General features: G+C 30.6%; 53 protein-coding genes (2 of these 53 only partly in view). 39 read left to right on the top strand and 14 right to left on the bottom strand.

The genetic code is table 11. The features are described from left to right. Positions 1 to 279, bottom strand: the 5' portion of a protein-coding gene (locus D1815_RS03080; RefSeq protein ID WP_027393579.1) for a GNAT family N-acetyltransferase. The gene continues 207 nt to the left of window position 1, outside the view; 279 of the gene's 486 nt are visible here — the first part of the coding sequence; the start codon lies at positions 277 to 279; its stop codon lies off the left edge, out of view. Between the two features lie 205 nt (positions 280 to 484). On the opposite strand from D1815_RS03080, the gene D1815_RS03075 reads away from it, so the two are divergent. The 5 genes from D1815_RS03075 to D1815_RS03055 are packed head-to-tail and all read left to right on the top strand — an operon-like array spanning position 485 to position 3,983. After that, complete coding sequence (locus D1815_RS03075) at positions 485 to 835, top strand: hypothetical protein (protein ID WP_051336160.1); 351 nt, start codon at positions 485 to 487, stop codon at positions 833 to 835. A 5-nt stretch (positions 836 to 840) separates the two neighbouring features. After that, on the top strand, positions 841 to 1,890 hold the full coding sequence (ribD, locus tag D1815_RS03070) for a bifunctional diaminohydroxyphosphoribosylaminopyrimidine deaminase/5-amino-6-(5-phosphoribosylamino)uracil reductase RibD (RefSeq protein ID WP_240337542.1): 1,050 nt from the start codon (positions 841 to 843) through the stop codon (positions 1,888 to 1,890). Then, positions 1,883 to 2,491 carry an HAD family phosphatase gene (locus tag D1815_RS03065; protein ID WP_118385875.1) on the top strand — a complete coding sequence of 203 codons (609 nt, stop codon included), beginning with the start codon at positions 1,883 to 1,885 and terminating at the stop codon, positions 2,489 to 2,491. Before ribD ends, D1815_RS03065 begins: the two co-directional genes overlap by 8 nt. After that, a complete protein-coding gene (locus tag D1815_RS03060) occupies positions 2,488 to 3,357 on the top strand; it encodes a GRP family sugar transporter (protein WP_118385874.1) in 870 nt (289 codons plus the stop codon). Before D1815_RS03065 ends, D1815_RS03060 begins: the two co-directional genes overlap by 4 nt. Positions 3,358 to 3,368: 11 nt before the next feature. Continuing rightward, the gene (locus D1815_RS03055) at positions 3,369 to 3,983 is read left to right on the top strand and encodes a YigZ family protein (protein WP_118385873.1); all 615 of its coding nucleotides are present in this window, start codon (positions 3,369 to 3,371) and stop codon (positions 3,981 to 3,983) included. On the opposite strand, the gene D1815_RS03050 is transcribed toward D1815_RS03055, so the two are convergent. Continuing rightward, on the bottom strand, positions 3,964 to 4,386 hold the full coding sequence (locus D1815_RS03050) for a thioesterase family protein (RefSeq protein ID WP_027393573.1): 423 nt from the start codon (positions 4,384 to 4,386) through the stop codon (positions 3,964 to 3,966). The two genes, D1815_RS03055 and D1815_RS03050, sit on opposite strands and share 20 nt — an antisense overlap. Before the next feature lie 191 nt (positions 4,387 to 4,577). Here D1815_RS03050 and dnaA point away from each other — a divergent pair, with 191 nt between their 5' ends. From dnaA to D1815_RS03035, 3 genes are all read left to right on the top strand, one after another. Then, a complete protein-coding gene (gene dnaA, locus D1815_RS03045; protein WP_027393572.1) occupies positions 4,578 to 6,005 on the top strand; it encodes a chromosomal replication initiator protein DnaA in 1,428 nt (475 codons plus the stop codon). 13 nt (positions 6,006 to 6,018) lie between these two features. Further along, positions 6,019 to 6,471, top strand: coding sequence for a low molecular weight protein-tyrosine-phosphatase (locus D1815_RS03040; protein ID WP_118385872.1), 453 nt, complete (start codon positions 6,019 to 6,021; stop codon positions 6,469 to 6,471). Positions 6,472 to 6,678: 207 nt separating this feature from the next. Next, positions 6,679 to 7,410, top strand: a complete 732-nt coding sequence (locus tag D1815_RS03035) for an SAM-dependent methyltransferase (protein WP_118385871.1) — start codon at positions 6,679 to 6,681, stop codon at positions 7,408 to 7,410. Positions 7,411 to 7,416: 6 nt separating this feature from the next. Here D1815_RS03035 and D1815_RS03030 read toward each other — a convergent pair whose 3' ends face one another. From D1815_RS03030 to dapF, 4 genes are all read right to left on the bottom strand, one after another. Next, entirely contained in the window at positions 7,417 to 8,082 is a 666-nt protein-coding gene (locus tag D1815_RS03030; RefSeq protein ID WP_118385870.1) for a peptidoglycan-binding protein LysM, read from the bottom strand. A 354-nt stretch (positions 8,083 to 8,436) separates the two neighbouring features. After that, positions 8,437 to 9,480 (bottom strand): endolytic transglycosylase MltG, encoded by a 1,044-nt coding sequence (mltG, locus tag D1815_RS03025; protein ID WP_118389845.1) that lies wholly within the window; start codon positions 9,478 to 9,480, stop codon positions 8,437 to 8,439. Next, positions 9,470 to 9,997 (bottom strand): GNAT family N-acetyltransferase, encoded by a 528-nt coding sequence (locus tag D1815_RS03020; RefSeq protein WP_027393567.1) that lies wholly within the window; start codon positions 9,995 to 9,997, stop codon positions 9,470 to 9,472. Before D1815_RS03020 ends, mltG begins: the two co-directional genes overlap by 11 nt. Beyond that, positions 9,991 to 10,776, bottom strand: a complete 786-nt coding sequence (gene dapF, locus D1815_RS03015) for a diaminopimelate epimerase (RefSeq protein ID WP_118385869.1) — start codon at positions 10,774 to 10,776, stop codon at positions 9,991 to 9,993. The genes D1815_RS03020 and dapF overlap by 7 nt, the downstream gene beginning before the upstream one ends. A gap of 165 nt (positions 10,777 to 10,941) precedes the next feature. On the opposite strand from dapF, the gene D1815_RS03010 reads away from it, so the two are divergent. The 16 genes from D1815_RS03010 to D1815_RS02930 all read left to right on the top strand — a co-directional run bounded on the left by D1815_RS03010 (position 10,942) and on the right by D1815_RS02930 (position 28,588). Further along, the gene (locus D1815_RS03010; RefSeq protein WP_027393565.1) at positions 10,942 to 12,360 is read left to right on the top strand and encodes a trypsin-like peptidase domain-containing protein; all 1,419 of its coding nucleotides are present in this window, start codon (positions 10,942 to 10,944) and stop codon (positions 12,358 to 12,360) included. Positions 12,361 to 12,496: 136 nt separating this feature from the next. Then, positions 12,497 to 13,945 (top strand): glyceraldehyde-3-phosphate dehydrogenase, encoded by a 1,449-nt coding sequence (locus D1815_RS03005; RefSeq protein WP_118389842.1) that lies wholly within the window; start codon positions 12,497 to 12,499, stop codon positions 13,943 to 13,945. A 332-nt stretch (positions 13,946 to 14,277) separates the two neighbouring features. Continuing rightward, entirely contained in the window at positions 14,278 to 14,895 is a 618-nt protein-coding gene (locus D1815_RS03000) for a tRNA (guanine-N1)-methyltransferase (RefSeq protein ID WP_118385868.1), read from the top strand. A 59-nt stretch (positions 14,896 to 14,954) separates the two neighbouring features. Next, positions 14,955 to 15,632: a tRNA (guanosine(37)-N1)-methyltransferase TrmD gene (gene trmD, locus D1815_RS02995; RefSeq protein WP_027393562.1), complete on the top strand. Its 678-nt coding sequence runs from the start codon at positions 14,955 to 14,957 to the stop codon at positions 15,630 to 15,632. A gap of 223 nt (positions 15,633 to 15,855) precedes the next feature. Continuing rightward, positions 15,856 to 16,206 carry a 50S ribosomal protein L19 gene (gene rplS / locus D1815_RS02990; protein ID WP_027393561.1) on the top strand — a complete coding sequence of 117 codons (351 nt, stop codon included), beginning with the start codon at positions 15,856 to 15,858 and terminating at the stop codon, positions 16,204 to 16,206. 963 nt (positions 16,207 to 17,169) lie between these two features. Then, on the top strand, positions 17,170 to 19,395 hold the full coding sequence (locus D1815_RS02985; RefSeq protein ID WP_118385867.1) for an NADP-dependent isocitrate dehydrogenase: 2,226 nt from the start codon (positions 17,170 to 17,172) through the stop codon (positions 19,393 to 19,395). Between the two features lie 175 nt (positions 19,396 to 19,570). After that, the gene (locus tag D1815_RS02980; protein WP_027393559.1) at positions 19,571 to 20,113 is read left to right on the top strand and encodes an RNA polymerase sigma factor; all 543 of its coding nucleotides are present in this window, start codon (positions 19,571 to 19,573) and stop codon (positions 20,111 to 20,113) included. A 1-nt stretch (position 20,114) separates the two neighbouring features. Then, positions 20,115 to 20,672, top strand: coding sequence for a hypothetical protein (locus D1815_RS02975; RefSeq protein ID WP_118385866.1), 558 nt, complete (start codon positions 20,115 to 20,117; stop codon positions 20,670 to 20,672). Continuing rightward, positions 20,653 to 21,744 carry a hypothetical protein gene (locus tag D1815_RS02970; protein ID WP_162897333.1) on the top strand — a complete coding sequence of 364 codons (1,092 nt, stop codon included), beginning with the start codon at positions 20,653 to 20,655 and terminating at the stop codon, positions 21,742 to 21,744. The genes D1815_RS02975 and D1815_RS02970 overlap by 20 nt, the downstream gene beginning before the upstream one ends. Positions 21,745 to 21,787: 43 nt before the next feature. Beyond that, positions 21,788 to 22,459 (top strand): hypothetical protein, encoded by a 672-nt coding sequence (locus D1815_RS02965; RefSeq protein ID WP_118385864.1) that lies wholly within the window; start codon positions 21,788 to 21,790, stop codon positions 22,457 to 22,459. Positions 22,460 to 22,546: 87 nt separating this feature from the next. Then, on the top strand, positions 22,547 to 23,188 hold the full coding sequence (locus D1815_RS02960) for a hypothetical protein (protein ID WP_027393555.1): 642 nt from the start codon (positions 22,547 to 22,549) through the stop codon (positions 23,186 to 23,188). Between the two features lie 101 nt (positions 23,189 to 23,289). Further along, on the top strand, positions 23,290 to 23,853 hold the full coding sequence (locus tag D1815_RS02955; protein ID WP_027393554.1) for an outer membrane protein: 564 nt from the start codon (positions 23,290 to 23,292) through the stop codon (positions 23,851 to 23,853). A 478-nt stretch (positions 23,854 to 24,331) separates the two neighbouring features. Continuing rightward, positions 24,332 to 26,701 carry a TonB-dependent receptor gene (locus D1815_RS02945; protein WP_118389840.1) on the top strand — a complete coding sequence of 790 codons (2,370 nt, stop codon included), beginning with the start codon at positions 24,332 to 24,334 and terminating at the stop codon, positions 26,699 to 26,701. 4 nt (positions 26,702 to 26,705) lie between these two features. After that, positions 26,706 to 27,527: a DUF4249 family protein gene (locus D1815_RS02940; protein WP_118385862.1), complete on the top strand. Its 822-nt coding sequence runs from the start codon at positions 26,706 to 26,708 to the stop codon at positions 27,525 to 27,527. 25 nt (positions 27,528 to 27,552) lie between these two features. Continuing rightward, on the top strand, positions 27,553 to 28,365 hold the full coding sequence (gene murQ / locus D1815_RS02935; RefSeq protein WP_027393551.1) for an N-acetylmuramic acid 6-phosphate etherase: 813 nt from the start codon (positions 27,553 to 27,555) through the stop codon (positions 28,363 to 28,365). Then, the gene (locus D1815_RS02930; RefSeq protein ID WP_027393550.1) at positions 28,355 to 28,588 is read left to right on the top strand and encodes a DUF6095 family protein; all 234 of its coding nucleotides are present in this window, start codon (positions 28,355 to 28,357) and stop codon (positions 28,586 to 28,588) included. The genes murQ and D1815_RS02930 overlap by 11 nt, the downstream gene beginning before the upstream one ends. Positions 28,589 to 28,625: 37 nt before the next feature. Here D1815_RS02930 and D1815_RS02925 read toward each other — a convergent pair whose 3' ends face one another. Together D1815_RS02925 and D1815_RS02920 are read right to left on the bottom strand one after the other, a co-directional pair. Beyond that, a complete protein-coding gene (locus tag D1815_RS02925; RefSeq protein WP_118385861.1) occupies positions 28,626 to 29,672 on the bottom strand; it encodes a DUF6340 family protein in 1,047 nt (348 codons plus the stop codon). A gap of 109 nt (positions 29,673 to 29,781) precedes the next feature. Beyond that, positions 29,782 to 30,201 (bottom strand): hypothetical protein, encoded by a 420-nt coding sequence (locus tag D1815_RS02920; RefSeq protein WP_118385860.1) that lies wholly within the window; start codon positions 30,199 to 30,201, stop codon positions 29,782 to 29,784. Between the two features lie 343 nt (positions 30,202 to 30,544). Between D1815_RS02920 and D1815_RS02915 the strand changes: the two genes are divergently transcribed. From D1815_RS02915 to D1815_RS23530, 6 genes are all read left to right on the top strand, one after another. Then, positions 30,545 to 32,407: a type VI secretion system Vgr family protein gene (locus D1815_RS02915; RefSeq protein WP_118385859.1), complete on the top strand. Its 1,863-nt coding sequence runs from the start codon at positions 30,545 to 30,547 to the stop codon at positions 32,405 to 32,407. A gap of 5 nt (positions 32,408 to 32,412) precedes the next feature. Then, a complete protein-coding gene (locus D1815_RS02910; protein ID WP_158594476.1) occupies positions 32,413 to 37,305 on the top strand; it encodes a DUF6531 domain-containing protein in 4,893 nt (1,630 codons plus the stop codon). A gap of 10 nt (positions 37,306 to 37,315) precedes the next feature. Continuing rightward, positions 37,316 to 37,897: a hypothetical protein gene (locus D1815_RS02905; protein ID WP_147404290.1), complete on the top strand. Its 582-nt coding sequence runs from the start codon at positions 37,316 to 37,318 to the stop codon at positions 37,895 to 37,897. A gap of 32 nt (positions 37,898 to 37,929) precedes the next feature. Next, positions 37,930 to 38,799, top strand: a complete 870-nt coding sequence (locus D1815_RS02900; RefSeq protein ID WP_118385856.1) for a hypothetical protein — start codon at positions 37,930 to 37,932, stop codon at positions 38,797 to 38,799. A gap of 264 nt (positions 38,800 to 39,063) precedes the next feature. Further along, positions 39,064 to 39,243: a hypothetical protein gene (locus tag D1815_RS23535; RefSeq protein WP_035085607.1), complete on the top strand. Its 180-nt coding sequence runs from the start codon at positions 39,064 to 39,066 to the stop codon at positions 39,241 to 39,243. A 40-nt stretch (positions 39,244 to 39,283) separates the two neighbouring features. After that, on the top strand, positions 39,284 to 39,427 hold the full coding sequence (locus tag D1815_RS23530; protein ID WP_162897332.1) for a hypothetical protein: 144 nt from the start codon (positions 39,284 to 39,286) through the stop codon (positions 39,425 to 39,427). Between the two features lie 103 nt (positions 39,428 to 39,530). Here D1815_RS23530 and D1815_RS02895 read toward each other — a convergent pair whose 3' ends face one another. Beyond that, entirely contained in the window at positions 39,531 to 41,066 is a 1,536-nt protein-coding gene (locus tag D1815_RS02895; RefSeq protein ID WP_118385855.1) for a leucine-rich repeat domain-containing protein, read from the bottom strand. 295 nt (positions 41,067 to 41,361) lie between these two features. Between D1815_RS02895 and D1815_RS02890 the strand changes: the two genes are divergently transcribed. Continuing rightward, a complete protein-coding gene (locus tag D1815_RS02890) occupies positions 41,362 to 41,934 on the top strand; it encodes a conjugal transfer protein TraO (protein ID WP_162897330.1) in 573 nt (190 codons plus the stop codon). 45 nt (positions 41,935 to 41,979) lie between these two features. Then, on the top strand, positions 41,980 to 42,951 hold the full coding sequence (locus D1815_RS02885) for a hypothetical protein (RefSeq protein WP_118385853.1): 972 nt from the start codon (positions 41,980 to 41,982) through the stop codon (positions 42,949 to 42,951). A 77-nt stretch (positions 42,952 to 43,028) separates the two neighbouring features. Here D1815_RS02885 and D1815_RS02880 read toward each other — a convergent pair whose 3' ends face one another. Continuing rightward, positions 43,029 to 43,634 carry a LytTR family DNA-binding domain-containing protein gene (locus D1815_RS02880; protein ID WP_158594525.1) on the bottom strand — a complete coding sequence of 202 codons (606 nt, stop codon included), beginning with the start codon at positions 43,632 to 43,634 and terminating at the stop codon, positions 43,029 to 43,031. Between the two features lie 217 nt (positions 43,635 to 43,851). On the opposite strand from D1815_RS02880, the gene D1815_RS02875 reads away from it, so the two are divergent. The 4 genes from D1815_RS02875 to D1815_RS02860 all read left to right on the top strand — a co-directional run bounded on the left by D1815_RS02875 (position 43,852) and on the right by D1815_RS02860 (position 46,415). Then, the gene (locus D1815_RS02875) at positions 43,852 to 45,525 is read left to right on the top strand and encodes a tetratricopeptide repeat protein (RefSeq protein ID WP_118385852.1); all 1,674 of its coding nucleotides are present in this window, start codon (positions 43,852 to 43,854) and stop codon (positions 45,523 to 45,525) included. Between the two features lie 112 nt (positions 45,526 to 45,637). Further along, positions 45,638 to 45,859 carry a hypothetical protein gene (locus tag D1815_RS02870; protein WP_147404445.1) on the top strand — a complete coding sequence of 74 codons (222 nt, stop codon included), beginning with the start codon at positions 45,638 to 45,640 and terminating at the stop codon, positions 45,857 to 45,859. Positions 45,860 to 45,891: 32 nt separating this feature from the next. After that, positions 45,892 to 46,104 (top strand): hypothetical protein, encoded by a 213-nt coding sequence (locus tag D1815_RS02865; protein WP_108805288.1) that lies wholly within the window; start codon positions 45,892 to 45,894, stop codon positions 46,102 to 46,104. 89 nt (positions 46,105 to 46,193) lie between these two features. Beyond that, positions 46,194 to 46,415 carry a hypothetical protein gene (locus D1815_RS02860; RefSeq protein WP_108805287.1) on the top strand — a complete coding sequence of 74 codons (222 nt, stop codon included), beginning with the start codon at positions 46,194 to 46,196 and terminating at the stop codon, positions 46,413 to 46,415. A 40-nt stretch (positions 46,416 to 46,455) separates the two neighbouring features. Here D1815_RS02860 and D1815_RS02855 read toward each other — a convergent pair whose 3' ends face one another. The 4 genes from D1815_RS02855 to D1815_RS02840 form a co-directional block, all read right to left on the bottom strand. Further along, the gene (locus D1815_RS02855; RefSeq protein WP_108805286.1) at positions 46,456 to 47,169 is read right to left on the bottom strand and encodes a LytTR family DNA-binding domain-containing protein; all 714 of its coding nucleotides are present in this window, start codon (positions 47,167 to 47,169) and stop codon (positions 46,456 to 46,458) included. 16 nt (positions 47,170 to 47,185) lie between these two features. Next, on the bottom strand, positions 47,186 to 49,312 hold the full coding sequence (locus D1815_RS02850; RefSeq protein WP_158594505.1) for an ATP-binding protein: 2,127 nt from the start codon (positions 49,310 to 49,312) through the stop codon (positions 47,186 to 47,188). A gap of 130 nt (positions 49,313 to 49,442) precedes the next feature. Next, complete coding sequence (locus D1815_RS02845) at positions 49,443 to 51,650, bottom strand: ATP-binding protein (protein ID WP_118385849.1); 2,208 nt, start codon at positions 51,648 to 51,650, stop codon at positions 49,443 to 49,445. A gap of 376 nt (positions 51,651 to 52,026) precedes the next feature. Continuing rightward, positions 52,027 to 52,536 (bottom strand): DinB family protein, encoded by a 510-nt coding sequence (locus D1815_RS02840; RefSeq protein WP_027393534.1) that lies wholly within the window; start codon positions 52,534 to 52,536, stop codon positions 52,027 to 52,029. A gap of 287 nt (positions 52,537 to 52,823) precedes the next feature. Between D1815_RS02840 and D1815_RS02835 the strand changes: the two genes are divergently transcribed. From D1815_RS02835 to D1815_RS02825, 3 genes are all read left to right on the top strand, one after another. Next, positions 52,824 to 53,639 (top strand): hypothetical protein, encoded by an 816-nt coding sequence (locus D1815_RS02835; RefSeq protein ID WP_027393533.1) that lies wholly within the window; start codon positions 52,824 to 52,826, stop codon positions 53,637 to 53,639. Between the two features lie 161 nt (positions 53,640 to 53,800). Next, the gene (locus D1815_RS02830; protein WP_027393532.1) at positions 53,801 to 55,015 is read left to right on the top strand and encodes a DNA polymerase IV; all 1,215 of its coding nucleotides are present in this window, start codon (positions 53,801 to 53,803) and stop codon (positions 55,013 to 55,015) included. Positions 55,016 to 55,017: 2 nt separating this feature from the next. Further along, positions 55,018 to 57,671 carry the 5' portion of a DNA polymerase III subunit alpha gene (locus D1815_RS02825; protein WP_118385848.1) on the top strand. 304 nt of this gene lie beyond the right edge of the window, so only the first 2,654 of its 2,958 coding nucleotides appear in the window; its start codon is at positions 55,018 to 55,020; the stop codon falls past the right edge of the window.

The raw sequence follows: 57,671 nt of genomic DNA, 5'->3' as shown, positions 1-57,671 counted from the left end.
TGCTTCTGGCAGAAAATACATTTTTTGAAGCTCACATATTTCTGAACTTCCTTTTTCTAATTGGGCAATTCCCGCACCGCCAATAATCTTACCATCATCTTCTACAACAAAATATTTTTTTCGAGGAGCATCATAAGTTTCATACATTACATCTAATGCTTCGTCCTCATAAGCTGTCCCGACCTTAGGAACTCCCATCTCAATCAAAACATCTCTAATTACTTGAGCTAAAGCTTGGTTATCTTCTGGTGCAACTGAACGAATTTTTATCGTACTCATTATAATATTTAAATACTACTTTTGTTAATCTAAAAATTAATGACTTTCATCTTTTTATATAGATGAAATATACGTTAAATCCATACAGTAATCAATGAAGAAGCTTTTATTATTATCAACAATATTTCTCATAATTTCTAGCTGTTCTATATCTAAAAAACCCGAGTTTAAATATATTACAAATATTGATGTTAAAAATGTCAGTATGCGTAATATAACAATACAAGCAGATGCAGTTTTTAATAACCCTAATAACTTAAATGGTAAACTTTCTATTGATGACATCAGAGTTTTTGTTGATAACATAGATGTAGGTTCTATTTCTTCTAAAGAATTTGATGTCCCATCTAAAAAAGAATTTACGATTCCATTAGAAGGAACATTTTCACTTTCTAAGATTTATGAAGAAAACAAAAATAGCCTTCTTAATAGTGTAATTAAAATGGTACAGACAGATTCTCTTCTTATTCGTTATGAAGGAAACATTAAATATCATTTCGGAAATTTTTCTTATCCGTATAAGATCAATAAAGAACAAGAAGTAAGTTTAAAATAGTTAGAGTGAATACACTACACGAAAAATACATAAGACGTTGCATTCAAATTGGAAAAAATGCATTAGGTAATGCCAGACCAAACCCGATGGTTGGTTGCGTTATTGTTCTTGACAATATGATTATAGGAGAAGGCTACACTAGTCCATATGGAGGTAGTCACGCTGAAGTAAATGCAATACAATCGGTAAAAGACACAGCTTTATTAAAAAAAGCCACTCTATATGTAACTCTGGAACCATGTTCTCATTTTGGAAAAACTCCTCCTTGTAGCGATCTTATTATAAGGCATCAAATACCAAACGTAGTTATAGGAACAATAGACACACATAGTAAAGTTTCTGGAAGAGGTATCGAAAAACTTAAAAATGCTGGATGCAATGTGACTCTAGGTGTTTTAGAAGTTGAATGTAGAAAACATCACAAGCGTTTTTTTACATTCCACAATAAAAAACGCCCCTATATTATTCTCAAATGGGCACAAACTATAGATGGATTTATTGCTCCAGAAAAAACAACAAAAAGAGCTCCCGTGTGGATCACAAATTCTTACTCAAGACAATTAGTTCATAAATGGAGAGCAGAAGAACAAGCTATCCTTGTTGGAAACAAAACAGTAATAGAAGATAACCCAAGACTTACTATTAGAGATTGGTCCGGCACCAACCCTGTAAGAATAATAATTGACCTTTATAACAAAATCCCAAAAGGTTCTTCTATTTTAGATAAAACCGTAAAAACAATTGTAATTACAACTAGTGATTACAAACAAGAAAATGAGGATACTGTTTTAACATATGAGATGATTGATTCTAAGAACAATGTTCCTCAACAAATTTGTAACATCCTTCATTCTAACGAGATTCAATCTGTAATTATCGAGGGAGGTAATTACACCATTCAATCATTTATCAATGAAAACTTATGGGATGAAGCAAGGGTATTTACAGGAATGAATAGTTTTCTAAAAGGAGTAAAAGCTCCTGCACTTGAATCTAAACGAACCTCAGAGAAAAAAATAATTGACGACACCTTAAGAATATATTATAATGATTAAAACTATTATTTTTGATTTTGGTGATGTCTTTATAAATCTAGATAAGTCAGCTACAATAAGGGAACTTACAAAACTTGGATTACCTCTCTTCACAAAAGATCTAGAACACTTAAATGAATCCTATGAAACTGGAGAAATTACAACTAAAGAATTTATTAACCATTATCAAAAATTACTTCCCGATGCTTCTGAAAGAAAAATAATAAATGCTTGGAATGCTATTCTAAAAGATTTTCCAAAACACCGCTTAGAGTTCCTTCAAAAATTATCTAAAAACAAAACATATCAGTTAATTTTATTAAGCAATACAAACGAATTACACATAAATTGGATAAAGGAGAATATCCCATTTTATTATGATTTTAAATCTTGCTTTCAAACATTCTATCTTTCACATGAAATCAATTTAAGAAAACCTAATTTAGATATTTTTCAATTCGTATTAGACAACCATCAATTAACTCCATCAGAAACTCTTTTTATTGATGACACTTTTGCTAATACAACTGCAGCTCAGGAGCTAGGAATTAATATATGGAATAATGACCCCAAAAAGGAAGATATTACAAATCTATTTACCATAAAATCTAATTTGTTTTGATATATCTATTACTAAGTATACTCGCCTCTAGTTGGATTTTAATAACTTTTAAATTATTCTCTAAATACAACGTAGACACATTACAGGCAATTATCATTAATTATATTGTTGCTTCATTATCTGGATTAGTCGCATACCCTAAACCGATCACCATAACAACTATCATAAAATTTGATTGGTTTTATGGAACGATTGCCTTAGGGCTTATCTTTATATTAATCTTCAACTTAATGGCAATTACCACTCAGAAGAGTGGTATATCAGTAGCAGCTGTAGCAACTAAAATGAGTGTTGCTATTCCTGTTGTATTCGGGATACTTATATATAAAGAAAATACTGGAATATTAAAAATAGTAGGAATCATATTAGCTTTAGTTGCTGTTTATATGACCTCGATAAAAACTAACGATGGGATTTCTATAAAAAAAGAAAATCTAATTTACCCTTTTCTAGTTTTTATAGGAAGTGGTATCATAGATACAAGTCTAAAGTTTATGGAAAAGAATTACGTTTCTGAAATAGATACAGCAATTTTTTCATCATCTATTTTTGGTTTTGCAGCAATAATAGGAGTATTTGTATTAATTTATAAAGCAATTACTTCTAAATTAAAAGTATCCATTAAAAATATTATCGCAGGAATTTGCCTAGGTATCCCAAACTATTTTTCAATATATTTTTTGATTCAAGCATTACGTAATCCTAATATGGATAGTTCTACTATCTTTATAATTAACAATGTTGCCATTTTATTAGTGTCTACATTTGCTGGAATTTTCTTTTTTAAAGAAAAATTAATTCAAAGAAACTGGATAGGGATTATACTAGCAGTTATAAGTATTTTATTAGTTACTTTTTCTATTTAATATCAAAAGAATTGAACACTACAGACACTTACAAGACAATAACTGAGCCAGGAGAAGAGGTTTTATTTAAGGACAAGAACAGTAAATTCTTTGGATACTCATTTCCTATAATTTCGGAAGAAGAAGTAAAATCAATCATAGAATCATTAAAAAAACAACATCATGCTGCTAGACATTGGTGTTATGCTTGGCAACTTGGCACCGAAAACATAAAATACAGAAGTAATGATGATGGAGAACCTTCTAACTCAGCAGGCCAACCTATTTATGGACAAATTCAATCCTTTCAAGTCACAAATATCTTAATAGTAGTTGTTAGATATTTTGGTGGTGTTAAGCTTGGTGTTGGAGGGTTAATTAACGCTTATAGAACAGCAGCACAATTATCTCTTCAATCTTCTAATATTTTAGAAAAAACAATCGATATTAAATTCTGTATCACTTTCGAATATAAAAACATGAACAAAGTGATGCGAATTATAAAGGAGCGTCAACTTAAAATTACCAATCAAAAATTAGAATTAGACTGTAAAATATTTATTTCTGTAAGAAAAACAATAGCTAATGAAATAAATGATCTTTTCTCTACGTTGTACGAAGTAGAAATTAAACGAGTAGACGATTAAACTCTTTTTCTATTATGTTTAGTAAGTAAGGTGGGCATAAAATTGGTTTTCTGGTTTCGGCATCTACAAATACCAATGTTGAAGAAGCAATTGTTAACAATTCTTCATCTTGATTGTAAATTTTGTAGTCAAAAATGATACGAACTGTAGGAATTTTCTTTAAAAAAGTTTTAACAGTTAATTCGTCGTCAAAGAATGCAGATTTCTTAAATTTAAAATCTAATGTAAAAACAGGAAGCATAATACCGCTTTCTTCCATTGATTTATAGGAAACACCCAGTCTTGATAGCCAATCAATACGGGCTAACTCTAAATATTGTGCGTAGTTACCGTGATGGACTACTCCCATTTGATCGGTTTCGGAATACCTAACTTTAAATGATGTTTCTGAACTGATTGACATTTATTTTATTAAAAAAGTATGATTAATATAAAATTGCAATTATCTAAGTATGCGAAAAAAATAATTAAAATTCAACCCCAAAATCGTTTTTTTTTTACATTTTTTGTTCACATATTTGTCTTGCAAAAAAAGAAGGAACTTTTTCAACAATTTTCCGTTAATAACCTAATAAAAGTAATCTAACCACTCTAATGAATATAACTGCGCAATCAGTTTGGGATAATTGTCTGTCTTTTATAGAGGATAACATTACCCCGCAAGCTTTTAAAACCTGGTTTGAACCTATTAAAGCTGTAAAGCTTACGGATAGCGCTTTGAGTATTCAAGTACCCAGTAAGTTTTTTTATGAGTGGCTAGAAGAACACTACGTAAACCTTCTTAAAGTATCTTTAACTAGAGAACTAGGAGAAACTGCAAAGTTGGTATACATTATTAAAATGGAAAATACGTATGGTAACAAAAAACCATTTACTGAAAAGATTCCTAGTGCTAATAGAAAAGCAGTGAGCTCTCAGGAAGTTGATGTGCCAATCAAAAGCAAAAATCCTGAATTAAAAAACCCATTTGTAATTCCTGGAATTAGAAATGTAAAAATTGAATCTCAGTTAAATCCAAGTTATAATTTTGAAAATTTCTTAGAAGGAGACTCTAACAGACTAGCAAGATCAGCAGGAATGGCTGTTGCTAACAAACCTGGAGGTACTTCTTTTAACCCTTTATTAATTTTTGGAGGAGTAGGATTAGGTAAAACCCACCTAGCTCATGCCATTGGAGTTAACATTAAAGATAATTATCCCGAAAAAACAGTCTTATATATTTCTGCTGAAAAATTCACTCAGCAGTACATCGAGTCTGTAAAAAAGAATAATAGAAATGATTTTATTCATTTTTATCAAATCATCGATGTATTAATAGTAGATGACATTCAACTATTATCGGGAAAAGCTGGAACACAAGATGTATTCTTTCATATATTTAATCACCTACATCAAAACGGTAAACAAGTAATTCTTACTAGTGACAAAGCTCCTGTAGACATGCAGGATATTGAACAACGATTACTTTCACGTTTTAAATGGGGATTATCTGCAGAGCTGCATCAACCAGATTTTGAAACAAGAATCTCAATTATAAAAAACAAACTTTATCGTGACGGTGTAGAGATGCCTGAAGATATTGTGGAGTTTTTAGCAAACAACATAAAAACCAATATCCGCGAATTAGAAGGCGCTATTATATCATTAATTGCTCACTCCTCCTTCAACAAAAAGGATATCACAATAGATCTTGCAAAAGCTATTGTAGACAATTATGTTAAAAACACAAAACGAGAAGTATCCATAGACTACATACAAAAAGTAGTTAGTGACTATTTTCAAATGGATGTAGAAACATTACAATCCAAAACACGTAAACGTCATATAGTACAAGCAAGACAGTTAGCCATGTTCTTTGCTAAGAAGCTAACAAAGGCTTCATTAGCAAGTATTGGAACACAAATAGGAAAAAGAGATCACGCTACTGTACTTCATGCTTGCAAAACTGTTGACAACCTTTCCTCTACAGATAAGCAATTTAGAAAATACGTAGAAGATTTAGGCAAAAAGCTTACCCTCTAAAATCCTGATTTACATGAAAGTTAAGATCTTAATGGTATGCCTAGGAAACATATGCAGGTCTCCCTTGGCAGAAGGCATTCTAGCATCTAAACTAGATTCTGAAAAATTTCAAGTAGATTCAAGTGGCACAAGCAATTACCATATTGGAGAACAACCAGACAGAAGATCTATTGAAACTGCCAGAAAACATGGGATAGATATTACAAATCAAAGAGCTGCTCAGTTTAAAGTCAGTGACTTTGATCATTACGATTTCATCTATCCAATGGATAATTCTAACTACCAAAACATAATAAAACTTTCTCGTAATGAAGAAGATCGTAAAAAAGTAAAGTTAATTTTAAACGAATTACAACCGTATCAAAATCTAGATGTTCCAGATCCGTATTATGGAGGAGATCAGGGTTTTGAAAATGTTTATCAAATGCTAGATAAAGCATGTGACCATATTGTTACAAAGCTATAAAAAGAGACCTAGCCTAGAAAACAAAGTTTTTGTATATTTAGAAACAGTTAACCTAATTTAAATATACTATTCTTTGAAAACAAAATTAACTTTTCACCAATACCCACATTATTTCCAAAGCATATCCAAATTCATCATCTGGATCACAAACCCTAAGAATAGCACACAAAATTCAATTAATCAAAAATTAGCTACTAAATAAACATTATGGAATCAAAACCCCTAGATCCTAAAGGAAAATTATATTTAATCCCAACTAGATTAGGAGACGACGTACCATTAGAAGTACTACCTATCTCTATAAAAAAAGTACTAGAACAAGTAAATCATTACATCGTTGAAAACGAAAAACCCGCAAGACGCTTTATAAAAAAAGTAAGCCCTAGCAAATCACAACGATCCTTAATTATTCATTCAGTAAACAAATACACTGATGCTTCTGAAATACCAAATTACTTAGCTCCCTGCCTCAATGGAGAATCTATTGGATTATTATCAGATGCTGGATGTCCCGGTATTGCTGACCCAGGAGCAGAAGTAGTAAGGTTAGCACACGAAAAAGGAATTCAAGTAACACCTCTAGTTGGACCATCATCTATATTTCTGGCTATGATGAGTAGTGGTATGAATGGACAAAATTTCAGCTTTAACGGTTATCTGCCAATTGATAAAAACGAAAGAAAATCTACTATTAAGTTTCTTGAAAAAAATTCTCTTGAAAAAAATCAAGCTCAAATTTTTATAGAAACTCCTTACAGAAATGATAAAATGTTAGCCGACTTATTAGCCATTCTTAATCAAAATACTAGATTATGTATCGCAAGTGATATCACGTTAACTACAGAGTATATAAAAACTAAAACTGTAGAAGAATGGAAGAATGAGCAAATTGAATTACACAAAAAACCTACAATATTTATTATCCAAAGAGATTTCTAGTAAAAATTAAGCTTTTGCCTTTCTATTAGGAACAACGAACGATGTATCAAACCCAGAAAAACGCTTCATGTAATATCGGATTGTTGTACCAAAAGCATCAGCAAAACCATCTACTCCACCGCTGCGAAGATATTTTTTTACTGCACCTGGTCCTGCAAGGTGTGCTGCAGCAAGTACACCAGACTCCGTAATCATAATACCATTCATTCTTTTACCAGCAAACCATTTAAGATCTCTGCGTAAAATCCATTTATTCCTAGAAAGGTTTGCATAAAATGCTCTTTCCTGTAATTCTGGAGTAGAAAGAAAAATATTTTTATTTTTTATACCGATCAACTGAAGAGTCCCTATACCAAATTGATACTTTCCCATGTATCCAAATTGATTTACAACACCGTAGTCTCCTCTAGACTCTTTAAAAGCTACAGCTTCTTTAAAACCTACATATGACTTACCTAACTCTGGATAAACGAAATTACTTATTAGATCATCGTTAATTTCATTGTAATCAAGACCATCCTCTATTTCATTAAAATTAGGAGCGATATAATAAAGATCTAATCCAGCGGTACTATACGAGCTTAGATCTGTGCTATTTTTTGGTTTAAAACTTACTAAAACGATTCCCCCGATTGTAAGAATTAAAAAAAGTCCAATTATCCTTTTTATCATATAAAAAATTTCTAAGTAGACATCAAAAAGATGTTCCCCTCTACTTAAATTTTTGCGGTGCAAATATACAGCTTTTTTTCAAACCAAGCACTATAACATGTTAAACTTATTATAATACTGAAAAACAGGTGTTTACACATAAAAAAGAGTTAAAAAAAGTACTAAAAAGTCAAAAAAACTCTTAAATATTGCACTTAAACGTCAAAGTAAGAGTTTTGATCGATTAAAATCACACAACAAGTTTGTTAGGTAATTAACAAGATTCGAAAAGAAAATGTTGATAAGTTAACACTAGAAAACGTTTTTATCTACAATCCGGAATGATTTTTTCCTACAAAAAGAACCTTAGAAATTCTATCTATTTACTCCTTGTTTATTAATCCAATTGATGTATTGTTTTTTATTTCTATTGTGTTGAGCCATTGTTTTAGCAAACTTATGATATCCAAAGTTTTCTACATTAGCCACAAAGAAGTAGTACTCATGATTTTCATAATTAAGCACTGCATCAATAGAAGAAATATCTGGCATAGTAATAGGTCCTGGAGGTAAGGTGCTGTACTTATAAGTATTATAAGGACTGTCTAACTCTAAATCTTTATAAAGTACTCTTTTAATAACCATATCCCAGTCATCTCTATGTTTTTTCAATGCGTATATAACTGTTGGATCTGCATCGAGTTTCCATCCATTTTTATATCTATTCATATAAACTCCTGCCACCCTTGGTCGTTCATCTACCTTAGCTGTCTCTTTTTGGACAACAGAAGCAATAGTAGTTATTTCATTAAATGTTAAACCAATACTTTTCGCCTTACTTGTCCTATTATCATTCCAAAACCGTTTATACTCTTTCAACATTCGGCTTCTAAACTGCTCAGCAGATGTATTCCAAAAAAACTCATATTTATTCGGAACATACATTGCTAGTGCATTATCAATTGTAAAACCTTGTTCAGCTATAAAATCCGAATCTTTAAAAGCTTTTAATAAAGACAAACTATCAGCCTCTATCTGTTGAGCAACTCTAGCCGCTAGGTTTTCCAATCTTTCTTGATTATTAAAACTTAGTTGAATTGGTGTGTTTTTACTTCGCAATAAACCTACAATTTCATTATTATTTAATCCTTTTTTAAGAATATACCTTCCCGCTTTCACTTTATTAGTATACCCTTTTTTAGCAGCTATTTTATCAAAACTGGAAGGGTCTTTTAATAAAGGATGTATAATTTTTCTTAATTCTGGATATGTTGTTCCCGAAGGTATAAATACTGTTGTTGTTTCAGAATCAAAATTTGTATTAGGAGAAAAAACTGCCTGATACACATAATACGCAAACAACCCACCACCTATTAAACCAATTAAGGCTATTATTAATAATATTCTTTTAATGTACATATATATGTTGATATAATAATTCATCCTTGTACATACCAGATACAAGGTTCCATTCTTTCTTTACTCCTATATTTATAAACCCTTCTTTCTCAAACAACCTTATACTTGCAACATTATCTTCTGCAATGTTAGCGTATAATTGATGTAACCGTAAGTGTGTTTTACCGTAATTCTTAATAATGCGTAGAGCTTCTTTACCATATCCTTTTCCGCGGTGCTCTTTTTCCGCTATTAGAATACCTACTCCTGCCCTATTGTGAGTCGGGTTAAAATCGAACAAATCAATAAGTCCTAATGTAGCTCCATCATATGAACAAATAACGAGTCGTAATTGTTTGGCATCATAAATATCCTGATGTGCATTCTCTAAATATTGTTTAATCAAAAATCTAGAGTAAGGAGTTTGAGTTGTACTCATCTCCCATATTTGCTCATCGTTTTCAATTAAATAAACAAAATCTAAATCTTCAGGTTCTAATGCCCTCAGATAAATATGCTCACCTTTTAATGTCAACATGTGATCTCTCCTTTAAAAACTTGTTCTGCTGGACCAATAAGAAATATATCTTCATAACCATTAATAGTTTCCTTAAAAGTTACCCTTAATTCACCTCCAGGAGTTTTTACACTAACTTCTTCTTTATCCGTCATTTTTGTTCTATGCATAGATAATGCAACTGCAGTTACACCTGTCCCACATGATAAAGTCTCATCTTCTACCCCTCTTTCATAAGTACGTACAGAAAATAAATCATCAGATTCTTTTTGCACAAAATTGACATTACTTCCTTCCTCAAAATACGGAGATCCATTTCTAATTTCACGACCAATATTGGGAACATCATAAGAAACCAAATCATTTACCATAGTTACATGGTGTGGAGAACCGGTATCTAAAAACAAATGTGAATCATATTGTTCGATTTTGGAAACATCCTGCATTTGCAAATAAACTACCCCATTCTTTATTTCTGCCTTATGCTTTCCGTCAATTGCGGTAAAAGTAGCCCTGTCGTCAACTACATCTAAAAAAGCTGCAAAAGCTACCAAACACCTTCCTCCATTACCACACATGGTACTCTCATTACCGTCTGCATTAAAATACACCATAGTAAAATCATCTTCTTCATTTTGAGGAAGTTCTAGCAACATTAAACCGTCTGCTCCTATTCCAAATTTTCTGTCACAAAGTCCTGCGAATAATTTGGTATTATTTTTGGACAAAATTGATTCTCTATTATCAATGATTACAAAATCATTACCGGTACCTTGATATTTATAAAAAGTAAGGTTCATTATTTTATTCAATTATAAAGAGCAAAGGTACAAAGAAAGTAAACATATAATCGTTGTTAATGGTCCGTTAAATATCTAAAAAAAATATACTATAGTTGTAATTTTAATAGTTATTAAGAGTCTATATTATAGTACTAGTCAAATTAAACGAAAAAAGAAAAGAAGATGAAAAGATTTTTTAGCTTATTGGTTGTAGCTATTTTAGCAGGAGTAATGACATTGGGAGCATATAAAATGTTTCTCGAACCTGAAGCGGTTGTTATTACTAAAAATGAGACCACACAAAAAACAAATTTAATCCCAACCGCGTATACTGCAACTAACATAAATACCGCGGGCACCAATGTTGATTTTACTGTTGCTGCAGAAAAAACAGTAAATGCCGTTGTTCACGTTAAACAATATGGAATTTCCAAGACACCAAGGAATCTGATGGAATACTTTAGAAATGGAGGAACTACCGAAAGAAAGATTCAAGGTGCTGGATCTGGTGTTATTATTACAGAAGATGGATACATAGTTACAAACAATCATGTAATAGATGGTGCCACTGATTTAGAAGTTACATTAAACAATAATAAATCATATAAGGCAGAGGTAATAGGCACTGCTCCACAATCAGATATTGCATTAATTAAAATCGACTCCGATGAAAAATTATCCTATATCCCTTTCGGAAATTCAAATACAGCAAAAATTGGAGAATGGGTGTTGGCAGTTGGTAACCCTTTTAACCTTACATCTACGGTTACTGCTGGTATAATTAGTGCCAAATCAAGAGATTTAAATGAATATGATGGCAATTTTCAATCATTTATACAAACAGATGCAGCCATCAATCCAGGAAATAGCGGTGGGGCTTTAGTAAATATACGAGGAGAACTAATAGGTATAAACACAGCAATTACATCACAAACCGGAAGTTATGTAGGATATGCTTTTGCTGTACCCTCTAATAATGCTCGAAAAATTGTGGAAGATATATTAGAATTTGGAGATGTACAAAGAGGAATATTAGGTATAAACGGAGATAATCTTACTAAACAGGTAATGGAAAAATATAACATTAATGAAACTCAAGGTGTTATCATTACAAATGTAGGTGAAGATAGTGGCGCTAAGAAGGCTGGATTAAAAGAAGGTGATGTTATTAAGGAAATAGATGGATTAAGAATTAAGAAGTTTGCCGACCTAACAGGTTATGTAAATAGCAAAAGTCCTAATGACATTATTAATGTGAAAATAATTAGAGAAAATGAAGAACTTAATGTACCTGTAACTTTGTCCAAATATGTTATCCAAAGATATAGCATTGAAGATGTCGGTGTAGAAGTAGCGAATCCAAATCCAGACTATTTAAAGAAATTTGATTTGGACCATGGAGTAATCATCAGCAAAGCACTAAGTCCAAAAATGCAACGATATAATCTAGAAGGCTTAATTATAAGTGAGATAGACAGCAAAAAGGTAAAAGATGTTTTACAAGTAAAACAAATTATAGAAAGCAAATATCCAGAAGAAGACATTACTATCAGCTTAATTGATCGTAATGGAGAAAAGAGAGAGTTTGTTTTCCAAAATTAGAAGGAACGTGAAGTAAAATCAACAATCCCATTACTAACAAAAAGTAATGGGATTTTTTTATTTAAAAAACTTTACGAAAACGTTTGAAATTCATACTTTTGCGCGAAATTTCAAGATTCTAAAAACACAACACATTATGAGTTCTAACGAAGTTTATGAGAAAGAACTTGCCTTTCAGGCAGACAGACGCCGTGCTACGGTAGCATTTATTAAAACTGTGAGTGACCTTTGGTACGATAATTCTATTGAGTTAGTACTATTTCGTAATCAATTAATTGATAAAAATGTAAGCGAAATCCTTAATCTGCATGAATACGCTGGTGAGTTTGTTCAAAAACCAATTTCGATTTTTGATTCTGTAGAAATTGCACAAGCAATTAAACTGATGGATTTACCTCCTGCAAAATTAGATATCGGCAAACTTACTTATGAGTATCACCTTGCGGGTAATGAATATGATTCTGCGACTAGTTTCGTAATGAACAAACTAAAAGATGCTAAGAAATTTAAAAATATATCTCCAAAAGATGTAGTTCTTTATGGATTTGGAAGAATCGGGCGTTTAGTTGCTAGAGAACTTATGACTATTACCGGAAAAGGCAGTCAATTAAGATTAAGAGCTATCGTAACTAGAGGATCAATTACAGAAGATGTTTTAGAAAAAAGAGCTTCTTTATTAAGAAATGATTCAGTACACGGAGAATTTGCTGGATTAGTAGAAACAGATATTGCAAACAGTTCTTTAATAATAAATGGCACTACAGTAAAAATTATTAGCGCTAACAATCCAGAAGATATAGATTATACTTCTTATGGAATAGATAATGCCTTATTAATTGACAATACTGGAGCATTTAGAGATAAAGAAGCTTTAAGCAGACACTTAATAGCAAAAGGAATAGACAAAGTATTACTTACCGCACCAGGAAAAGGGATTCCTAATATTGTTCATGGAGTAAATCACCAAGAGCACAATCCAGATAAAGTAAATATTTTCTCAGCTGCTTCTTGTACTACAAATGCAATTACACCAATTTTACAGGCAGTAGACGAAAGTTTTGGAGTAATAAATGGACACTTAGAAACAATACACGCATATACCAATGATCAAAATTTGGTAGACAATATGCATAAAAAATATAGAAGAGGACGTGCAGCTGCATTAAACATGGTAATTACTGAAACTGGAGCTGGCAAAGCTGTTTCTAAGGCATTACCAAGTTTTGAAGGTAAACTAACTTCTAATGCTATTCGAGTTCCAGTACCAAACGGATCTTTAGCTATTCTTAATCTTAATTTAGAGAAAAACACCTCTAAAGAAAGTATGAATGCTATTATTAAAAAATACGCTTTAGAAGGAAACCTAGTTGAACAAATTAAGTATTCATTGGATAACGAATTAGTATCTAGTGATATCGTTGGATCATCCGCTCCATCAATATATGATAGCAATGCAACAATTGTAGATACTAAAGGTAATAATGCTGTGCTTTATGTTTGGTATGATAACGAATATGGATATAGTCATCAAGTAATCAGACTATCCAAATATATAGCAAAAGTAAGACGTTTTACATATTACTAGTAATTCCAACTATTATAATAATTCTTAAAAAGTCGTTATCCTCAAGATAATGACTTTTTTGTTTTATAAACCTAACAAACAAATGGTTTGAAAAACAAAACTTTTCGTAAATTTCAAAACACTAAGAAATATGATTAACCATACTCCTTTTTAAATCTTTTAAATTACCCACAATATCGTATATTTATTACCGTTACAATTAATTAAAGACTAACGTAAAAAAGAATAGAATCTTGAAAAGTATATTGATAACTTCCTTAAGCAAGTAAAATAAAGTTTATGTAATATACTCAAGGTTTTAATCAACCATTAAAAACAACTAAAACTCACACATGAAATTACCAAAGTACCTATTAGTTTTCATAGCTCTATTCCCCATCTTTGAAACCATTCAGGCACAAGAAGATAATCTTACTGCAGAACAAGCATTACAAAATGAAAATATTAAAACTCAATTTGATGTAGTCATTAAAAAATCAGGAAAATATCAAGAATATAAAGTTGTTAAGCGTGTATGGTTAGATAAACTAAAAGGAAATACAATAGATTCACTTAAAACATTAGAAGATAAATTAAACAGTTCTAATCAAAAAATAACAGAACAGCTAACCTCCATTTCTAATCTTGAAGCTTCTCTAGCCAAAACCAATGAAAACCTTACTACGGTTACAGAAGAAAAAGATAGTATGACATTTTTAGGAATACCGTTCACAAAAGGTAGTTATAAAACTATGATGTGGACTATTGTTGGTGCACTTGTAGCGCTTCTTGCTTTCTTTGTTTTTAAGTTTAAAAATAGTAATTCTGTTACTGTACAAGCTAAAAAAGCTTTAGCTGAAACAGAAGCTGAGTTTGAAGATCATAGACGCAGAGCTTTAGAAAGAGAACAAAAAGTGATGCGTAAACTTCAGGATGAAATCAACAAACAACGTAAAACCGGAGCTAAGTAATCCAAATATCTGGATTTTACCATATTTGTTTTGCATCTTTGCATTCTTAATAAGAAAAGATGCGCATAGACATAATAACCGTTGTACCCGATATTCTTAAAAGCCCTTTTGAAGCTTCAATTATGAAGCGATCAATAGAAAAAGGTTTAGTAGAAGTACAGCTCCATAATCTTAGAGACTATACCACTGATAATTACAAACAGGTTGATGATTACCAATTTGGTGGTGGTGCCGGCATGGTAATGATGGTAGAGCCAATAGATAAATGTATTTCTAAACTAAAAGCCGAAAGAACTTACGATGAAATCATTTATATGACTCCGGATGGAGACACGTTAAACCAAGGAATTGCAAATCAACTATCTCTAAAAGGGAATATAATAATTCTTTGTGGCCACTATAAAGGTGTTGACCAACGAGTTAGAGATCATTTTATCACTAAAGAAATATCAGTTGGAGATTACGTACTATCTGGCGGAGAATTAGGTGCTTTAATACTATGTGATGCAATCATTAGATTAATCCCCGGAGTATTAGGTAATGAAACCTCTGCGTTAACAGATTCTTTTCAAGATGACTTATTAGCTCCTCCAATATATACAAGACCTGCAGATTACAAAGGATGGAAAGTCCCTGAAGTACTGACATCCGGAAATTTTCCAAAAATTGAAGCTTGGAGAGAAGAACAAGCATACCAGAGAACAAAAGAACGAAGACCAGACTTATTAGACGATTAGTTTCTGATTTTTAATGTTAATAAATCTATAAAGCGTTTCAACTAAAGACAAAAGATATATCACTGAGATTTAGACAAATAATCAAATATCATCTTTACAAACAATATTACCAAAAATACTTGCAAATCATTAAATAATAGTTATTTTTGCAGCCTGATTGAAACAACCTCTGGCGAGAATCGTGAATGTTGCTTTAATAAAACATAAGTAAACTACTTCAAAAATGGAAGATTTAGTAAAATTCGTACAAGACGAGTTTGTAACAAGAAAAGAGTTACCTGAATTTGCAGCAGGTGATACTATTACAGTATATTACGAAATTAAAGAAGGAAACAAAACACGTACTCAGTTTTTTAGAGGTGTTGTAATCCAAAGAAGAGGTTCTGGTTCTAGTGAAACTTTTACTATCAGAAAAATGTCTGGTACAGTAGGTGTTGAACGTATTTTTCCGATTAATTTACCAGCTCTTCAGAAAATCGAAATTAATAAAAGAGGTAAAGTTCGTAGAGCACGTATCTTTTACTTTAGAGAACTTACAGGTAAGAAAGCTCGTATTAAAGAAAAAAGAAGCTAATTCTTTCATCTTATATAATATTAAAGGTTGTCATATGGCAACCTTTTTTTATGAACAAAAGTTAATAAACTAGGTTCATAACCAGTTGATAACTAAAAAGATACAAGATGTCAATCACTTGAATCTTTTTTCTTAACTTTAGTATATAGAAATAATATAGTATAAAGAGATGACACAAGGATTCTTAATATATTTTTCTAAACTCGTTCTTTGAACATTTTACATAAACCATCTTAAGATTAGGATAAATATAAAACGAAAGTTATTTTTTTGAGTACATCGTTGAAATCACTTTAAGGGTTCTCTTTAAAATCATTTCAGAATGAAATTCATAAGAAAAAATTAAGTTTTGACACCTTTTTAATTTTAAGTGGCATTAGACTATTCGGATGAGAAACTAAAAAATTACATAAGTAATTTAGATACAACAGCGTTCGCAATAGTCACCTGAGTAGTATTTTCTAGTATGATTGTATTTTCTTTCGTAAATTAAAACTACTCAAAAACAGAGGTAACAGTTTTGGTATAAATTAACGCAAGTTATTATTTAATAGCGGGTAAAACAGCTAACTAAATTATTATTTCTGAACGAAAGCCATATCAAGATATTCGTATTATGATATGGCTTTTTATATTTAAAATTATTCTCAAATTAAACTACTTTTTTTACGACAACCATTTTTTACCCCCATTCTTTTTCAAAGATTTCTAATTCAATCTCTTTAACTCAAAACTAACAATGTACCGGTTGCATTTGCTACCCTATATTTGTATCTTCGCGCTCGGAAAATCTTACAGCGAATAATATTTTTATACACGTAGTGTTCCTCGAATATTTTTAGAAAGGTTAATATTATTTGTCCAAGAAAAATTAAACGACTAATTGTTTCCTTAATAGATAGTATAATACATAAGGTATTTTACCAAAAGTTCTGATAAATATCTTATTCAAAATCAAAAAATATGGGAATTGAATCCTCAAAAATTGTTTACACAAAAACTGATGAAGCACCTGCGTTAGCTACCTATTCTTTTTTACCTATCGTAAAAAAGTTCACCAAAGCCGCAAATATCGAAGTTGAGACTAAAGATATATCTCTTGCAGCAAGAATTCTAGCTATTTTTCCTGAGAACCTTTCGGATAAACAAAAACAAGCAAATGCATTAGCTGAACTTGGCGAATTAGCTTTAAAATCAGAAGCTAATATCATCAAGTTACCCAATATTAGTGCTTCAGTTCCTCAGTTAAAGGCAGCTATAGCAGAGTTACAATTACAAGGTTTTGATATCCCTAGTTATCCTGAAGAACCAGAAAGTGATACTGAAAAGGAGACAAAAGCTAAATATGATAAAATTAAAGGAAGTGCTGTAAACCCAGTATTAAGAGAAGGAAATTCTGATCGTAGAGCCCCTAAACCAGTAAAACAATATGCAAGAAAAAACCCGCATTCGATGGGTGAATGGAGTAGTGATTCCAAAACACACGTAGCCACTATGGCCAGTGGTGATTTTCGCTCTAATGAAAAGTCAGTTACAATTTCTAATGCTGGAGATGTTAAAATTGAATTCGTTGATGATAATGGTAATACGACAGTATTAAAAGAACAGACAACATTACTTGCAGGAGAAATTATTGATGCTACAGTAATGAGTAAAAAAGCACTGATTTCTTTTCTAGAAGAACAGATTGCTGATGCCAAGCAGAAAAATGTCTTATTTTCATTACATATGAAAGCGACTATGATGAAGGTGTCAGATCCCATTATTTTTGGTCATGCGGTTGAAGTATTCTTTAAAGATGTATTCGAAAAGCATAGTGAAATTCTAGAAGAAATAGGTGTTGAAGTCAATAATGGTTTTGGCGACCTTGTTAATAAACTAAAGAAAATATCAGATGCTAGCAAGAGAGCAGAAATAGAGGAAGATATCAAAGCTTGTTATGAAAATGGTCCTCAACTAGCGATGGTTAACTCTGATCAAGGTATTACCAATCTCCATGTACCAAGTGATGTTATTATCGATGCTTCCATGCCTGCAATGATCCGTAACTCTGGACAAATGTGGGACGCAAAAGGTAATACTCAAGATACTAAAGCTGTTATACCTGATAGTAGTTACGCGGGAATATATCAAGAAACTATAGATTTCTGTAAAAAACATGGAGCTTTCGATCCTACAACTATGGGAACTGTCCCTAACGTTGGTTTAATGGCTAAAAAAGCCGAAGAATACGGATCTCATGATAAAACATTCGAAATAAAAAGAACGGGTACCGTTCGTGTTGTAGATGGTGCAGGTACTGTTTTAATAGAACACCCTGTAGAACAAGGAGATATCTGGAGAATGTGTCAGACCAAAGATGCTCCTGTAAAAGATTGGGTAAAATTAGCAGTAAGTAGAGCAAGAGCAACAAACACTCCTGCAATATTTTGGTTGGATAAAACAAGAGCTCACGATGCTAGTCTGATCGAAAAGGTAAATACTTACTTACCAGAACACAATACAGAAGGATTAGACATTAGAATTATGTCTCCAGTAGAAGCTACAAAGTTCTCTTTAGAAAGAATAAAAGATGGTAAAGATACTATTTCTGTTACCGGAAATGTATTACGTGACTATAATACGGACCTCTTCCCTATTTTAGAACTTGGAACTAGTGCAAAAATGCTTTCTATCGTTCCGTTGATGAATGGTGGAGGTTTATTTGAGACTGGTGCGGGTGGATCTGCTCCTAAACACGTCCAACAATTCAATAAAGAAGGACACTTACGTTGGGATTCTCTAGGTGAGTTTTTAGCATTAGCGGTTTCTTTAGAACACTTAGGAGAAGTTAATAACAATCCAAAATCGCTCATAATTGCTGAGGCATTAGATAAAGCAACAGAAGAGTTTTTAGAGAATAAAAAATCTCCATCAAGAAAAGTAAACGAACTTGACAATCGTGGTAGTCACTTTTATCTTGCTTTATATTGGGCACAAGCACTTGCTGAACAAACAAAAGATAATGATCTAAAAGATGAATTTGCTTCTATCGCCAAGGAATTAGGAGAGAATGAATCAATAATTATTCAAGAATTAAATGATGCTCAAGGAAGCGCTGTTGATATGGGTGGTTATTATTGGCCAGATGTTACTAAGGTTTCTAATGCAATGAGACCTAGTAATACATTAAACAAAATCATAGGATAATATATAAATCAATCTTATAATCTAAAAAGCCTGTAAAACAAATGTTTTACAGGCTTTTTTAATTTTTTAAAATAAAAAAATAAAAAAGATGCAACCCTTTACTTTTTGTCTTGTCAATAGTAATAACTAGAAAAGAAAAGTAACTTTAAAGAAACTTACAATCAACTCTAATTAATTGAAAACTAATATTCTTTATACACATAAAGATTTGATAGAAAAAAGCAAATCTGGTGATCGAAATTCGCAGTATAAGCTATATGAGTTATATGTAGATGCCATGTACAATGTAAGTATGAGAATAGTAAGTATAAGAGAAGATGCAGAAGATATTATACAAGATAGTTTTGTTGATGCTTTTAAAAACTTGACATCTTTTAGATACGAAAGCACCTTTGGTTCTTGGTTAAAAAGAATAGTAATTAATAAAAGTATTAATCATTTAAAATTAAAAAAGATACCAATTACTCCAATAGATAAGCATGAATATCATATTACAGAAGAAGTTAAAGAATCTATTAACACTAGGGATATAGAAAAAATAAAAAAGGGTATTACAAAATTGCCAGATGGGTACAAACAGATTATTAATCTGTACTTAATAGAGGGATATGACCATATTGAGATTTCAGAGATATTAGAGATTTCTAGCTCTACTTCTAAATCACAATATCATAGAGCGAAGAAAAAATTAATTCAAATCATAAATACACAAGCATAAAATGGATGATTTTGAAAAACATATAAGAGAAAACAAACTTCAGTTTGATGAACATAAAGCAGATAAAGCTAAACTTTGGGAACGTATCGAATTAGAGCTGGATACTACTTCTAAAACTAAAAAGATAAAAACCTTAAAACATTGGAATTCTCCTTTTCTGAAAATAGCGGCAAGTATTCTTATCGTTCTTGGAGTGTTTTCTTTAATGAATCTATATACAAGTTCTACAAACAGCATAACAAAGCAAAATCAAGCAGTTAATCAAGAACTACAGGATATTGACACCTATTATAAAGGACTTGTTTCATTTCAGGTTGAGTTAGTAAAAAAGAATTCGAAACTAACAGAAAGCGATAAAGAAGATTTTCTTTCTTTCATGGATGAATTAGATAAAGAATATCTATTGCTAAAAGAAGAAATGAAAGAGAATCTAAATAACGAGTATATCCTTGAAGCCATAGTTCAGAACTACAAAAAAAGAATTGAATTAATAGAGAATCTTCTAGAACAAATTAAAGATTCGAAAAAATCCGATGAAAATGAAGGATATATTTTATAAGAAACTAACCATATTAGTCTTAATACTTTTTGCCGGGCATTATATAAATGGTCAGGAAAAGTTATCTAAATCAATAGAAAAAACCTACGATTTTTCAAATGCCGGAGAATTACAATTAGAAAACAAATATGGGAATATCATAATCAACGGATGGAACCAAAATAAAATCAAAATTACTATTGATATTACGGTTACTAAAAAAGATAAAGAAGATGCAGAGGAGCTTTTAGAAAGAATACAACCCTTTATAAACACATCTGATGATTTCCTAACCATATTTTCAAATATTGAGGAAAAAAGCGACAGTTTTTTTTCTAAAATATTTAATCGTGTTAATCCCTTTGATTTTGACAAAGGAAATATACAAATTGATTATCAAATTAATCTTCCAATAAATGCAGAGATACAATTAACCAATAAATTCGGAGATATTATTATCAGTGATTGGAATGGAAAATTAAAGACTGATTTACAACATGGAGATATGTGGATTAATAATGATGTTGTGAATGCTAATATTAAAATGAAATTTGGCAAACTACATACAAAATCCATTACCTACGGTAAGATTGATCTAAAAAATAGTGAATTTGATCACGAAACTTCTAAAAACCTTAGAGTAATAAGCAGCGGATCAACAATCGCTATAAAAAAAGTTAATGATCTAGAAATATACTCTAGTAAAGACAAAGTTTCAGTAGATGCTATTGAAACGATTAAAGGTGAATTGGAATTTACTAATATTATAATTGAAAAGTTGTTTGATAATATTAATCTTACGATGGATGTGGCAGACTTTAGAGTAGAACAAATCGTAAAATCGAATGCAGATATAACTATAGATCAAAAATCTTCAGAAGTTAACATCAATATTTCAGAACTTAATTTTGATTTTAATGCTTCTTTAGAGCAAGGTTTATTACGAATTCCTAAAACATTCAAGAATATAAAAAACAAAGTAATTGACAGTAAAAAAAGACTACGAGAAATCCAAGCAACATATGGCATAGAAACAAACAAAGGAACTTTTCAAATAACTGGTAGAAAAGGAGTAATCATATTAAAAGAATAACCAAAATCATTTATCAATCTAATAAAAAAACAAATCAATACTCATGAAAAAAACAATCAAAATACTTATTACCTTTTTATTAATTAATATAGTTAATACGTATTCACAAGAAAAAAACGATGGCAATTATTTAGAATTTAATGACCGTAAAAATATTGTCCATGGAGTCTACCTTGGTTTTAGTGCTAGTTATGGAGAAATTGATGGAGAAGACACTGGGTTAATAGGACTTAAATTAGCTTATGTAGCTAACAGAAAATTCGAAGTAGGTTTTGGTATGAAAGGTTTTTACTCTCAACAAAATCTACCAGGAATATCCATTTCTAACGATGAAGACCTAATTGGGGGATATGCAGGAATGCACTTAGAACCTATATTCTTCAGTAAATCAAGAGTAAATTTATCATTCCCTTTACTAATTGGAGTTGGAGGTGTTGGTTATATAGACGGTCAATTAGATGAAGATGATGAATTTAACGAGAATGAGTATGACTGGGATGCTGTTTTTGTAGCTGAACCTGGAATAAATCTACTATTTAATGTTTCTAGGTTTGTACAACTAGAAGCAGGTGTAAAATATAGATTCTCTAGTAAATTTAATATCCATCCTAATGGTATAGATCGAATCAATGGATTTTCTGCAGGAATAGGTGTAAAAGTTGGCGTATTTAATCTAGGTAAGAATAGATACAGAAAAAATGCTCCTAAAGAATAGAATAACCTAGTCTCAATGCATCTTAGGATCAAAACTCATCCAAATTAGTATCCCAAAATTTAAATATAATCTATGAAACCATTGTTTATGAAACATATAAGAAGATTTTTAGTAGCTTTAATTATACTAATAACAAATCAAACAAGGAGTCAAGAAACTGACAACAAAGATTATATAGAATTTAACGATCGAAAAAACATCGTACACGGTGTATATCTAGGAGTTGACGTGGGATATGGTCAAATTAAAAAAAATGAGACTACCTCAGCCGGAATTAAATTAGCTTATGTAGCTAACAAAAAAATGGAACTAGGAATAACGGCAAAAGCTTTATTCTCTGATTTAAGTTCTGTAGATCGTTCTTTTGGAGGAGATTTTGATTTATTAGTTATCTATGGAGGGCTACATTCAGAAAATATCTTACTTAGTACTTCAAAATTCAATTTTTCGTTTCCTTTTTTAATAGGTATGGGATATGTAGAAGGTTCAGGGCCTTTATTCAAAAGTACAGATATAACATTGATTGTAGAACCAGGTGTAAATATATTATATAACCTCTCTAGATTTATACAATTCGAAGCAGGGATTAAGTATCGATTTTCAACACCAATCGACCCAATACCAAACATTTTAGATAATATTAATGGATTTTCTATAAATATTGGCTCTAAAATTGGAGTATTCAATCTAAATAAAAACAGATATAAAAAACAACCTCCTATAAATTAACTAAACAAAAAAACATTCAAAAAGAGACATTAAATCAATAGATAATCCCTATTGATTAGGCTCCGTATTGACTTTAAAGTATTAATATAAATTTTATTCCAATGAAAAAAAGCGCATTATTAGTAGTAATCCTAATTTCCTGTTGTCAATTATTTTCTCAAGACTCTAAAATTAGTTTTGAACTCAACTATCCAATTCCATTTGGCGACAACTTTCTTGGCGACAATTACGTTGGAATTATTGATGTTGGTGCGGATTATAGGTTTGTTAAATTAACACCTGTAAAGATAGGAGCTTCACTAAATGGTAACATATTAATAAATGATAAGTTCGAAACCTCTGAAACTACGGCATACATATTACAACCTAGAATATTTGGAGAGTTAACTATAGAATCAATTAAAAAACTTCGCCCTTCAGTTGGAATAGGATACACCGTAATGATATTAGATTCATCAATCACAACAAATACTGGAGAATTAAATGATACTGAAACTTTAAATGGATTTAATCTCAATGTCGGAATTGCGTATAATATCACTAAAAAGTTTTTTGCTCAAATTCAATATGATTTCATTAGGCTTTCTGAAGAAGATAATGTACCAGATATTGCATTTAATAGAAATGCAAATCTTTTAAAAATAGGATTAGGTTATAGACTCTAAAAACCAAAAACCATATTGCTGTATAACAGCTATTTAAACCAAAAAAGTTACTATATCAAGAATATACAAATACCAAAAATAGATTCTATACATCCGGTTTTTTTAGGCACAAAAAAGATTACAAACATAATTAGGCATAAAAATTGATACAATGATTTTATATAAGAAGGAAATGTTACCAAAGCCCCAAATGAAAAATAAAGTTATTCTAAGAACCAAAAAAATAGATACTAACTATGTATTTTCAGAAAACAACCAAGTATATCTTAAACGCAAATCAAGTATTAAATCCTCAAATAGTAATACTTTATACACCGAAGAATGGTTTCCCATTAGTTTTTGCTGGAAATCTTAACTAGAAGTGACATATTACAATATATTTATATACTCTAAATACGTAACATATTTTAGATTAGAGCGTCTACTCTATAAATGCTACTGAAAAAACTTTCTTTTGAAAAAATATCTCACTCTTAATATATGGCTGGTACTACTATGTTTACCAGCTAATAGTACCTTGATAGCTCAAGAAAAATTTACGATTAACGGTACTATTTCGGAACAATCTAGTAATGAAACATTAATTGGTGTTAATGTACTTTTTCCAGAAATGGGAAAAGGCGTGGTAACCAATGAATATGGATTTTACTCTATCACTTTGCCAGAAGGAACCTATAAACTACAAATCAGCTACCTAGGCTTTAAAGATATTGTACAAGAAATTGTACTAAATGAAGATAAAAAACTCAATTTTCAACTAGCGGAAGCTTCCGAAATGTTGGATGAAATAGTAATAACAGAAAATATTGAAAAAGTAAATATTAAGAATCCTCAGATGAGTCTTAATAAACTAACCGCAGGAACGATCAAACAAATCCCAGTTGTACTCGGTGAAGCAGATGTAATTAAATCGATTGTACTCCTTCCAGGAGTAACTAGTGGTGGTGAAGGTGCTTCTGGTTTTAATGTTCGTGGTGGTGCTGCGGATCAAAACTTAATTTTATTAGATGAGGCCACTATTTTTAATTCATCACACTTATTTGGATTTTTCTCCGTATTTAATCCAGATGCAATTAAAGATATTAAACTCTATAAAGGAGGAATTCCCGCAAAATATGGAGGACGAGTTTCTTCTGTTTTAGATATTTATCAAAAAGAAGGAAACAGTAAGGAATATCATATTAATGGTGGACTTGGACTTGTTTCCAGTAGGTTATTAGCAGAAGGTCCTATTGTAAAAAACAAAGGAGCTTTCTTAGTTGGAGGAAGAGCATCATATGCACATCTTTTCTTACCATTAGTAGATGATGGTAATGATAATGTTGCATACTTCTATGACCTCAACACTAAACTGAACTACAAAATAAATGAAAATAATAATCTATTTCTCTCAGGATACTTTGGTAGGGACGTCTTTGCTATAAGTGAAAGTTTTAGAAACACATATGGGAATACCGTTTTAAACCTAAGATGGAATCACTTATTCTCGGATAAATTATTTTCTAATTTATCACTTATCTATTCAGATTATTTTTATGGATTAGAACTTGACTTTGTTGGTTTTGAATGGGATTCTGGGATCAGAAATTTTAATTTAAAGTATGATTTAAAACATTATTTAAGCGATAATTTTCAACTTAATTATGGAATCAATAATATATACTATCGATTCAATCCTGGTGAGATCAAGCCTAATAGAGATGACTCTGGAATTATCAGAGATAAATTAATTGACAAATACGCTAATGAATTAGGCGTATATATTGATGCAGAACACAAGATCTCTAATAAGTTATCATTACAATATGGTATCCGTCTTAGTAACTTTACAAGGTTGGGTCAAGATGAATTAAATATTTATGAGAATGATAATCCTCTGTTATTTAATGAAGAATTACAAATTTACGAAGCCGCTAATCCGATAGGCACAGAAAAAATTAGTAGAAGTGATCAAATTAAAAACTTCACTAATCTAGAACCCCGATTAGCCTTAGCGTATATATTTAACGATAATACTTCGATAAAAGCTAGTTATAACAGAATGGCTCAGTATCTACATTTATTATCGAATACTAGTTCCCCTACTCCGCTTGATGTATGGACTCCTAGTGGGAAATATGTAAAACCGCAATTGCTCAATCAATATGCTTTAGGTTTCTTTAAAAGTATTAAAAATGATGCATACTCTATAGAAACAGAAGTCTTCTATAAAGACATCAAAAACAGGATTGATTATATTGACGGCGCAGAACTAATCGCCAATGATGCCATTGAACAAGAAATACTTAATGGTGAGGCTAGAGCTTATGGTTTAGAACTTTTATTAAGAAAAAATGAAGGCAAGTTCAAAGGATGGTTGGCCTACACATTGTCTAAATCAGAACAGCGGACAGTTGGAAGAACTCCTGTCGAAACAGGTATTAATAATGGCCAATGGTATAACACACCTTTTGATAAAACACACGATATTTCTTTTAATGGGAGTTATGAGTTAAACAAAAAATGGACGTTTAATGCTAATTTTTTATTCCAAACAGGGCAACCTACTAATTACCCATCTGGACAGTTTGAGTTTCAAGGGTTGGTAGTACCAATTTATGATGGATTAAGAAATGATCAACGACTTCCATCTTATCACCGAATGGATATTTCTGCTACCTTAACACCACGAAAAAATAAAACTCGTAAATGGCAAGGTGAATGGGTATTTAGTATTTATAACCTATACAATCGCAGAAATGCTGCATCTATAGCCTTTAGTCAAAATACAGAAACTCGGGTAAACGAGGCTGTAAGAACCTCCATATTTGGAATCGTACCAGCTATCACCTATAATTTTAAATTTTAACACAATGAAAAAGTTATTATATCTTATAATCGGACTTTCTATAATCACAAGTTGTGAAGATGTTATTGATGTTGATGTTCCAAATGGAGAACCAAAATTAGTTATAGACGCATCTTTTGAAATTTATTTAGATGAAACTCCTGTTGATGCCTTAGGTGGAGTACGACTTACATTATCAGCTCCTTTCTTTAATGACGGTGTTCCTACCGTAAGTAACGCAACGGTATTTATTACCCATCTATCAGACAATTCTGTTGTTAATTTTATAGAATCATTAAATGAACCAGGATTCTTTATTCCAGAAGACCCAAATTTAATACCAGAATTTGATATAGATTACGAACTTACGGTGATCTATGAGGGAGAAACCTATAAAGCCACTACACAATTAATACCGACAGTTGCGATTGATAATGTGGAGCAAGGAGATGGAACTTTATTCGACGGTGATGAAACTGAAGTTATTGTTTTCTTTACTGATGAAGGGAATAGAGAAGATTTCTATCTATTTGATTTTGATTTTAATTTATATCTTCCGAGCGAAGATCGTTTCTATCAAGGTGAATCTTTTAATTTTTCCTATTTCTACGAGGATATGGTTGGCGGAGAACAAGTAACTATAAAAATTCTTGGAATAGACGAACGATACTACAACTATTCTAATATACTAATCGAACAAAGTGAACAAGATGGAGGAAATCCGTTCCAAACACCTCCTGCGCAAATACGAGGAAATATTATAAACACCACGAATCCGGATAATTTTGCTTTAGGATATTTTAATCTATCTGAGGCAAATCGTTTTCAATTTACAATTGAAGAGTGATCAGGAAAATCAGTATTTTTGAAGCATGAGTTTTACTAAAACAACCGAACAGGCTTCAAACTACAACCATCTGGAAAAGATGAGTATTTCTGATTTGTTATCAAATATCAATAAAGAAGATAAAACGGTACCAGATGCTGTAAAAAATGCGATCCCGCAAATTGAAAGTTTAGTTTCTAAAATTGTTGAAAAACTAAAAAACGGAGGAAGACTCTTCTATATGGGAGCTGGAACTAGTGGTCGATTAGGTGTTGTGGATGCAAGTGAGTGCCCTCCTACTTTCGGAGTCTCATATGATTTAGTTATTGGGTTAATTGCGGGTGGAGATCCGGCTATCAGAAAGGCTGTAGAATTTGCAGAAGATGATACAGAGCAAGGATGGAAGGATTTAGAAGCAAATAAAATCTCAGAAAAAGATGTTGTTATTGGTATTGCAGCATCAGGAACTACACCTTATGTAATAGGAGCTTTAGAACAATGTAATGCCGCAAATATTATTACTGGTTGTATTACTTGTAATGAAGGAAGTCCTTTAGACAAGACAGCCCAATATCCAATTGTAGTAACCGTTGGTCCAGAATTTGTAACTGGAAGTTCTAGGATGAAAGCAGGAACTGCACAAAAATTAGTATTAAACATGATATCTACAGCTACTATGATACAACTAGGAAAAGTAAAAGGTAATAAAATGGTAGATATGCAACTTAGTAATAATAAACTAGTAGATCGAGGTACACGAATGATTATGGATGAGCTAAAAATAGAAAGAACATTAGCTACAGAATTATTAAAGAAACATGGAACTGTTAGAAACGCAATTGATAATTATGGAGCCTAAAAGAACAGATAAAGAATTATTAGGTAAAGGTATACAACGTATGGCAATTGCGTTGATTTTTATGTTTATTAGTCCAGTGATTATTCACTCTGCTTTTAAAAACCAAGATCATTCCTATTATTATCCCATATTAATTTTGGGATTAGTTGGGGCTGCATTCGCTATATTCATGGCATTTAGAGGATTAAAAACTATTATGGATTCTATTTTTGGTAAAAAATAGAATCCATAATAGTTAAACTTTAATTATCAAAAAAAGGTTAGTAACCTCCTACAATTTTATTATTCTCGATCCTCTCTTTCAGGTCACTAATATATTTTAATGCATTTTTATTTTCGTAATCTGTATAGGCTCTTGTAGCCCATTCAATAGCCTTGGTATAATCTCCTTTTATTTCATTATAGAAAGCCATGTTAAAGCAAGCCTGTCCGGCAATTTCTGGATCTGAATTACTAGTTTCTTTTTCCCACAATTCAGCTGCTCCATCCCATTGCCCTGTTTCTACTTTTCGTTTTGCAATTTCAAAATTCGGCGTCGCTTTCACATAATAATCTCTATATACATTATCCTTATAGGGTAATAATCTCAACGCATAATCACTACCAATTTTCTGACTAATTTGTAGGACTGATTGTTTTCTATTCGTAGCAGCCTCAATTGCTTTTATTGGATTAATTCCTTTTCCTACAGATTTCGTTTTCTCATTAACTGATAGTTGATCGCTGATTTTTTTTCGAATAGGATCATATATACGCCATCCCGTTTTTATCTTAGTTTCTATATTTACTTGGTGTTCTACACCAGGAAGTTCTAGTCCTAATGGTCCTTCAATCTTCTTGTTTTCAACAGTGTATGAAGCTTTAGCATCAGTATCATATATGGCTAAAGTAAAAATCGCATCTACATTATTCGTTTTACAAAGTTTATCAATTTGGTCCCAACTTATGGGTGATGGAAAAATACCTCCTCCAGGATTTTCTTTTAATGACATCGGTAAGATCGTTACTTCTGTAAACCTAGGATTTTGAAGTAATGCTGTTTTTAAAGAAATAATGGCTTGCTTAGCTCCATCCTCATCGAGTTTTGCTCCTTCAATTGATAATATTTTATCTAATTGATCTAATCCTACATTATCGTCAGAAGGTACGCTTCTATTAAGTATTCCTATTTTTTTAACAGATGAATCTAACGTAACAATTGGAGGTTTTATGACTTCTGTCTTCAATGACTTTTTACTTCCACAGCCAATACTAATAAGTAAAACTAAAGTTGAGATAATAATTTTATATGTGAGTATATTTTTCATTTTTAGGTAAATTATGAATTAGACATATAGCGTCAATAAGAAATACAAAAAATGGAAAGGATGGTTTTCCCCAAAACCATCCTTTCCCTAGAGATATTAAAATAAACTATTAATTTGTAGAAAATGCCCAGGTATTCCCATTGTTGGTCGCTCCTACGGCTAAATCTCCATCTTCTACTGAAATACCAGTTGTAGATTGACCTGCAGAGGCAGACACAAAATTATTTCCAGAACCGGCTAAAAAAACAAGTCCACTAATTGAAGGTACCCCATCACTAAAACTAATTGTATATGTATTACCAGATACTGCAACAGTAGCAGTACCACTTGTATTAATAATTGGACCTGAACCATCACTAGGAGTATATACTAAGTTACCTGTATAAGATGTTAGTACTTGTGCAGGAAGTGTAACAAATTCCTCCGCAGGTGTTCCATCATCATCACTACCACAAGATGAAATGAATAAAACAGATAATACTAATACTACTTTACTTAAGTTTTTCAAAAAATTGTTTTGAGTTTTCATTGCTTTTAATTTTAAATAATTATTAAACCTGAGGTAAACTTAATTTTATTCTTATCTAATAAAATTAAGCTGTGGACATTTGAAGAGATTTTGTTGACCAACAGTAAATCTTAAAGGAACATTGTTATCTCACTATATACTTTATCCTAAGTGTTCAGTATATTATTTAAAAACACATCATTGTTTATTATCTATGAGATAATTACAAAGCATTTCTTTAAAACCACAAAATTTACTACAAACGTCCTGCTTTAGTAACCATTCATCCTCATTCCAAAATTATTTCCCTCTAATAATCTTAAATTAAACTAGTAAACTGGATAATTCCGATATCAATATAATTATGGCAACTGACACACAAGTACAAATATTTATAGATGGTGATCCCATTCCCGCATTTAAAAAACTCTCTCTTTCTCAAGAAATAGATGCACATCATAGTTTTGAATTAGTCTGTAGAAAAGATGTGCTAGAAGAAGTTACAGATCATATCTCTGGAGAGAGCATTAATTTTTTGGGCGCTATATTTCTATTAAAAATACAATCCGTTAATGGCTTTTCTGAAAATGAGATATTAGAATTTAAAGGTATCGTTACATCCATTAATACCGTAAAAGGATTCTATCAGAAAACCGGTGATCTCATCCATATACTAGGCAAAAGTTGTAGTATAATTACGGATGATGGTCCTCATTATGCATCTCATCAAGATATAGGAATTTCAGAGATTTTAGAAAAAACGTTTACTGGATATGATAAAGGAATTCTACAGTATAACATTTCTCCAAAAAAAGTTACTCCAATACATTATAGTGTTCAAAAAGAAGAAAGTGCTTTCCAGTATGCGAGTAGACTAGCTGCACAGTATGGAGAATGGTTTTATTATGATGGATCTAAATTAGTTTTTGGAAAACCTGAAAACAAAGAACCTATAAAACTTCGATATGGTTATGATCTATTAGAGTTGTCCATGAAATTAGAAACTATACCTAACAACTTTAAATATTTCACCAATGATTACCTAACAGATAATTTTCACGAAGTAAAAACCGCAGAATTGAATTCTAGTTCTAAAGGTTTTATTTCTACAATTAATCAAAAAAGCAATAAACTATTTCAAAAAGAAACCCAGATTTTTGTGAGTGCTCATGATGATCCACAGATGAAATCACGTATAGATGATCAAATATTACATCAAAAACAGGCTAATGAAGTAAATCAAATAAAAGTATCCGGAAAAAGTAGTAATCCAAGTATTTCTCTTGGCAGCAAAATATTAATAGATGGAGAAACCTCTTCATATGGAGGCTATAGAATCACCAAAATAACACATAATTGTGGAGAAAATGGCAGATATGAGAATAGTTTTGAAGCTATCACTGCAGAAACGGATGTATATCCAAAAACTTCTATTAAAGCATATCCAAAAAGTAAATCACAGACAGCTGTTGTAGTGGACAACGTGGATCCAGAAGGAATGGGTCGTGTAAAAATACAATATGCTTGGCAAAAAGAAACAGGAGAAACTTCTCCTTGGATTAGACAAGCTAGTCTAGCTGGTGGACCAGGGCAAGGAATGTATTTTGTACCTGAAAAAGGAGATGAAGTAATCGTAGATCACGAAGGCGACAATGCAGAACTACCTATTGTAAAAGGTAGTGTGACCAATGCTTCTTCTGTTCCAGAAAGTTTTAAAAGTGGTAATAATCATCTAAAAGCCATCAAAACGCGAAGTGGTAATCAAGTAACGCTTAATGATGCAGATGGTAGTGTTACCATTGCTGATCCTAGCGGGAATACCATTGTGATGGGTGGTAATGGAGAAATTACCATTAATGCACCTAATAAAATTACCTTCTCCTCTACTGACATTGCCATAGAAGCTAGTAATAATTTAACGATGAATGCAGGTAGCAATGTTGCCGCTAGCGCCGGTAGTAATTTTAGTGCTAGTGCTACTTCCAGTATTCTTCTTAACGCAGGAAATAGTCTAAGAGCTAAAGCTAAGTCTACAGCCTCTCTAAGTGGTAAATCTGCAAGGGTAACCGGTAAACATGTTTCTATTACTGCCTCGGTCATGGCAAATATACAAGCAACCATTGGTTTAACACTAACTGCTCTAGGAATTGGTGTTATTGGTGGAAAAACTAAAGTAGTTGGAAAATCAAAATGTTCCGTAGATGGCGGAGAAGTTTCTATAAATTAAAATATATGGCTAGACAATATGTTTATAATGGTCAAAAGATTAAATGTTCTTTCGGAAAAGGACCCGCTAATTTAATAGCTAACCCAAAAAACATAAAAATATCAGGCGCTATTGCTGCCACTGATAAAGATGTTATCTTCGAACGTTTTGGTACTTGTACCTGTCCGAAAAACACATTACGTCAATGTGTCCCTCTATTGAACAAATGGAAAACCAATACTGTTACAGAAAATGTAAAGAATGGCAGTTCAGGGTTTTTACTTAGTTCTAGTCAAACTACTTGTAAAACCTATCCGGAAGGTATTGTCCAAATCGATCTAGAAGATATCTCTGAATCAGAAAAACATGATAATTTCGCAAATAAAAATCCTGAAGATTCAGAACAAACAGATGTCCAAAAACCTTCAGAAACGGATAAGAAGAAAAAAAGTCTTGATGAATACTCAACAGAAGACTTTGTAAGGCCAGCTCAAAAAGCTATAGATAATGGAGAAGAAGTAATCACTGATGAGAGTAAAAAAGAACAAGAAGCTTTTTGGGATAACGCTGGAAAGGAAATAAATCGTCAAAGAACGAGTGCTCAAGCTTTAGATAATAAAAGTGAAAATCCAGATCCATCATCAAGAGCACAATGGGCTAGAGATCTTGAAGCTGGAATGCCTCAAAAATCGGTGTATCTGGAAGCAGGAGAAAGCGTAGAAGGTTATTTTAAAAGATTAGGAGGGTATGGCTGGGGAGCTGCAAAAGAAGGATTTTATGAACCAGTTGTTGGTGGAGCTAAACTTGTTGTTGGAGTAGCTACATCTGTTGATGATATGGCAGCTTTTGCTTTTTATAGAGACCCCAGATATCTTGCATATTTGAATTGGAAAGATACTGATGCATTTTATGATCGATTAGCACAAAATGAATTACAAAATCAACTCATCAAAGAACAGATAAAAAATCTACCTAGTGACATAAAACAAAAATATGTTGATGATTATACAAAACTCAATGACGTAATGGTCACAGGAGATGACTTTGCTGCTGGAGAGGCTGCTGGTCAAATGGTTGTAAAAACTATTGTTCCTATCTCTGGAGTTTTAAAAAAAGGAGCTAAATTATTCGACCCTGAATTTTTAAAAAATCTTAATCTAAAAACTGCGTGGTCTGGTGTTAAAGGTGAAATTTTCAACCAAGTAACCGGAAACATTTATGGTACATTACCCTATGCAAAAGAACTAAAACACGTTTGGAATACAGCAAAAACTTCTAAGGAAAGATACCAACAAATGAGAGAGGTTATGAAAGCCTTTAATGAAGGTAAAGATCCAACTCAAATACATAAAACAAACGCTTCTCCTGAAACCCCTAAACAAAAGCCAGAAGAGACTACAGACGGTAAGGCAAATAATCCTGAAAATTCTCAAAACGGTTCACAGAATACAAATAAAAACAGTGTATGTAAAGGCGATCCGGTAGATGTAATTACCGGTGTAAACATCTACGATTATGTTGATTTTGAAATCCCTGGAAATATTCCCATCAGCTGGAAAAGAATTTGGTACTCAGACTCTGCTTATAAAGGTCCTCTAGGTCATGGTGTACATCATAATTATGATATACATCTTACCACAAGACCAGAAGATATACTACTCACCCTTGGTGATGGAAGACTTGCTTTTTTCTCTTTACTTAACAATGAAAAAAAATCAGAATTCAATAGAACAGAAAAACTTCAACTAACCTATATTAACTCCTCTACTTATCACCTTTATGATTATAACGATCAACTTACTTATGTATTAACTGATCACTCGAGAACTTATAAGATTTCCAAAATCATAAAGGATGGGCAAACCAATATCCAATTTAATTATCAAGATGATTATCTCGATGAAATCGTAGACACTGCTAATAGGAAAATCAAGATTCATTATGATACAGCACAAAGAATAATAGAAATCACCCAACATCATCGATCTGAAAAACGAACTCTGGTAACTTATGGATATAATGAAGCTGGAGATCTAGCGAAAATTACAGATGCTTCTGGTAAATCGGTAATCGCAGTTTACAAGAATCATTTAATGGTTTCTAAAACGCATCGTGAAGGTGCTACTTGTTATTGGGAATATGAATCATATCAAACTGGTGCTAGGTGTACTCGTACTTGGTTAGAAGGAGGAACTTTAGACTACAAATTTAAATATTATGAAAAACACAATGAGGTAAGGGATTCTTATGGAAATAGAACCATTTATCATCATGAAAACAACATTCCTGTAAAAATTATTGATCCATTAGATGGTATTACTATCAATGAGTATAATCAATTTGGCGAACTAATAAAAACAATAGATCAGGAAGGATTACAAACGCAATACACATATGATACTCATGGCAACCAAACATCAGTCCGTTACCCAGATGGAGCTGAAGTAGAATCTTCTTATGATGATAAAGGGAATTTACTTTTACAAACATCACCAGAAGGAGGCATCTTTTCAAGGTTCTTCAAAAACAATAAGTTGAATACTATTATGTATCCAGATCAAACTATGCAAACTTTTGAATATAATGAGCATGGTTTAATTTCCAAAATTGCAGATGCAAATGAAAATCTAGTGCAGCTTTTTTATGATAATGATCATAACTTAAATCGCATGATTTCTCCAAACGGAGAAGAATCTTTCTGGGAATACGATGCTTGGGGACGATGTATTAAAACGATCAACCCTGCAAAACATCAACAGCAATTTTCGTATGATCCGTTAGGTAATTTATCTACAATAAGGTTACCCGATAAAAACAAGATACAACTAGAATATGACAGTTATGGAAGAGTTAGAAAAGCAATTGATAATGGAAGAATTCTTACATATGAATATACATCTCAAGGAAATTTGAAATCCAGAGAACAAGACGGTCGAAAAGTTTTGTTTAGATATGATAAAGAAGAACAACTAATAGGTCTAATCAATGAACATAAAGAATCCTATCATTTTACTAGAGATGCATTAGGAAATATTATTAGAGAAGAAGGTTTTGATCAAATTACTAGAAATTTTATACGAGATAAGGCTGGAAAGATTATTAAAGAAGAAAAATCTAATCATAAGTTTAGTGTCTATGAATATGATAAAGGTGGCCGTGTTTCTAGAATTGAATATCATGATGATTCCTGGGCTACATTTGATTATAATAAAGATGGATTATTAACACAAGCGGTCAATCCAAACTCAATAGTAAAAATCAATAGAGATGAAGCCGGAAGAGTTATTTCCGAAGAACAGGATGGGCATACGATATCCTTTAGCTATAATGACAAAGGACAGCAATCTAAAACACAAAGTAGTTTAGGTGCTTCCATACGTCTTAAATATACAGAACTCGGAGAAGTTTCATCCGTAAAAGCTAAAAATCACGATAATAACATATGGAAAGCTAATTTTAAATACAATAGTCTAGGTATGGAAACTGAACGTTCTTTACCAGGCGGAATAAAAACTAATTGGAGTTATGATCAGGCAGGACGACACAAACAACAGATTGTTCAAAAACGAGAGGTCGAAACTAGACGAAGAACTTACACTTGGGATGTCAATCATAAACTAAAGAAAATTGTAGATAACCTAGCTCAAGGAATTGTCAATTTTGATTACGATGATTTCAATAACTTGGCTTGGGCTCAATATGAAGACAAATCCTATGATTATAAATTACCAGATGAAGTTGGTAATCTATACCGAACAAAAACTCAAAAAGATCGTACATATGGTGCCAATGGTCAACTATTAACCTCTGGAAATAAAACCTACGAATATGATGATGAAGGAAACTTAATTAAGAAATCCTCTCCCAAAGGAACTTGGAAATATGATTGGAACGGTAATGGAATGCTTAAAAGTATCTATCGTCCAGATCGAAGTGTTGTTGAAATGGAATATGATGCACTGGGAAGAAGAACAACAAAAATTAGTAAACAGCATCTATCAAAGAAAACAGAAAACAATCCTGACTTAATTACTCGTTTTGTATGGAATGGGAATGTCCTCTTACATGAATGGCACTATAATCTTAAGAACAAACCTAAATTAAGTATTGATGCATCTGGTTTATTATCAAAAGATAAAAAAGAACCTATAGAAAATCTTATTACTTGGGTTTTTGATCAAGGTGGATTTAAACCTGCGGCGAAAATAACAGAAAATGACACCTATTCTATTATTACAGATCATCTCGGGACTCCTATAGAAATGTACAATAGTAATGGAGAAAAAACATGGCATGCAGAATATGACATCTATGGAAAAATTCGTAACCTTGTAACAGGTTCATTGCAGGATTGTCCGTTCCGTTTTCAGGGTCAATATGAAGATTCTGAAATTGATTTATATTATAATCGTTTTCGATATTATAATCCTGAAGAAGGAACTTATATTTCTCAAGATCCAATACGATTGGCGGGTAATAATCCTACGATGTATGCGTATACTTATGATAGTAATGCTTGGGTAGATCCTTTTGGGTTAGACACTTATTACCAACTATTAGATGATAATGGAAATGTGGTATATCATGGAATTACAAAGCGAGATGTACAGATAAGAGTAGGTGAACACATCAAGGATGGTAAAATATTTAGCCAAATAAGTTATTTAGATGATCTAACAGATAGAAGGACTACTCGAAATTTAGAAGGATCGGCTTTGTATCATGAACATGTAAATGAAAATAATCTTCTACTTAATAGACGTAGGACATCGAATAATAACCCAGGTTTTTATCACGGGTATAATCCAGACAAACTTAATAGCGATGAAGTGTTTTTTTCAGAAAAAGAAATGGAAGAACAAATGAAAAATGCTAAAAATGGTAGAATTACTGATACAGGAAAAATAAAACCCTGCTGATAATATGAATATGAAAAAAATAACTTTTTTAGAAGAGAAATTCAAAGAAATAGAGAAAATATCAGCAGATGAAATTCTCTCGGTAACCAAAATTTTAGTCAGTGAATCCTCTGGCGAGTTTAATACTTTAAGAAAAGATTTTTTTGAGAATGAAGATGTTATCACAAAAATCATGTTTTTAGCAAAAAAACACGAATCAGATGATAAAATATTAAATAACATTATTAGTACGCTTGGATTCTCAGCGACAATGTATAAAATAAATAATGAAGAGATATTTAATTTATTTAAGAAAAATATAAATCATAGTAGCAATAAAATAAAAATATCTGTTGCTAGGTTTATTCATAAGCTACCTCAATTTGATAATTATGACGGTAAATGGGATTACATTATATCAATGCCTAAAATCCCACCTAAAAAAAGTTCTGGTTTATTTTTTTTCCACGCAATAAAAAAGAACTTCGATAAAATTCCAGATGAGTATAGGGAAAAGATTATTAATAACCTAAACAGCCATATTGAAAAAAACAATTTGGTAGAAGATACAAGGAATAAATATCTTAGTCTAATTGAAAAAATTCAGAATTAGTACCTCTAATAAATAATGGTATATCAAATTAAATGAAAACCTACCTAAAAGATATCATCAAAGAAAATCAACTCAATGGCATTATTGTTAATAAAAATGAGGTGGTCGATTATTTTAATAATCTATCTCCAGATCCTAATTCATTCATAAGTATCATTAACGATCATAATGATGTGCTAAGGTTTTCGTGGATTGCTGAGCAAAAATGGCTGGTAGAATATCCCATAATTACGAATCAAATACATCAACAAAGATATGCCAATGAATCAGAGTCTTTAATATTGATAAATCGTGTTAATGACAATGAAAGTTTTGATCATTTTGATAGTTTTATCCAAGTACCCGTGCAAGAATTCACTCTAGACGAAGTATTAGAATTTAAAGAAGAGGATCAATATCTACTAAGAGAAGAAGAACCTCCTACGAAAAAGGTTATTATTCCTAAAAAAACAATATCAAAAAAGAAAAAAATCTCTAAACCTTCCATAATCCTCGGAGATATAGTAATTCCTAAAGAAGAACCCAGAATCAAATCTATTACTAGGGTTCCTACTAAAAAAAAGAAAAAAACGTCACCTCTTAAACAATTTAAGGAGTCTACCACGGAATTAAAAAAAGAAAAACAACAACCTAGTACAACTAAAGTTCCTATAACACCAGTAACTAAAAAAGTTCCTAAACCTAAACCAACCAAAGATAAAACTAATCATACCAGTCTTCTAAATCTTGGAAAAACTACAAAACCAAAAAAAGATAATAAACCTTCTTTAGTAATGGGAGAACAACTTGGTAAGGATCGAAAAAAGCATAACCCTCCTACTCCACCCAAAGTAAAAACTAAATCCAATACAGTTGATAAAAATAAACCAGCAAGTAATGACAATAGCCTATTTAGTATCTAAATAGTTTTATATATCCTATTTCAAATTATATTTTTAAAAGCTAATAATAATTCTCTTTTTTTATTCTAAGATTACTTAAAGTTTTCTGATACACTTATCAAACATATAACTACAGTTCTATTCTTTTAGAAAACTCCACATCAGAATGTAATTCATCCACAATTATAGACTTAAAATCCACTGTATAGATATTATCATTTTTCTGATTAATATCTTAAATACACTTATTACATCGTGTAATAAAATAACTTAATATTTTACATTATGATAAATAACTTATCAAACTTAGGAACATCTTTAACTAAAGAACAACAAAAAACAATTAACGGAGGATTATTACCATGTCATAATAATAATGACTGCATCGATCTTACTGCCAGTTATAATTACCAATGTGTTTCTGTTCCTAGTTCGCCATTTGGTAAATTATGTATTTTAAGATAATACCAAATACTAGTATTTCAATAACTTAAATTTTCGCACAATGAAAAAAAACATATTAAACTTAGAAGGAATAAAAATCCTCAACAAAAAAGCTCAGAAGACAGTAAATGGTGGATACGATGGATGCGATTGTGGAGTGGTCACTAATATGCCTTTCTTTTGTCCACATAGAAATTGTAACTAAAAACGCTGTTTTTAGATTAAATAGAAATGTAAAACCTCATCAATATAAACATTGATGAGGTTTTTTCTATAATTGATTGATGATATCAAATTAAAATATTATATTATTCTAAAACCATTAGCTCATATGCAGGTAAATAGGTTTTTACATTACTAAACTCTGTATTAAATAATCTTACACGATATGTTCTTCCTTCTGGCAAGTCTATATTTGGTACCGAAGGTGATATAAGTTCATACGATAAATTATTAGTTCCATTAATGAATTGCTGTGTCGCAGTCTGGTTAACAAGAACCTGATCTGGAGTATCTTCTCTATTTAATACATCTTCAATATTCACTTCATGGATTTCAAAACCTATTTCTCCAAAATCTAAATCAAACGGGCCGTCACCATCAACAAAAACGGGATCAATAACCGCATCCAAAACAACATCTATAAAAAATAGAGAACTAACACCTACTTCTGTGGTATTAAAACCGTATTCAGAACTTACTCTCAGATCTCCACATTCTCCCTCGCTAATAATGATAGCTCCTAGATCTTGTAATTTACAAACCTCCTCAGGAATTTCGTTAAGCATTAAATTTCCAGACACATCCAATATATCCAAAATCGTTAATGCGCCTAGTTCCATAGGGATATCAATAATCTTATTATTACGAAGATTAATTGTTTTTAGATTTACCAACTCACCTATTCTAGCACTAATTGAATTAATATCGTTATTCTCCAAATTTAAATCCGTTAGTTGAGATAACATCCCTATTTCATCAGGAATAATACCGTCTTCATTAGTTAAAAAACCTATATTGTTATTGGATAAATCTAGTTTTTTAAGTGTCGTAGCTTCAGAAATACTACTAGCAAATTTTTGTATTCCTTCACTTCCCGTTATTGTTAATGAATCTAATTTTGTAAAAACCCCAAATCCTTCAGGTATAGTCGTAAGGTTCTTATTATTAATAAGAGAGATGCTTTTCAAGTTTATTAATCTAAAAAAACCTTCAGGTATTTCGAAAAAATTATTATTTGTAAAATTTAGTTCCTCTAAAAGTGTAAGCTGACCTAGATCGCTAGGTATAATATCTAACAGAATATCTTCCAAAATCAACTTTTCTAATTGGTTCAAAGATCCTATACCTTCAATTTCGTTAATACCAATTCGATCTAAGCTAAGCTCCTTTAAATTAGATAAAGAAAATAAACCCGGTAAAAAATCATCCGCTTGTACTGTCAAATTAGTTCCTCCTGATAGTGATAAATTTTCCAGTCTTTTTAGGTCAAACAACTCATTTGGAATATTGCTTAACTCATTATTTTTAAGTTTTAAAACTGTTAGATTTTCTAATAAATTAATTGTTGGAGTAAGTACCTTAATTCCTTTGTTTTCTATATCTAGCCCAATTAGTTTATTATTCTCAATAATAAGTCCTTCCCAATTATTAATATTATCTAAACTATCACCCCAATTAAGGGTGTTACCTGGATTATCCTCTACTATTTTTAATAACACATTATTTACATCTTCGAAATCATCTTCTATGATGGTTGTTATAAGATCTGCTTCAATTTCTTTAGTACACGAAATAATTAAACACGTACATATTGCAAAAACTCTCAAATATAAATTTCTCATAAATCAATATTTAGCTTAAAGACTACATCTATTAATACAAATATGTTTGAAAAATTGATCATTTAATTTGATTAGTGGTCTAATGACATAATTTTGTGGATGAATGATTCTTTTTTTTAAAAGCTTATAAAAATCGATATCCAACATAAAAACATCTCAAACAAAAAACCCTAAAAACTATACATTAATCCATAAAATCTAAACCAAAATCCTCAAAACAATACGTGACATTACAATAAGCTTTTAATTCGTTTTCTGAATGCTTCCCAAAATTTTGAAAAACAAAATATTACGAATGAATAATCAGAGAAGAATTAAAAAACCAATTCTATATATATCACTATTTACTTTTGTGCTGTGGTCATATTCAAATTCATTATTAGCTCAGAGTCATAAAGTAGCATTTTCTATAAATGGAGGTATTGTCCAAGATGGTTTTAGCGGAATGATTACTGGGGATTATAAAGTTAATGAGTTTGATTATATCCAATTTAATTTACAAGGTAGTTTTACAACATTAGAACAAAACAATATTGACATTCCTATAAATACATATTCATTTAATGCAGGATTCTTTTTTGATATACTTAGGAACAACTCTAGAACATTTGCATTTGCATTAGGCGGCGGCGGTACTATTGGATATGAAATTATTAACGATGGTGATAATAACATAGGAAACAATCAAATATTAACTGTAGAAACAGAAAACCTCATCTATGGAGCATATGCAGGTGTAGATGCTGATATTTTTCTTTCACCAGTAATCACTTTAAATATAAAAGTAAATGAAACCTATCATTTTAACAGCGAAATTGGTGAGCTTACTCCATACGCAGGCATAGGAATTAAATTAATCTTGAAATAGGAAACAAATAATCGTCCTATTTTATAATAAATAAAATATAACATAATGAAAAAACCAGGTCACACCTTATCCATTAAAAGCTCATTATTGATGTTATCTTTATTGGTCATGCAATCTTTTACAATAAATGCACAGACTAGCACAAAATTACCCGAACAATTAATTACAAAATATACAGGTGTTCTTTCTGCAAACGGAAGAGCAACAATGGTAAACACCGAGGGTACTTGTACTATAAAAACAAAAGGATATAGAACATACGCTTTTTATTTTAGTGATGGAATTCCTTCTATATCAGGTATAAAGTTTATTAAAAATGATGACACTTATACGTCCACAGTTATTTATAATGGTAAAAACCTAGCTATTACAGTTGATGAAGAAGGAGATCTTATTATAGGATCTACAGCTGCTAACACAATAGCTTTTTCAGGAAGTATTAACGAAGGTAATAACACATATGATGATACCAATACAATAACTGGTAATAACATTCATTTAAACACTGCAGGATCAGAAATAACGAACAACAATGGTAACTTATCATTAAGCACTGGGAATACAGGGATTTCAATAGCAAATGGAAATGTTTTATTAGAAACCGGAAATGTAAGTATCAATACAAGTTCCAATAAAAAAAGTGGTGCTACTAGTTGTATTTTAGAGCATAATCATAGTTATGGGGTACTATTAAACTGTAATTCTTCGGAAATTAGTAACCTTCCTAGAAAAACTATTGGTATCTATAAAGGAAAACTCGAAACTTTCGGTACCGAAACAAGAAAAGGAATATGTACCATCATCGAGACAGGTTGCAAAACATACCGCTTAGACTTTAGTAATGACATACCTTCCATTCACGATGTCCAATTTGGAAGAAAAAACGATTTTGATGAATATACCTCGGTTATAGTAGAAGGTGAATATTCTTCAGCAATAGAAATTGATATGACATTTAATGACCTAGAAATCGACGGAGAAATTCTACGAGTATCCTTTGATGGAAAGAGAAATTAACAACGAGACTCTTGTTTGTGTATTGAAAAAAGATTCGCCAAATTAAAATCATATGTTTGACGAATCTTTTTATGGAATTATATGATTCTTATTCTTTTATATAGTTCATCTTTATAAGTTCTACCAATTGGAATATGATGATTTTGAATTTCTATAGTTTGATCTTGCTCATAAAACGAATCTATCTTATTCCAATTTACAATATATGATCTATGAGTTTGAACAAAAAAATTACGGTTTAATGCTTTTAATAAACTAGTTATGGAGTGACGCACTGATAATTTTTTATGATCCGAAGTAATAATAGAACAATAGTTTTTAGAATCTGTATGCGCAAAAATAATAGTATCAATTGCTACCTTAACTAACTTATTCCCACATTTAATAAATAAATGGGTTGACTGTTCCTTTCTCTTTTCTTTTATGAGTCCCGTTTCTTGTGGTTCAGGAAACATTAATGAATTTTTATAAAAAGAGTTTACTTTTTTAGTTAATCCTAAACTTGCGTGTTTGGATTTAATATAAAATCCAATAACAATACCGTCATCAGTATGTTTAATTATCTGTTTTTGTATGGTAAGTGATGCATTGAGATTACTTAGCGATGTGTTTTTTAAATCCTTAAGATCAATATCTAATTCTTTTAAATAAGCATCATCCGACTCTAGGTTATAGGGTTTCATAGTATTTGCTTTTTTGATGTTCACTTTATCAAATCTAATCAGGGTATAAGCTAGAATACAAATACTTATTATTGGCATTTATAAATTAAGAGTTGAAATTTATAAATTTCAACTATCTATAAAACACTATAATTATTTCTTTAGATCACTATTAAATCTTTACATTCGTATGATATAATTTATTATCAAAACAACACTGTTGAAAAGGGCTCTACTAATGAAGATCAAAAATCTATCTATAATTTATGTAATCATATTGTTATTGACAGGTGAATTTGTGGTTGCGCAGGATAATTATATAGAGCTCGTAAATCTTATAAGAAAAGAAAAAGTAGATTCTTTAAAAGTAAAAATTGCCCAAACACATCTTAATAGTGCTATTCGCAAGTCTGACACATTAAATATGGCAAATGCTTACCTATTCTTATCTCTTTATCAGCCTAGTAAGAAGGTTGCCTATATAGATAGTGTCATTAGTATTACCAAAAGTAAAAACTATTTAAGATTCCCATCTGTAAGTTATTTACAAAAAGGTGTAATTAAATATGAGCTAGGACAATATATAGAAGCTCTAGAACTTTATGTAAAAGCATCTGAAGCTGCTAAAAAAAGTGGTAATGATAGAATATATTTGATAGCAAAATTTAATATCGGATTACTAAAAAATATGTCTGGTGATCGAGAAGAAGCACTAACTATTTTTAATGAATATATAAACTTCATAGAACAAAAACCCGAACATCAAGATCAATTCAATTACAACCGTGTGTTATTTGCACTAGCAGATTCTTATATCCATACCAAAGACTTAGCGCTAGCAAAAACAACTATCGAAAAAGGAATAAAAGAAACCTTAAAAACAAATGATTCTACAGTTTACTCATATATTTTAGTAACATCGGGAATACATCAATATTTGCTAAACAATTATAGTAAAGCAATTGATAGCCTAAAAAAAGGAAAAAAATTGATTACCAAGTTTGATGATTCAGAAACAAGAATTGCAACCTGCGATTACTACATTGGCAGAAGTTATAAGGACTTAGGAAATGAAGAAAAAAGTATTTTTCATTTTAAAAAAGCGGATACGATACTAAGAAAAACAAAAGATGTAATCCCAGATATTATTAATATTTATGATTATTTAAAGGCTTTTGCAAAATCCGAAAACAATTATGAGTTACAACTAGAATATCTTAATACGCAATTAGAACTTGATAGCATTAGACATGCAAATCAAGTAAGCCTAACAAGAAATATTACTAAAAAATATGATGCTGCAGAACTAAAGTCAGAAAAAGAAAAACTCATAAAACAATTTGAAAGAGATACTTTTTTAAAGAATAATACAATTAATTTTTTAATTACATTATCCATAATTTTGGTATTGATTGCTATTTATGGTTTTAGAAAAAGTTATCTAAACAAAATACGCTTTCAGAAATTATTAAAAGAACAAAAGCAACCTAAAGTAGATCAATCAGAGATTATTAAAAATGTCAATGAAGAATTAACTAAAAAACCTGACATAGATATTCCTACTGATGTAATAGAAACAATTTTAAAAAAGCTTCATGATTTTGAAGATAAAAAACAATTTGCAAAAAAGCATTATACACTCAATTCTTTAGCGAAAGAACTACAAACCAATAGTGCATATTTATCAAAAATCATCAATGTCTATAAAAATGTAAATTTTGCAAATTACCTGAATAATTTAAGAATTGATTTTGCAGTTGATCAACTTAGTTCTAATAAGTCATTACGATCGTATACAATACAGGCTATTGCAGAAGAAGTTGGTTTTAAAAATGCGCAATCATTTTCTTCTGCTTTTCATAAAAAAACAGGCATATACCCATCCTATTTCATAAAACACATAAAACCTTAATATTCAGCACCAAAAATACTTTTTGTTATCTTGAAATTTATAAATTTCAAGAATATTTACGTGTATTATTATGACTAAAATTGTAGATTGTGAAAACACAAATCGAAACAATATGAAAAGGGGAAAACTTAAAAAATTGAGTTTGGATAAAGTCAAAATTGCTCAATTAAATAATACACATGCAATTTGGGGTGGTTCTATACCTACAACTTCAACTGAAATTCCAACTATTACAGAACTTACAGGAACTCATACTAAAACATGTGATGATATTGGCACACATACTTCTACTAAAACGGGTGCTGGGAGTAGTATTTCTATCTGTATGGAATGAAATTTTTATATCTACACTACAAAACATGTACTATGAAAAAAAGAAATAAATTAAGCTTAGACAAAATTAAAATAGCTAAACTGAATAACCTACGATCTATTGTTGGAGGATCATTCTACGATATACAAGATGGTACGGTACTTATAGATCCAAATGATTTACTCACAGTTGGAGATACAAAAACAACTTCTACAAAAACAGGTGCTGGTAGTATCGGTACTACTGCAACTGACACTAATATTTAAATAAAATTTAGAAGTTTTTTAATAATAAATATAAAATATCAGTATCCATTGATTTGGATAATATAGTAATACTTTAACTTTTTTGAAAAATGAAAAATAGTCAAAGAAAAAAAATAAGTCTAGATAAAATAAAAATAGCTAGATTGGATCATCTTGATAAATTTAATGGAGGATCACAAGACACTACAGATCAAGTTACCAATATAGTCAATTGTTTTACAAAACTAACCATTTGTAAAACTCAGGGGGATTGTAATGTTTCTACTAAAACTATTGCTTTAAGTGGTGATATTCATTGTTTAACAATTTAATTAAGAAGAAAAAGGAATATTATTTATCGAAGTAAAGAAGTTAGATCACCTTTAAGCGTCTATAAATATACTCTTTAAAAGTCCGACCAATAGGAATATGATGTCCTTGTATTTCTATGGTTTGGTCATATTCATGTAATGAATCTATTTTATTCCAATTTATAATATAAGATCTATGTGTTTGTACAAATTCTAAGCTTTGAAGTTTCTTACTTAATTTTAATATAGAATATCTTACAGATAATTTTTTGTGATCTGTAGTAACTATAGAACAATAGTTTTTAGAATCTGTATGCGCAAAAAGTATCGAATTTAAATTCACTTTAATCAGTTTATTTCCACTTTTTACAAATATATTCTCTGGCTCATTAGTTCCGTGATTTTCTGAATTAATCTCTTGTTTTTGAGCCAATATTAATGCAGCTTGTAAATCATCTTTATTTATTGGTTTTGTTAGATAAGCTGCTGGATTGATGGTTGCAGCTTTACTCATTACATCCTTATCATTGTCTGAAGTAGCAAAAAATACTGGTATTTCATATAGTGTTTTAATCTTATACCCTAATGCAATACCTGATTCTCTCCCATTTAGATGAATATCTAAGATTACTGCATCTGGTTTCAACTCTCCTATCTGTTCTTGTGCCTCAAATGGATCACCTGAACTACCAACACAAAAATATCCCAATTCTTCTAAAGTGATTTTAATATCTTCTAGATGAAATATATCATCTTCTACTATATAAATATTCATGATCTGTATGCTTTATTTACGCTGATAAAGGTTTAGAAATTGCCCCTTCTTCTTTAGTCAGCGATATGGTTATGGGAATGCTTAAGTCAAAACGTGTGCCAATTCTTTTTTCTGAAGAAACATTGATAGTTCCATTATGCATTTTTATAAAGCGATAAACTAGGTTAAGCCCTAGCCCTGTTCCTTTTTCACCTTGTGTTCCTATAGTAGATTTTTTTTCTTCTAAATTAAAAAGGTTTTCTAGTTTACTCTGAGACATTCCTACTCCTGTATCAATTACCGAGCATAAAAACATATCATTTTTGTTTTTAAATTCTATTCGAATATTTCCTTCTTCGGTATATTTTAATGCATTGCCTATCAGGTTTCTAAAAATGACATGAAAAGCTCCTTTATCAAAATTAATAGAAAAATCATCTTCATGTTTTAATTCTATTTTGGTTTTCTTATATATAGCCTGTTGGTTATATGATGATATGATCTCTGTTAACTCTTTATTCACAGAAATTGTCTGAGGATTCATTTTATATCCATTCATTTGTTCTAATGACCAATTCAATAAATTATCTAGCATATTGGATAAACTCTCTGAGTTTTGTTCTAGTGCTTGTGATAGTTCTATTGTTTTTTCATTATTCCCATTTTCTACATGATATTTCAATATTTTACCTGATCGTTGGAAAGGAATTATCATACCTCTAAGATCGTGTGCTATAATAGAAAAAAGACGATTCTTAACTTGATTTGTAGAAACTAATTCTTTCTGTTGTTTTCTCAACTTTCTAAAAGCCCAAGCTCCAATTCCTAACAACAAAAACAAAAATGCAGCTGCTATTAAATACAAATTTTGTTGGGCTTGCGCTTGTTTCGTTATTTGTTCTTGCTCTTCTTTTTGTTTGTTAAGAGTCGCTATAGCAAGTTCTTTCTTTTTGGTGTCATACTTCTTCTCTAAATCTGCTACTTTAGTTTTTAATTCTTTATTAGAAATCGAATCTTTAATAAAATGATATTGTTTAAAATGAACTAAAGCTTTATCAGGATTTCCCGTATTTTCAAAATAATCACTTTTGTAGTAATGTAGTGCTTTTTCAAAAATTAGTATTTTAGATTCTTTACTTTTCTTTTCTAATAAATCAATAAATTTTTTAGCCTCACTATACTTGCCTTTTTTAAGGTTTATTTTTGCCATTCCATCTATTGCAGAAATTAACATCATATTATCTATCACCTTAATAGATTTGGCATCTAAAACATATTCATAAGCTTTTTTAAAATAGATTTCTGCTTGATCATAGTTTTCTACATTTTCAAAATAAATTGTTGCTTTTGTGTGAAGTCCATCTGCGATAAAACCTTTATTATTTAACTTTCTTGCTATTCCAATTGTAGAATCTACAGAAATAAGAGCTTCATTAGTTATATCTAATTTTCTTTGTACATCAGCCATTCTTGAATAGGTAAGCATTCTTATAAAGTTATTTTCGGTTTTATAAGATTCTTCTATAGCTTTTTCAAAATATTTTATAGCTATATCATGTTGTTCTAATCTTTTATAAGCCGAAGCTAGCATAGAATAACAAGCATCCAACTGAGATGATTTGCTTTCCTTTTCTAAAACTTCAACAGCCTTTAGAAAACTATCAACAGCATGCTCATACTGAGATAATCTCATAGAATATGTCCCTTTATTACCATAGCAGGAAGCTAAAAACTCTTTAAGATTATTACGCTCGGCAATAATTACAGTACTATCCGTATGACTTAAAGCTCTTTTATAATCTGCATCTATATCTGCGAGATATGCATGAGTTTGATGATAAAATATCCAATTTTCATTTTCTGGATAATCGACTAATATTTTTCTTGTCTTTTTCAGGAGCAATTCTGCTTCCTTTTTATTTCCTTGAAGAGCAAAACTATAAGCTTTCTTACCATATGCAGATGATAATAATTCTGAATCATCGACCTTCTTAGCCAGCTTAATACCTTTATCTAAATAATAAATAGATGAATCTACATCTCTTTGATTCAAAAACATATAACCCCTAGATATTTGTATTTCTGCTTTGCATTTTTCATCAACTTTCTTAATCATTTCTCTACAAAACTTAAATGCTACCTCATAGCTTTGGATAGTATCCATTGTTTTATGCCACCGTTTGCAATGCTCATTCTCTGTTTGAGAGTATATAGAGAACGATACTAAAAAACTAAATAGTAATAACAATAATTTTTGCGGTATCATATCAAGTAGGTATTTGGTTTTAAAAGTTTTATGCAGAGATTGCCGTATGATCTATTTTTTCGTAAAGTTTATATTTTATCAAAGGGAAATTTAGGTCAAATCGCGTACCAATTCTTTTTTCTGAAGAAACACTAATCGTTCCTTTATGCATTTTTATAAAGCGATAAACAAGATTAAGCCCTAGCCCTGTTCCTTTTTCACCTTGTGTTCCTATAGTTGATTTTTTTTCTTCTAAATTAAAAAGATTTTCTAGTTTACTTTTTGGCATTCCAACTCCAGTATCAATTACCGAACATAAAAACTCTTCATTTTCGTTTTTATATTCTATTCGAATATTTCCTTCTTCTGTATACTTTAAAGCATTACCTATTAAATTTCTAAAAATTACATGAAAAGCTCCTTTATCAAAATTAACGGAAAAATCTTTTTCGTATTTTAGTTCTATATTAGTTTTCTTGTAAACAGCCTGTTGATGATATGATGATATGATCTCTGTTAATTCTTTCTTTATAGATATTATCTGAGCATTCATTTTATAGCCATTCATCTGTTCTAAAGACCAATTCAATAAATTATCAAGCATATTGGATAAACTTTCTGAGTTTTGCTCTAATGATTGAGATAATTCTATTGTCTTTTCGTGATTGCCTTTTTCTATATGATATTTTAATATTTTTCCTGATCGTTGGAAAGGAATAATCATTCCTCTAAGATCATGTGCTATAATAGAAAAAAGACGATTCTTAACTTGGTTTGTGGAAACCAATTCTTTTTGTTGTTTTCTCAATTTTCTAAATGCCCAAGCTCCTATTCCTAATAGCAATAACAAAAAAACAGCTGCTAATAAATATAGATATTGCTTAGTCTTAGCTTGTTTTGTTATTTGTTCTTGCTCTTCTTTTTGTTTGTTAAGAGTGACTATTTCTAATTCTTTCTTTTTAGTGTCATACTTTTTTTCTAGATCAGCTACTTTAACCATTACTTGTTCGCTGGATATAGAATCTTTTATTGAATAATATTTTTTTAGTTGATTTAAAGCTAGAAATGATTGACCTGTTTTTTGATAATATCTACTAGAAACTTGATAGAATTTTTGTGTATAATGTATACTATTAATCTTATTAGTTATATTCTCAAAAGATTTCAAGTAACTTTTTACTTTTTCATATTCTTTTTCGTGAAGATAAATTTCTATTAAACCTCTAATGCTAGCATATAGTGTTGAATCATCTTTAGATTTTTTTGCTATTTGGTAAGCTTCTTTAAAATATATCTCGGCTTTATCGTTTTGTTTAAGATATTCGAAGTATATCCATCCTTTTTCCTTTAATAGTTCAGACATCTGAACATAATCTTTTTGATCACGAGCTAATTTTAAAGCATAATCAGCAACTCTAATAGCATCATCATTTTTATTTAATTTCTGATAACATTTAACCAGTTCTGAATAACATAATAATAAAACATAATTATCTCCTCTTTCCTTTGCAATTGGAATACTCTTATTTATATATTTTATTGCAGTATCATAATGTTCCCATCTTAAATAAGTACGTCCTAAAAAATAATATATATCCTCTAAATCTAAAATATTATTTTGACCTTCTTTAAGCTGAATTGCTTTTAGTAAATTTTTAGCTGATTCTTCATAATTAGATAAATTAAAGTGATACAAACCTATGTTTTGATATCGAGTTGGTATCCCAATTTCATTATTAGTTTTATTTAAGAAACTGATAACTGAATCTGCATATATGATTGCTTTATTATATTCGTTACTTTTTCTTGCTATTAATTCTTTCGTATTATAATAAAGAATCCACCCATCATTTTTAAAATCTTTATCCAATATCTTTTTAGCTTCATCTAACCATACATAAGCTTCTTCATCTTTATGATTTTGAGATAATAAAATACTAGCCTTTTCTATATACAAACTTGAAAGTGATTTCTCTTTTTTGAGGCTTTCTCCAAGCATTATAGCTTGATTACAAAATCTTAATGCTTCATCAAACTTTTCGATATACTTATATGTGTGAATCAATGCTAAGTAAATTTCTATCTTACATTCATCATTTACTTTAGAAATAGCTTGATTACTAAGTCTAAACAATGATTCTGAGCTTGAAATTGTATCCATTTGTTTTCGCCACAACTCACAATCATCATCTAAATTCTGACCATAAATAACAACACTTGTAAAGAAAGCAATAAATATGTATTCTAATCTAACCATAGTAACTACTCTTATTTACCTCTTACATATTATTATATATCAAAGATAACCTTAGAAATTTATCCTAAATATATTATGCAAACTTTTTGATAAATACATTTAAGAATAAAAACTTCTAAAAAAATAATCTTATCTATAACTTTTAAAATTAGTACATTACTGTGTGACAACTATATATTTCACATAAAACATCTAATATTATATTGTAAAGCAATAGAAAATAAGTCTTTCTAATTACCAATATATACATTATATATATTGAAAGTATATATAAAATACAAACTACTACATATACATTATATAAATAAAAATATCACTTATAAAAAACAGAATAAATTATAAATAGAATAAATTAAGCAAGTTACACTCTTCTATATTAGATTCCTTCTCGCTTATTTACAGGAGTAGTAGGATTATAGCCAAATCCTGAGATTTTAATTTCTACATTAAGTTGATTAAGAATATACCCTATTGTAGCATAGTGATGAATTGCATGGCTATTTGCGTGCGCAAGAATGCTTTCTAAAGTATAATTGACTGTAACTTTTCCTTGTCCCATATTATCAGTAACATGAATCAGGTAATCCGTATTTACATCAACATAAGAAAGTAACGTTTCTTGTAGTGTATATATATGATCTTTTGTTGCTTCTATATTTGTAGATAAAATTTCATCTCGCTTACGAGCAGTAAGATCAATATCATTAGTATCTAATCCATTAATAATACAATCAAAAAAATCCAATGTATGTCTCATATGAGAACCTATACTAGAATAGTATGGCCCTACAGAAGCATTACAGTAAGTTTCTAAAGTTATTGCGTCTAATAAAGCAATAGCATTATTTAGATTATGGTTTATCGAAGATATGATAAGTTCTTTCATAGGGAATTATGGACGTAATATACATAATAAACTTACATAATAACTTTTGTAAAACGTTAAAATTATAATTTACATAGGTACTATACAATACGTAACGACTAACTTCGTTATGAGTGAATCAAATGATGAAAACCTTCATTAAACAGTAGGATATCTATCACTTTGTTTATGGGTAACCCATAAAAATTAAGATAAAGTACGCATTTCATCGATTAATGACGTTTATTTTTGGATGTTACTTAGAAAATATTGTATACTTGTACTGTTCATTAAAAAGCCCCATAAAAATGAAAAGAATAGCATCCATCTTATTTTTACTTTGTTTTATTCCCCAGGCCAATGCCCAAAATCTTTATGAAGATGCTTTAACTGCTGCTAGTTATGCATATTCACATTCTAAGAAAGCGCACGGAGCTAATAATGTATTTCACACTCAAGAATATGCTGATAAAGCAATAGAAGCTCTTGAAAAAGTAGAAACTCTTGCTGATAAATGTGGTTGTGAAGAAGCTAATGAAACAGCTTATGAAGCTAAAACTAATATGGTAAGTTCACTAGATCAAGATACTTATGAGCGAAGCAGATATTATGCAAAACAAGCAAAAGATCTTGGTCCTAAGTTATTAGAACAATTAACAGACTGCCAAGCAAATAATGGTAGTAGTGACTCTTATGTAGTAGAGACTGTTAGTGAAGAAGAAGAAGCTATAGCAGTTGCTTCTGAAGAAGTAGCACAGAAACAAAAAGAATTAGAAGAACAAAGACGTCAGTTAGCAATAGAACAACAAAAATTACAACAGCAAATTGCAGAACAGCAAAAAGCTAAAGCAGAATTTGAAGCTCAACGTGCGGCAGAACTAAAAGAACAAACAGCAGTAAAAGCTAAAGCAGAGCAAGCGTTACAAAAATTAGAAAGTGCTTTACAAGAATTAAGTATAGCTTTTGATGATGAATCAATCTTCGAATCTCAAAAGGATTATTTAAGAAGTGAAAATGATTTACAAAACGAAACTTTAAATGATACAAAAAGTTTTTATGTAAATAGAGCTAAAGAACTTACTAAAAGTGCTATGCAACAATTCGCTGGATACACAGAAAATTAATACAATTGAATTTTATTTTGTAGCCCCAAAATAAAATTTTTTAGAAGCGACATCTTAAATTAAGATGTCGTTTTTTTTTATCTAATGTGAATAAAATTTAAAGCCATACATTAAATATTATGGAAATATTCCATAAATTTGGAAAAATTCCATAAAACTAAATATTGAGAACTATATTACATCTTGATCTTGATACATTTTATGTATCTGTAGAACGTCTTATTGATAGTTCATTACAAAAAAAACCTTTACTAGTAGGTGGTATTAGTGATCGTGGTGTTGTAGCAGCCTGTAGCTATGAAACCCGAGCATTTGGTATACACTCAGGAATGTCTATGAAGATAGCGAAAGAACTATGCCCAGAAGCTACAATCATAAAAGGTAATGCGGGTACATATAGTAGATACTCTGATCTAGTTACAGAAATTATTAAAGATAAAGTTCCTGTTTTTGAAAAATCAAGTATCGATGAATTTTATGCAGATTTATCAGGAATGGATAGGTTTTTTGGTGCTTATAAGTATGCCTCAGAGCTTAGACAAACAATCATATCAGAAACCGGTTTACCAATATCTTTAGGTTTTGCTCAAAATAAAATAGTATCTAAAGTAGCTACTAATGAAGCGAAACCTAATAATCAATTAAAAATTGATTTTGGTACGGAAAAACCTTTTCTAGCTCCGTTATCTATAAAAAAAATCCCTATGGTTGGTGACAAAACTTTTCAAACACTTCGTAATCTAGGAGTACGGCAAGTAAAAACAATACAAGATATGCCTGTAGATGTTATGAAAAGAGTTTTAGGAGTAAATGGATTAACTATATGGAAAAGAGCAAATGGAATAGATAATACTCCCGTTATTGGTTTTTCTGAACGTAAATCTATTTCAACAGAAAGAACATTTGATAGAGATACCATAGATGTTTACAAACTACGTAACATTCTTATAGCAATGACAGAAAACCTTTCTTATCAATTGCGTAGAGGAAATAAACTATCTGCATGCATTGCAGTTAAAATCAGATATTCTGATTTTAATACATATTCCAAACAACTTAAGATTCCATACACCAGTGCTGATCATATTCTAATTCCTAAAATTTTAGAACTATTCGAAAAATTGTATCAAAAAAGATTATTAGTACGATTAATAGGTATCAGATTTAGTCATCTAGTAACTGGAAATTACCAAATAAACCTATTTGAAGACAATGAAAAACAACTTAATCTATACAAAGCATTAGATCATATTAGAAGTCAATACGGAGATCGTAGCGTAATTAGAGCTGTAGCCATGGGATCTAAAACTATTGGCAGAATGCAAAATCCATTTAATGGTCAACCTCCAATTGTATTAGCACATAGAAAACAATAAACATGTACCTTAATTGCCATTCGTATTATAGTTTACGATTCGGAACTTTTTCCGAAATAACATTATTAGAACTTGCTAAAGAAAATAAAGTAAATGCCATAGCTTTAACAGATATTAATAATACATCAGCTTGTTTAAACTTTATTAGAAAAGCGAAAGAATATAAAATCAAACCTATTGTAGGTGTTGATTTTAGAAATAATCATCAACAACTATATGTAGGTATTGCTAAAAATAACGGAGGATATAAAGAATTAAATGATTTTTTATCCTACCATTCTCACAATAAAATTGAATTTCCTAAAAACGCTCCACTATTCAATAATGTTTTTATCATATACCCTTTTAAACAAATTATAGAAACAAAAAAAAATAATTTTTCATCAAATGAATTTATAGGTGTTTCTATAAAAGATTTAGCTAAACTTAAGTTTTCAAAGTATCTAAAACTAGAAAGCAAGCTTGTTACATTACAACCTGTAACTTTTAGAAGTAAAAAAGATTTTAATGCGCATCGTTTACTAAGAGCTATCGATAATAATATTCTATTGAGCCGTTTACCAGAGAATCAACAAGCATGTTTTTTAGAAAAAATGATCCCCAATAATGAAATTAAAAAACAATTTATTGAATTTAATTTTATCATAAAAAATACCGAAATCATACTGAATCAATGTAATGTAAATTTCAACTTTTCTAAAAACAAGCCATCATTAAATCAAAAAACCTATACTGGAAGTATAGAAGAAGATAATCTCTTATTAAAAAAATTATGTGATAAAGGGCTTCCATATCGATATAAAAAACCAACAAAAAAAGTACTCGATAGATTAAAAAAAGAACTTCATTTAATTACTAAAATGAATTTTGTTTCTTATTTTTTAATTAATTGGAGAATTATTTCATATGCTCAGGAAAAAGGATATTACTATGTTGGTCGTGGTAGTGGTGCCAATAGCATAGTAGCTTATCTTCTAAAAATTACAGATGTAGATCCTATCGAATTAGACTTATACTTCGAAAGATTTATAAATTCACATCGTACTAGTCCTCCAGACTTTGATATTGATTTTTCTTGGAGAGATAGACAGGATATTACACGATTCATATTTTCAGAATTCAAAAATGTCGCATTACTCGGAGCATATGTAACTTTCCATTATAAAGGAGCTGTAAGAGAATTAGGTAAAGTATTTGGTTTACCTAAATTCGAAATCGATAAACTTAGTGAAGGTAATTATGATTACAATTCTTTAGATCATATCCATAAACTAGTAATTGTTTATAGTCAACTTATACAAGGAATGCCTAATTATATAAGTATTCATGCAAGCGGTATATTGATTAGTGATAAATCACTTCATAATTATGCAGCTACCGATGTACCGCCCAAGGGTTTTCCTACGGTACAGTTTGATATGATCATTGCAGAAGATCTTGGACTATATAAGTTTGATATTTTGGGGCAACGTGGACTCGCTAAGATTAAAGAAGCAATACAGATTATTAAATATAATCAACCAGAAAAGGCAAACTTTGATATTCATGATATAGATAGCTTTAAAAAAGACCCTAATATCAATGGTTTAATAAGAGATGCTAAATGTCTCGCCTGTTTTTATGTAGAATCTCCTGCAATGCGTATGCTCTTAAGTAAGCTCAAAACCGATAATTATTTAGGATTAGTTGCTGCAAGTTCTATTATACGACCTGGAGTTGCTAAAAGTGGGATGATGCGTGAATATATCTTACGAGAACATGATATCGAAAGACGAAAAAACTCGCATCCTATTATGTTAGATCTCATGAAAGAAACCTATGGAATTATGGTATACCAAGAAGATGTAATAAAAGTTGCTCATCTTTTTGCGAAACTAACCCTTGATGAAGCTGATGTGCTACGCAGAGGAATGAGTGGTAAATTTAGATCTCGTAAAGAATTTAAAGAAGTACAAAAAAAATTCATTCAAAACTGTAAAAATGAAGGGTATGAAGATAAATTAACTTTTGAAATATGGAATCAAGTAGCCAGTTTTGCTGGATACGCTTTTCCAAAAGGACATTCTGCTTCTTATGCAGTAGAAAGCTATCAAAGTTTATTTCTGAAAGCCTATTTCCCTCTAGAATACCTTGTAGCTACTTTAAATAATGGAGGTGGATTTTATCGGCCAGAAGTATATCTACATGAAGCAAAATTATTAGGGGCAAAAATCCTAACTCCGTGTATTAACACTAGCAAATACGAGCACATTCTGATAAAAAATCATATTTATCTAGGATTAAACATGTTACGCAATTTAGATTATAAGACTGTAGAACTTATACTATCAGAACGCAAACGTCACGGAACTTATTTATCACTTAACAATTTTGTCGATAGAGTACCTATAAGCATTGAACAAATAAGTATACTGATAAAAATAGGTGCATTTGCATATACACAAAAGAACAAACACGAATTATTATGGGAGGCACATTTTAAATTGTACACTACGCTACCTGATCATAATCAACCTGTTTTATTTAAAGAAAAACACACTGAATATCAATTACCAAAGTTTCAAACATCAAAGCTAGAAAACGCTTTTGAACAAATTGAATCATTCGGATTTCCAATTTGCGGATATTATGAAATAATGGCATCTAAACCTGTGAA

This window comes from Aquimarina sp. AD1, assembly GCF_003443695.1.
In the GTDB taxonomy this organism is placed as follows: Bacteria; Bacteroidota; Bacteroidia; order Flavobacteriales; family Flavobacteriaceae; genus Aquimarina; species Aquimarina latercula.
Note: the sequence above shows the minus strand (reverse complement) of the source record. Positions and strands in the feature narration are given on the sequence as shown.

Bases quoted from the DNA above. Each gene is read 5' to 3' on its own strand.
- D1815_RS02970 (WP_162897333.1), top strand. From the start codon at position 20,653: ATGAAGGATATATTTTATAAGAAACTAACCATATTAGTCTTAATACTT.
- mltG (WP_118389845.1), bottom strand. From the start codon at position 9,480: ATGTACATTAAAAGAATATTATTAATAATAGCCTTAATTGGTTTAATA.
- D1815_RS03065 (WP_118385875.1), top strand. From the start codon at position 1,883: ATGATTAAAACTATTATTTTTGATTTTGGTGATGTCTTTATAAATCTA.
- D1815_RS02920 (WP_118385860.1), bottom strand. From the start codon at position 30,201: ATGAAAACTCAAAACAATTTTTTGAAAAACTTAAGTAAAGTAGTATTA.
- D1815_RS02930 (WP_027393550.1), top strand. From the start codon at position 28,355: ATGGAGCCTAAAAGAACAGATAAAGAATTATTAGGTAAAGGTATACAA.
- D1815_RS03035 (WP_118385871.1), top strand. From the start codon at position 6,679: ATGGAATCAAAACCCCTAGATCCTAAAGGAAAATTATATTTAATCCCA.
- dnaA (WP_027393572.1), top strand. From the start codon at position 4,578: ATGAATATAACTGCGCAATCAGTTTGGGATAATTGTCTGTCTTTTATA.
- D1815_RS03040 (WP_118385872.1), top strand. From the start codon at position 6,019: ATGAAAGTTAAGATCTTAATGGTATGCCTAGGAAACATATGCAGGTCT.
- D1815_RS03050 (WP_027393573.1), bottom strand. From the start codon at position 4,386: ATGTCAATCAGTTCAGAAACATCATTTAAAGTTAGGTATTCCGAAACC.
- D1815_RS23535 (WP_035085607.1), top strand. From the start codon at position 39,064: ATGATAAATAACTTATCAAACTTAGGAACATCTTTAACTAAAGAACAA.
- D1815_RS02910 (WP_158594476.1), top strand. From the start codon at position 32,413: ATGGCTAGACAATATGTTTATAATGGTCAAAAGATTAAATGTTCTTTC.
- D1815_RS02925 (WP_118385861.1), bottom strand. From the start codon at position 29,672: ATGAAAAATATACTCACATATAAAATTATTATCTCAACTTTAGTTTTA.
- D1815_RS02865 (WP_108805288.1), top strand. From the start codon at position 45,892: ATGAAAAAAAGAAATAAATTAAGCTTAGACAAAATTAAAATAGCTAAA.
- dapF (WP_118385869.1), bottom strand. From the start codon at position 10,776: ATGAACCTTACTTTTTATAAATATCAAGGTACCGGTAATGATTTTGTA.
- D1815_RS03005 (WP_118389842.1), top strand. From the start codon at position 12,497: ATGAGTTCTAACGAAGTTTATGAGAAAGAACTTGCCTTTCAGGCAGAC.
- trmD (WP_027393562.1), top strand. From the start codon at position 14,955: ATGCGCATAGACATAATAACCGTTGTACCCGATATTCTTAAAAGCCCT.
- D1815_RS02840 (WP_027393534.1), bottom strand. From the start codon at position 52,536: ATGAAAGAACTTATCATATCTTCGATAAACCATAATCTAAATAATGCT.
- D1815_RS02915 (WP_118385859.1), top strand. From the start codon at position 30,545: ATGGCAACTGACACACAAGTACAAATATTTATAGATGGTGATCCCATT.
- D1815_RS03000 (WP_118385868.1), top strand. From the start codon at position 14,278: ATGAAATTACCAAAGTACCTATTAGTTTTCATAGCTCTATTCCCCATC.
- D1815_RS03030 (WP_118385870.1), bottom strand. From the start codon at position 8,082: ATGATAAAAAGGATAATTGGACTTTTTTTAATTCTTACAATCGGGGGA.
- D1815_RS02960 (WP_027393555.1), top strand. From the start codon at position 22,547: ATGAAACATATAAGAAGATTTTTAGTAGCTTTAATTATACTAATAACA.
- D1815_RS02850 (WP_158594505.1), bottom strand. From the start codon at position 49,312: ATGGATACTATCCAAAGCTATGAGGTAGCATTTAAGTTTTGTAGAGAA.
- D1815_RS02885 (WP_118385853.1), top strand. From the start codon at position 41,980: ATGAAAAAACCAGGTCACACCTTATCCATTAAAAGCTCATTATTGATG.
- D1815_RS02875 (WP_118385852.1), top strand. From the start codon at position 43,852: ATGAAGATCAAAAATCTATCTATAATTTATGTAATCATATTGTTATTG.
- D1815_RS03010 (WP_027393565.1), top strand. From the start codon at position 10,942: ATGAAAAGATTTTTTAGCTTATTGGTTGTAGCTATTTTAGCAGGAGTA.
- D1815_RS02900 (WP_118385856.1), top strand. From the start codon at position 37,930: ATGAAAACCTACCTAAAAGATATCATCAAAGAAAATCAACTCAATGGC.
- D1815_RS02855 (WP_108805286.1), bottom strand. From the start codon at position 47,169: ATGAATATTTATATAGTAGAAGATGATATATTTCATCTAGAAGATATT.
- D1815_RS02975 (WP_118385866.1), top strand. From the start codon at position 20,115: ATGGATGATTTTGAAAAACATATAAGAGAAAACAAACTTCAGTTTGAT.
- D1815_RS02955 (WP_027393554.1), top strand. From the start codon at position 23,290: ATGAAAAAAAGCGCATTATTAGTAGTAATCCTAATTTCCTGTTGTCAA.
- D1815_RS02880 (WP_158594525.1), bottom strand. From the start codon at position 43,634: ATGAAACCCTATAACCTAGAGTCGGATGATGCTTATTTAAAAGAATTA.
- D1815_RS02845 (WP_118385849.1), bottom strand. From the start codon at position 51,650: ATGGTTAGATTAGAATACATATTTATTGCTTTCTTTACAAGTGTTGTT.
- D1815_RS02870 (WP_147404445.1), top strand. From the start codon at position 45,638: ATGAAAAGGGGAAAACTTAAAAAATTGAGTTTGGATAAAGTCAAAATT.
- D1815_RS03075 (WP_051336160.1), top strand. From the start codon at position 485: ATGCGTAATATAACAATACAAGCAGATGCAGTTTTTAATAACCCTAAT.
- D1815_RS02890 (WP_162897330.1), top strand. From the start codon at position 41,362: ATGAATAATCAGAGAAGAATTAAAAAACCAATTCTATATATATCACTA.
- D1815_RS02895 (WP_118385855.1), bottom strand. From the start codon at position 41,066: ATGAGAAATTTATATTTGAGAGTTTTTGCAATATGTACGTGTTTAATT.
- rplS (WP_027393561.1), top strand. From the start codon at position 15,856: ATGGAAGATTTAGTAAAATTCGTACAAGACGAGTTTGTAACAAGAAAA.
- D1815_RS02985 (WP_118385867.1), top strand. From the start codon at position 17,170: ATGGGAATTGAATCCTCAAAAATTGTTTACACAAAAACTGATGAAGCA.
- D1815_RS02860 (WP_108805287.1), top strand. From the start codon at position 46,194: ATGAAAAATAGTCAAAGAAAAAAAATAAGTCTAGATAAAATAAAAATA.
- D1815_RS02905 (WP_147404290.1), top strand. From the start codon at position 37,316: ATGAAAAAAATAACTTTTTTAGAAGAGAAATTCAAAGAAATAGAGAAA.
- D1815_RS03020 (WP_027393567.1), bottom strand. From the start codon at position 9,997: ATGTTGACATTAAAAGGTGAGCATATTTATCTGAGGGCATTAGAACCT.
- D1815_RS02940 (WP_118385862.1), top strand. From the start codon at position 26,706: ATGAAAAAGTTATTATATCTTATAATCGGACTTTCTATAATCACAAGT.
- murQ (WP_027393551.1), top strand. From the start codon at position 27,553: ATGAGTTTTACTAAAACAACCGAACAGGCTTCAAACTACAACCATCTG.
- D1815_RS02835 (WP_027393533.1), top strand. From the start codon at position 52,824: ATGAAAAGAATAGCATCCATCTTATTTTTACTTTGTTTTATTCCCCAG.
- D1815_RS02965 (WP_118385864.1), top strand. From the start codon at position 21,788: ATGAAAAAAACAATCAAAATACTTATTACCTTTTTATTAATTAATATA.
- D1815_RS23530 (WP_162897332.1), top strand. From the start codon at position 39,284: ATGAAAAAAAACATATTAAACTTAGAAGGAATAAAAATCCTCAACAAA.